This is a genomic window from Burkholderia sp. PvR073 (assembly GCF_054055695.1).
Window position 1 is genome coordinate 343,406 of record NZ_JBSRXO010000006.1, and the last position, 56,585, is coordinate 399,990.

The following is a 56,585-nucleotide window of genomic DNA, read 5'->3' on the forward strand; positions in this document are numbered from 1 at the left end:
ACCAATGGCGCGTCGGCGACGGAACGGACAATGCAACGGCGCGAGCGCGCCGCTCACTGCGATTGCGGAAGCTCGGCTGCACCCATCCGGCGGGCAATGACGGCCGCGCGCTGCGCCTGGTAGGCCGAGCCGCGGTGCGCGTCGAACCAGCGCGGCTTCGGCAGCATCACCGCGAGGCGCGCCGATTGCCACGCGCCGAGCCGGTTCGCGGGAATCCGGTAGTAATAGCGTGCGGCGGCCTCGGCGCCGTATACGCCGCGGCCCCATTCGACCGAATTCAGGTAGATCTCGAAGATCCGCTCCTTGTCGAGCACCGTCTCGAGCATCCACGTGATGATCAGCTCCTGCCCCTTGCGGATGTAGCTTTTCTCGCGCGACAGGAACAGGTTGCGCGCGAGCTGCTGCGTGATCGTCGAGCCGCCCGCGACGATCCGGCCGCGCGCCTTGTTCTTCTCCCACGCCTGCAGGATCGCGTCGACGTCGTAGCCGTTATTGGTCGCGAAGGTCGAATCCTCCGACGCGATCAGCGCGCGCTTCAGGTTGCGCGAGATCTGGTCGTACGGCACCCACTGGTGCTGGACCTGCGCGGGCGGCTTGTCGCGCGACAGCCACCATGCGTCGGTACGCATGAACGCGGTCGAACCGGGATTGATGAACGACCACAGCGCGATCTGCACGAGATAGAACAGCTGCGTCGCGAGCCACGCGCCCGCGAACACCGAACCCGCATAGACGACCCAGCGGGTCGGGCTGACCGTGCGCATGCGCCGCGCGCCGCTTACCGCCGCCACCTGCCGCGCTCCGCTCAGGCCGCCGCGAGCGCCTGGCGCAGCGCGGCCAGCACGGGTGCGCCGTCCGGCCGCACGCCGCGCCAGATGAAGAACGATTCGGCCGCCTGCTCGACCAGCATGCCGAGACCGTCGGCCGTGCGTGCGCCGAGCGACGCCGCATGCTGCATGAACACGGTCGGCTGCGCGCCATACATCATGTCGTAGGCCAGCGTGCCCGCGCCGAACGCGGCAGCGTCGCACTCAGGCAGCGCCGCGTCGAGACTGCCGGCCGTCGCGTTGACGATCACGTCGTACGGTTCGGCACGCACGGTGTCCGGGCCGCCGCCCGCCAGCACGCAGCCCGCATCGTGCGCGGCCTGCGTGAACTGGCCGACGAGCGTCTCGGCCTTGCTCGCGGTGCGGTTCACGATCGTGATCGACAGCGGTGCGCGGTCGAGCATCGGCAGCACGACACCGCGGGCAGCGCCGCCCGCGCCGAGCAGCAGGATGCGCGCGCCTGCGAGCGACACGCCAAGATTCAATTCGATGTCACGCACGAGGCCGACACCGTCGGTGTTGTCGCCGTGGATGCTGCCGTCGGCGTCGATACGCAGCGTGTTCACCGCGCCGGCCGCCGCCGCGCGCGGCGACAGCGTGTCGGCGAGCGCATGCGCGTCGAGCTTGAACGGCACGGTGACGTTCGCGCCGCGACCGCCTTCGGCGACGAACGCGCGCACGGCGGCCTCGAAGCCGTCGACCGGTGCGAGCCGGTGCTCGTAAGTGATCGCCTCGCCCGTCTGCGCCGCGAACTGCGCGTGGATGAACGGCGACTTGCTGTGCGCCACCGGATTGCCGAACACCACGTAGCGGTCGGCGCCGCTCGTCGGCGCGATCGCGGTCATGATGCGCGCCCCTCTTCGCTTGCCTGGCCGTTGCCGGTCGCGGCATCGTCGCCTTCGGCCGCCGCCCCGTCCGATTCGGCCAGCGCTTCGGCCTCGGTTTGCGCCGACGCGTCTTCCGCATCGACCAGCGTGTCGTCGCCGCCTTCGGTTTCGTCTTCGTCCTCGGCCGCCTCGCCGCTCGTCACGGTCGGCGCGTCGAGCACGTTCAGGAGCCGCACCGACGCCTCGATCGTCAGCTCGTCGAGCGACATCACGTCGAGCAGCACGCGCGTGCCGCGCGCATGCACGCCGAGCCCCGGCACGTGCAGCAGCAGCGGAATTTCCTCGAGACGCACGAGATCGCCCTTCACGACGCTCGCGACGACCTGCTTCCTCTGCTCCTGCGCAAGCCAGCGCAGGCACCAGAAGTATTCCATCCGGCGCTGGTAGTCGGCGTACGCGGTATAGGTGTCGTCGAAGCCCTGCACGACCGCGTACAGGTCGGCGTCCTTCGGCTTGAACGGCGCGGCGAGCTTCGCGGTGACGCCGTGCTGCACGCACGCGAGCAGCTGCCACTGGTTCACGAGGTCGACGTAGCGGCGCAGCGGCGACGTGCTCCATGCGTACTGCGCGACGCCGAGGCCTTCGTGCGGCGCGGCCGACGTCTGCATCCGCGTGCGCTTCGGGCCCGGCGCGCCGAAGCCGCGCTGCGAGCGGTAGATGCCCGGCACCGTGTGATCGTGCAGGAACGCACCCCACGTCGAGTTCGCGAGGATCGCGAGCTCCGACACGATCAGGTCGAGCGGCGACCCGCGGCGACGCGGCGTGATCGTCACGTGCTCGCCTTCGACGTAGAAGTTGTAGTCGGTGTTGCGCTGCACTTCGCGCTTCAGGCCATAGCCCGCGCGCGCGACCTGGCGCTTCTCGAACAGCGCCTGCGCGAGCGGCCACAGCACGGCGATGTCGTCCTTGTGCGGGTAGTCGCCGGTGCCGGCCGCGAGCGTCTCTTCGTTGACGAGCTCGTCGAGCGTGTTGTGGCGCAGGTTGCTCTTCACGAACACGAGTTCGGCGCGCGTCTCGTTCGCCACGATGTCCTGCGTCTCGCGGTTGACGATGATGTACAGCGACAGCGCCGGGCGGTAGTCGCCCTCCTTCAGCGTGAACACGTCGACGACGTCGTCCGGCAGCATCGTGATCTTGTCGCCCGGCATGTAGACGGTCGACAGGCGCGCACGCGCGATCGCATCGACCGCGTCGCCGCGCACGATGCCGAGCGCCGGCGCCGCGATGTGCACGCCGATCCGCACGCGACCGTCGGCCAGGTGCTCGACCGAGAACGCGTCATCGATTTCAGTCGTCGTGACGTCGTCGATCGAGAACGCCTCGACATTCGCGCGCGGCAGGTCGTCCGGCAGCGGGCCGACCGTGACGGGCGGAAAGCCCGTGCCGTGCGGGAAGAATTCCGCGAGGAAGCGCGCCTCGTGCAGCGCACGCGCCGACGCGACGCCGCCGCAGTCGAGCATCAGCCGCGCCGGCGACACGCCGCGCGCACCGGCCGCCGCCTCGAGCGCCTTGTATTCGATCGCATTCTTGTCCGGGCGCGTCAGCAGCCCGAGCACCTTGCCCGCGAACGCCTCCGGCAGCTTGCCGGCCTTCAGTTCCTCTTCATACTGGACCTGGACGAGCGCCTGCTGGCGCTTGCGCTCGAGCGACGCGAGCGCCATCTTGAGCTGGTCTTCCGGCGCGCGCTGGTACTGGCCGCGCCCCTTGCGGCGGAAGTAGACGGGCGAGCCGTGCAGCCGCAGCACCAGCGCCGCGCGCTCGACCGCGCCGTAGGTCGCGCCGAAGTATTCCGCGGCCAGCGCCGTGTAGGTGAATTCCTCCGCCGGCGCGCATTCCCACAGGAAATCCAGGTCGATCTGCTGCGCGGCCGTGTCGGCTTCCTGCATCAGTTCGCTCGCGGCCGGCTTCTCGAATTCGATCAGCACGTCTTTTGCGCGCACCTTCGCCCGCCGCCCGCCGGGCAACTCGACCTGAAACGCGTCGCCCTGGCGCGACAGCACGCTGCCCGCCTTGAAACTGCCCGATTCCTCGAAGAAAACGTTCACTCAGTACTCTCGTTCAGACTGCCGGGCGCCGCATCGGCGGCGCCGCATGATGATGGGAATTCGATCGGCATGACGCCGGGCTCATGACGTCGTGTCGTCGCAAAAAGCGAGAACGTCGTCGACATAGTCGGCAAATTCGCTGATTCCGTGATCGCTGCCTTCGATCACGCGCGTTTTCGCGCCCGGGTAATGGGCGAGCATCTCGCGGTAGTCCAGCACTTCGTCGCCCGTCGCCGCGAACAGATAGTAGCGCTCGGGCCGCGAAATCGCCGGCACGCGCAGCGCATCGAGCTCCTGCAGGTGACGGCGTTCGACGACGATCGAGCCGCCGCCGTGCCACAACGGCTGTTCGCCCAGATATTGCTCGAGATCGCGTTGCGGCACGATCGCCGGATTCAGCAGCACCGCCTTCCAGCCGTGCTTTTCCGCCAGCCAGGTCGCGTAGTAGCCGCCGAGCGAGCTACCGATCACCGTCACGTCGCGCGCACCGGCCACCTCGGCTTCCGCCACGGCGATCGCATCGAGCGGCGACACCGACAGCGACGGGCAGCGCCACTCGTGCGTGCGCCCGAGCTCGGCCATGCGCGCGGCGAGCAACCGCGACTTCTGCGACTCCGGCGACGACCGGAACCCGTGCAGGTACAGGATCACGCGCGGCTCCCGAGCGCGTCGAGCAGCTTCTGGTGCACGCCGCCGAAGCCGCCGTTGCTCATCACCAGCACGTGGTCGCCCGGACGCGCGGCCTCGACGACCGACTTCACCAGCAAATGGAGATCGTCGAACGCATGTGCCTTGTCGCCGAGCGGCGCGAGCGCGTCGGCGAGGTTCCAGCCGAGCACGTCGCGCCCGGTGGGCGCGCCGTAGCCGAACACCAGGTCGGCGTCCGCGAGGCTTGCCGGCAGTTGCGCCTTCATCACGCCGAGCTTCATCGTGTTCGAGCGCGGCTCGAGCACCGCGAGAATGCGGGAATTTTGACGGCCGATGCGCGCACGAAGGCCGGCGATCGTGGTTTCGATTGCGGTCGGATGGTGCGCGAAGTCGTCGTAGACGGTCACGCCGTCGATGCTGCCGCGCACTTCCATGCGCCGCTTCACGTTGCGGAACGATGCGAGGGATTCGGCGGCCTGGGCGGGCGGCACGCCGACGTGGCGCGCGGCGGCGATCGCCGCGAGCGCGTTCATCCGGTTATGGTCGCCCTGCACCTGCCACGCGACCGCACCGACGCGCTCGGACTGCGAATACACCGCGAACCGTTCGTCGACCGGCACGCCGTCCTCGGCCGGCAGCGCCTGCCAGCCGCCGTCGACGCCAAAGCGCTCGACCTCGCTCCAGCAGCCGCGCGCGAGCACGCGCTCCAGCGCGTCGGAACGGCCGTTGGTCACGATCCGGCCGACACCCGGTACGGTACGCACGAGATGATGGAATTGCGTTTCGATCGCGGCGAGATCCGGAAAGATGTCGGCGTGATCGAATTCGAGATTGTTGAGCACCGCGGTGCGCGGCCGGTAGTGGACGAACTTCGAGCGCTTGTCGAAGAACGCCGTATCGTATTCGTCGGCCTCGATCACGAAGAAACTCGAATCGGTCAGCCGCGCCGACACGCCGAAGTTCAGCGGCACGCCGCCGATCAGGAAGCCCGGGTTCAGGCCGGCATCTTCCAGCAGCCACGCGAGCATCGACGACGTGGTCGTCTTGCCGTGCGTGCCCGCGACCGCCAGCACCCACTTGCCCGCCAGCACGTGCTCGCCGAGCCATTGCGGGCCGGACACGTAAGGCAGGCCGCGATCGAGGATCGCCTCCATCAGTGGGTTGCCGCGCGTGACGACGTTGCCGATCACGAACAGATCGGGCTTCAGATCGATCTGCTCGGCGCCGTAGCCCTCGATCAGCGTGATGCCCTGCGCCTCGAGCTGCGTGCTCATCGGCGGATAGACGCCCGCGTCGCAACCCGTCACCGTGTGGCCCGCCTCGCGCGCGAGCACGGCAAGACCGCCCATGAAGGTGCCGCAGATGCCAAGAATGTGGATGTGCATAGATGAATGCTTTCGCGCCGCCGGGCGCCGTCGATTCGGAAAGGAAGGTCTGCGGCACGCCGGACAGGCCGCCCGGCCAACGACTTTCGCCGCGACACAAAGACCGCCATTGTAACTGACGGCCCGCCATGCCCGGCGGCCCGAACGACGGATCGCGGATGCTGCCCGCGGCACGCACCGGCACCGCGTTCGGGCGTGGCGGCGATCGAGTATGATTGCCGGATCATGTCTCGCAAACCCCTTGTCGACCCGCGGCGCGCCCGCGAGGAAATCGCCCAGTCCGCCGCCCGCCTGATCGCGGAGGACGGCCTCGATTACGCCAGCGCGAAGCGCAAGGCCGCGCGCCAGCTGTTCGGCGATACGCGCGTTGCCGGCGAATGGCTGCCCGATAACGACCTGATCGAGGAAGAACTGCGCGAGTATCTCGCGCTGTTCCAGAGCGACACGCAGCCGGACGAACTGCGCCGCCTGCGCGAGATCGCGCTCGACTGGATGCGCCGGCTCGCCGAGTTCAATCCGTATGTGACGGGCGCGGTGCTGCACGGTACCGCGAACGAACATTCGGACATCCATTTGCAGATATTCACCGACAACCCGAAGGACGTCGCGATCTACCTGCTGAACCAGAACGTTCAGTACGACGTGTCCGAGACGCGACATTTCGCCGGCCGCGCCGACGTCGAGACGCTCAGCTTCCTGTGGCGCCCGCGGCGCGACGTGGACGCGATCGGCATTCACGTCGCGCTCTACGCGAGCGACGACCTGCGCGGCGCGGTCAAGGCCGACGCGCGCGGCCGGGTCCCGCGCGCGGACGCCGCCGCATTGCGCGCGCTGCTCGAGGCCAGCAACGCTCCTTCCGAACCGGAATGATTCGACGATGATGAAGAAACGCATGTTGGCGCTCGCGGTGGTCGCGGCCGCCGCCATCGCCGGCGGGCTCGCCGCCGGCCACTGGTTCCGCGGCGGCAGCGCCGATGACGGCGTCGCCGTCGCGGCGCCCGCCGCGCAGGGCAACCCGGTCGACCAGTTGTGGGCCGCGTCGCTGACCGGCGTCGACGGCAAGCCGGCGTCGCTCGCCTCCTTCAAGGGCCGGAAGGTCGTGGTCAATTTCTGGGCGTCGTGGTGCGGCCCGTGCGTCGAGGAGATGCCGGAGCTCGTCGCGCTGTCGCATCAATACAAGCAGAAAGGCATCCGCTTCATCGGGATCGGCGTCGATTCCGACCAGAACGTGAAGAACTTTCTCCAGAAGGTGAAGGTCGACTATCCGGTTTTCGTCAGCGGTTATGCGGGCGCCGATCTGGCCCGTAATTTCGGAAATACGGCCGGCGCGCTGCCATTCACGGTCGTCATCGACGAAACCGGCAAGATTCGCGAGACAAAATTAGGACAAATCCAGCCGGCCGAGCTGAGAAAGACCCTCGACGCGTTGTGATCGTCCTGAACGGCCGCCCGCACGTTGGCGGCGATTTGTGCGTCGATCGCCGCAATTTCGCGTGAATTCACCGATACTTTGCCGCTCCACCGGTAATTCTTGCAGGTCCGGCGCGCCTGGCCGTTCGGCAAAACTAGACAAATTTCTCTAAATAGCGCTAAAGTTCGCGCAATTCCGCAGAAATAGAAGCGACCATGACACGATTGCTGGTGCTGCACGGCCCCAACCTGAACCTTCTCGGCACCCGGGAACCGGAGGTGTACGGCCGCGTCACGCTCGCGCAGATCGATCAGGCGCTTGCCGCGCGGGCGCAGGAAGCCGGCGCCGAACTGTCGTCGTTCCAGAGCAACCATGAAGGCGCGCTCGTCGACCGCATCCAGGCCGCGCGGCAGGAACAGACCGATTTCATCCTGATCAATCCCGCCGCGTATACGCACACCAGCGTCGCGATCCGGGACGCGATCGCCGGCGTAGGCATCCCGTTCGTCGAGATTCATCTGTCGAACGTGCACCGCCGCGAAGCGTTCAGGCATCACTCCTACTTTTCCGACCAGGCCGAAGGCGTCATCTGCGGGCTCGGCTGGAAAGGTTATCTGTACGCGCTCGAGTACGCGCTGGACAAGCTGCAAGGCGCGTCGCGCGGCTGATTTCGCGATCTAGATTCAGCGCCGGCCCCTAACCGGCGCTTTCACGTATTGAAAGGGGAATTCCCGATGGATCTTCGTAAGCTGAAAACTCTGATCGACCTCGTTTCCGAATCCGGCATCTCCGAGCTGGAAGTCACGGAAGGTGAAGGCAAGGTGCGCATCGTCAAGAACGCGCCGCCGGTCTACGTGCAGCAGACGGCTGGGTTTGCCCCGCAGGTCAGCGCGCCCGCCCCGTCGGCCGCGCTGCCGACCGACGGCGCCGCCGCGCCGGCCGCAGGCGCGGCAGCCGCACCGGCCGTCCCGCAGGGCCACGTCGTGACGTCGCCGATGGTCGGCACGTTCTATCGCGCACCGTCGCCGGGCGCCGACCCGTTCGTCCAGGTTGGCGACACGGTCAAGGAAGGCCAGACGATCTGCATCATCGAAGCGATGAAGCTGCTCAACGAGATCGAGTCGGACAAGGCCGGCGTGATCAAGGAAATCCTCGTCGAGAACGGCCAGGCCGTCGAATACGGCCAGCCGCTTTTCGTGATCGGCTAAGCCCGCCGCGCGGCCCTGCCGGCCGCGCGCCGCCGATGCTCGCCAGGCGCCGTTCGCGCGCCCCTCGAAGAGACGAATACTCGCTATGTTTGAAAAAATCCTCATTGCCAACCGCGGTGAAATCGCGCTGCGCATTCAGCGCGCGTGCCGCGAACTCGGCGTCAAGACGGTGGTTGTCTACTCGGAAGCCGACAAGGAAGCCAAGTACGTGCGCCTCGCGGACGAAGCCGTCTGTATCGGTCCCGCCCCGTCGAACCTGAGCTACCTGAACATGCCCGCGCTGATCAGCGCCGCGGAAGTCACCGATGCCGAGGCGATTCACCCCGGCTACGGCTTCCTGTCGGAGAACGCCGATTTCGCGGAGCGCGTCGAGCAGTCGGGCTTCACGTTCATCGGGCCGCGCCCGGAAACGATCCGCATGATGGGTGACAAGGTCACCGCGAAGCAGACGATGATCAAGACCGGCGTGCCGTGCGTGCCGGGCTCGGAAGGCGCGTTGCCGGACGATCCGAAGGAGATCGTCAAGATTGCGCGCGCGATCGGCTATCCGGTCATCATCAAGGCGGCGGGCGGCGGCGGCGGGCGCGGAATGCGCGTCGTGCACACCGAGGCCGCGCTCGTCAACGCGGTCAACATGACCCGCGAGGAAGCCGGCCGTGCGTTCGGCAACCCGCAGGTGTACATGGAGAAGTTCCTCGAGAACCCGCGCCACATCGAAATCCAGGTGCTGTCGGACGCGCACAAGAACGCGATCTGGCTCGGCGAGCGCGATTGCTCGATGCAGCGCCGTCACCAGAAAGTGATCGAGGAAGCGCCGGCGCCCGGCATTCCGCGCCGCCTGATCGAGCGCATCGGCGACCGCTGCGCGGACGCGTGCAAGAAGATGGGCTACCTCGGCGCGGGCACGTTCGAATTCCTGTACGAGAACAACGAGTTCTACTTCATCGAGATGAACACGCGCGTGCAGGTCGAGCACCCGGTGTCCGAGATGATCACGGGCGTCGACATCGTGCAGGAACAGATCCGCATCGCGGCCGGCGAGAAGATCGCGCTGCGCCAGCGCGACATCCAGTTCCGCGGGCATGCGATCGAATGCCGGATCAACGCGGAAGATCCGTTCAAGTTCACGCCGTCGCCGGGCCGGATCACGTCGTGGCATACGCCGGGCGGCCCCGGCGTGCGCGTCGACTCGCATGCGTACAATGGCTATTTCGTGCCGCCGAACTATGATTCGATGATCGGCAAGCTGATCACCTACGGCGCGACACGCGACCAGGCGATCCGCCGGATGCGCATCGCGCTGTCGGAAATGGTCGTCGAAGGCATCCACACGAACATTCCGCTGCACCGCGAGCTGATGATCGACTCGAAGTTCGTCGAAGGCGGCACCAGCATCCACTACCTCGAACACCGGCTCGCCCAGAAGCAGCAGGTCGCACCGGAAGAAGCGTAAGCATGAGCTATCGCGAACTCGTCGTCGAACTGGCCCGTGAGCATGCGGAGGCGCTGTCCGACGCGCTGCTCGAACTCGGCGCGCTGTCGGTGTCCGTCGAAGACGCCGACGCCGACACGCCCGACGAACAGCCGCTCTTCGGCGAGCCAGGCCTGGTTCCCGATCGCACCGCGTGGCAGCACTCGCGTGTGATCGCGCTGCTGTCGCCCGATCACGAGCCGGCCGTGCTGCTCGCGGCCGCCGTGAACGAAATCGGCGTCGCCGAGACGCCGAAGTTCGACGTGCGCGAAGTCGAGGAACAGGACTGGGTGCGGCTCACGCAGTCGCAATTCGAGCCGATTCCGATCGGCGAGCGGATCTGGGTCGTGCCGTCGTGGCACGACGCGCCCGACCCCGACGCGCTGATCCTCGAACTCGACCCCGGTCTCGCCTTCGGCACCGGTAGCCACCCGACCACGCGCCTGTGCATGGAATGGCTCGAACAGTCGGTGAAGCCCGGCCAGTCGGTACTCGACTATGGCTGCGGCTCGGGCATTCTCGCGATCCTCGCGCGGAAATGCGGGGCGAACCCCGTGGTGGGCATCGACATCGATCCGCAGGCGGTCGAGTCGGCGCGGCAGAACAGCGAACGCAACCATGCGGAAGTCACGTACGGGCTGCCCGACGCGTGCCCGACCGGCGAATTCGACATCGTCGTCGCGAACATCCTGTCGAACCCGCTGAAGCTGATGGCGTCGATGCTCGCATCGAAGGTGAAACCGGGCGGGCGCATCGCGCTGTCGGGCGTGCTCGCGCGCCAGGCGGACGAAGTCGCAGCCGTCTATGCGCGCTACGTCGACATCTCGGTCTGGCGCGAACACGAAGGTTGGGTATGCCTCGCGGGAACCCGGCGCGAAAGCCATTAGAATAGCGCTGTCCTTCACTCTGGCCAGCAGGCCGCCCGGCTCGACATGCTTCTTGCGACGCGCTGCCCTCATTGCGAAACCGTCTTCCGGCTGCAGCAGGAACAGCTCTCGCTGCATGACGGGCTCGTGCGCTGCGGACACTGCCACCAGGTCTTCAACGCATCGCAGTCGCTCGTACCTGATCCGGCGCGGCAGCCCGACCCGGCGCTGACCGAAGCGGCACCGGCCGGCCCGGACGCCGCCGCCCCGCAACACGACGCCGCCCCCGCGCGGCTCTTCGCCACCGACGCCCCGGTCGAGCCGGCGTCCGATATCGACTACAAGCCGGAAGGCTGGGACATGTGGGCGCCGTGGCTCGACGCCGGCGTCGATCCATCCTTGCAGCACACCGTGCAGACCGTACGCGCCGAGCCGCTGGTACCGCTCGCGCTGCCGGCCATGGAGGCCGGTGTCGTTCGCCTTTCCGGCACGCCCGCACCGATTGCGTCCGTCCCTGCCGAACTGCACGCTGCAGTCGCGCAACCCGCCGAACCGGAGGCGACGCTGCCCGAAACCGACGCATCGGGCACGTCGCTCGCCGCCCCGACAGTCGAGCCCGACCTGCGCGAACCGCGCTTCGTCGCGCACACGCCATCGATTGAACAAGCCGCAGCGGAGCCCGCCGAACCGGTTGGCAACGCGCACTTCGCAGTGCCCGACGACGAGCACGCACCGCGCGAACCGCGCTTCGCGTTCAGGCCGGCGCAAGCCATATCCGAATCCGAACCCGAATCAGCACCCGACATCCACGCCGACGAACGCGCGCCCGCACCGACCGCGGCCGCCAGCGAACCGGCAGCCCAACCGGCCGCGCAACCGGTCGCCCAACCGGTCGTCCAACCGGCCGTCCAACCGGCCGTACCGTTCCCCGCCGCCCTAACCGATGACGACCGCCCGCATTTCGCCGTGACGCGCGAGACGCGGGAGACGGGCGCGCCGCAGCGACGCGGGATGCTCGGCGGCTTTTTCGGCGGGCTCGTCGCCGTGGCGCTCGCGGTGCTGCTCGTCGCGCAACTCGCGTGGTGGCAGCGCGAAACCGTGATGATCTACTGGCCCGTCACGCAGAGCTGGTTCCGGCAGGCATGCGCGCCGCTCGGCTGCAAGCTCACGCCGCCGCGCGCGATCGACGGCCTGCGGCTCGACGCGACCGACCTGCGCCAGATCGACGGCCCGCGCATGCTCGAGCTGAAGGTGCCGCTGACGAACCGCTACCACGTCGCGCTCGCCTACCCGTCGCTCGAGCTGACGCTGCTCGACGACACGAATCACGTAACCGTGCGCCGCGTGCTCGCGCCGCGCGACTACGTGCGCCCGGGCACGCCGATCGACGCCGGGCTGCCGCCGGGCACGACGCAGACGATGGTCGTCCGTCTCGACACGAACGGCATGCCCGCCTCGAATTTCCGCGTCCAGATCTTCTATCCGTGACGCACCGCGGCGCGCGCATGCGCGCCGTCTCAACCCGCGCGCCGCAGCGGCGCGCTATTTCGGAGCACGAACATGAGCAAAGTTACGCTGGGTGGCAACCCGATCGATCTCGCCGGCACGTTCCCGGCCGTCGGCTCGCAAGCCCCCGACTTCAAGCTGGTCGGCAAGGACCTCGCCGATCTGTCGCTCGCCAGCTTCGCCGGCAAGCGGAAGGTGCTGAACATCGTCCCGAGCCTCGACACGCCGACCTGCGCGACGTCGACCCGCAAGTTCAACGAAGCCGCGTCGTCGCTCGACAACACGGTCGTGGTCGTCGTGTCCGGCGACCTGCCGTTCGCCGCCACGCGCTTTTGCACGACCGAAGGCCTCGCGAACGTCGTGACGGCTTCGACGTTCCGCGGCGGCCGCGCATTCGCGAACGCCTACGGCGTCGACGTGACGAGCGGCCCGCTGAACGGCCTGACGGCCCGCGCGGTCGTCGTGCTCGACGCCCAGGACAAGGTGATCCACGCGCAACTCGTCGACGAGATCAAGGACGAGCCGAACTACGACGCAGCGCTCGCCGCACTGAAGTAATCCGCTGCCACCCGACCCTGCCGCGCGAGGCCGGACGGCCTCCGCGCGCCGGTCGGGTGGCCGCCCCCCTTTGCTCTCTACAGGAACGCACGCCTTGACTACGCTGATTTGCGGCTCGCTCGCCTACGACAACATCATGACCTTCGAAGGCCGGTTTCGCGAGCACATCCTGCCCGACCAGGTTCACCTTCTGAACGTGAGCTTCCTCGTGCCGACGATGCGTCGCGAATTTGGCGGTTGCGCGGGGAACATCGCTTACGCGCTGCACATGCTCGGCGGCGACGCGCGCATCATGGCGACGGTCGGCGCGAACGACGCCGATCGCTATCTCGAGCGTCTCGACAGCCTCGGCCTGTCGAAGGCCAGCGTGCGCGTGGTGCCCGAAACGCACACCGCGCAGGCAATGATCACGACCGATCTCGACAACAACCAGATCACCGCATTCCACCCGGGCGCGATGATGGTGTCGCACCTGAACCGCGCGGACGAAGTGGCGGGCGTGAAGCTCGGCATCGTCGCGCCGGACGGCTTCGACGGGATGGTCCAGCACGCCGAGCAATTCGCGAAGGCCGGCGTCCCGTTCATCTTCGATCCGGGCCAGGGCCTGCCGCTGTTCGACGGTGCGACGCTGCGCCGCATCATTGAACTCGCGACCTTCGTCGCGGTCAACGACTACGAGGGCAAGCTCGTCAGCGACAAGACGGGCTGGTCCGAACAGGAAATCGCCAGCCGGGTTCAGGCGCTGATCATCACGCGCGGCGAGCACGGCTCGACTATTCTTCACAAAAACGGCGAAGAACAGATTCCGGTCGTGCAAGCAGAACGTGTCGTGGATCCGACCGGCTGCGGCGACGCCTTCCGGGGCGGCCTGCTGTACGGCATCGAGAACGGCCTCGACTGGGCAACCACGGGCCGCCTCGCGAGCCTGATGGGCTCGATCAAGATCGCCCACCAGGGGCCCCAAACTTACGCACTGACGCGCGCCGAAATCGACGCGCGCTTCGAGGCTGCCTTCGGGTACAGTCTCAAATGAATATTGTGGGAGAGCAAAGATGTTGACCAAAAAAACCCTCACGCTCGCGGCCATGCTGACGGCCACGCTGACGCTCGCCGGCTGCTTCACGGCGCCGGGCTCGGCGGATGTCTATAGCGTCGGCCAGGCGCAGCGCGAGCAGACCGTCCGCATGGGCACGGTCGAAAGCGTCCGTGCAGTGCGCATCCAGTCCGACGGCGGCGGCAGCGCGATCGGCACGCTCGGCGGCGGTGCGCTCGGCGCGGTCGCGGGCAGCGCGATCGGCGGCGGCAAGGGGTCGATCCTGACGGCCATCGCGGGCGGCCTCGTCGGCGCGGTCGCGGGCAACGCGGTCGGCGAAAACCTCGGCACGGCGAACGGTGTCGAAATCACCGTGCGCCTCGATAACGGCGACCTGCGCTCGATCACGCAGGCGGCAAGCGGCGAAATGTTCCGCGCCGGCGAGCGTGTGCGACTGCTGTCGAGCGGCGGCGTCACGCGCGTCACGCACTAACGAGCATCCTCAGCACGCGGCGCAAGCTGCGGTCGAACGCATGTGCGAAGCTGCACATGCGTTTTTTTTTCGTCCGCCATTCGCTGCCGGCCGCGGGTCAGCACTTCGATGAATACGGACGAAAAAAATCCCGCCACCTGAGCCAGATGGCGGGATCGATTGAGTAGCGCTACTCAACCCACGGACACCACATGAGTGTCCGGGTGGTACTAGCCAGCCGCGATTACGGACGGCTGCCGGTCGGGAACGGCCATGCCGCCGCCGGGTTGAGCGCGGTCTTCACGCCCGATGCCGGCGCAACCGATGCGGTCGACGCGGTGGTTGCCGGTGCAGCCTTCTTCACGACGGCCTTCTTCGGAGCAGCGGCCTTCTTCGGAGCAGCAGCCTTCTTCGCCGGGGCAGCAGCCTTCGGTGCGGCAGCCTTCTTCGCAGGGGCAGCCTTCTTGGCAGGCGCAGCCTTCTTCGCAGCGGCCTTCTTCGCAGGCGCAGCCTTCTTGGCGGCAGCCTTCTTCGCCGGCGCGGCCTTCTTCGCAGCAGCCTTCTTCGCCGGTGCGGCCTTCTTCGCAGCAACCTTCTTCACTGCGACCTTCTTGGCTGCAACCTTCTTCGCAGCGGCCTTCTTCGCCGGCGCGGCCTTCTTCGCGGCAACCTTCTTCACCGCGACTTTCTTGGCAGCGACCTTCTTGGCTGCAACCTTCTTCGTTGCGACCTTCTTAGCCGCGACCTTCTTCGCAGCGGCCTTCTTCGCCGGTGCTGCCTTCTTCGCGGCAACCTTCTTCACCGCGACCTTCTTCGCAGCAACCTTCTTCACTGCGGCAGCCTTCTTGGCCGGAGCAGCCTTCTTCGCAACGGTCTTCTTGGCAGCAACCTTCTTCGCAGCCGGTTTTTTCTTGGCAGTAGCCATGTTGTTCTCCTTCAGGTTCAGATGAGAGTCAGTTCAAACTACACCCTTCGTCAAAACCCGCTTCCCGCGGACGCTGTTCAGGACGTGCGCTTCGAAGCGGGCTATTCATCGGCGTACGCAGATACCGCGCGCTTACGCTAATGAATACGGTATGGCGCGCGTGACCCCATGGCCTCGCGCGCCAAATCAAGTCGGTAGCCGGCGCACCTCGCGCCGCTACCCCTAATCGCTTGATCAAGCGGACCGCCACACGGCCGTCCGCTTTTTCCGGAGGGAAGTTTGCCCATCCCACTGAAGGGTTCGCAAAGTGCCGATTATGTCGTTGGGCCGTTAAGGCACCGGGCATGCTTTGCATCAGGCGTTCTTGCTCCTAAACCTTGGGCCGGGGCCGAGAGGCCGCCGGCTGCTCCATCATGTGACGAGTTCGCTGCTGCGGGTTATTCCCAGGACAGCGCGCCACCCGTCTGATACTCGATCACACGCGTCTCGAAGAAGTTGCGTTCCTTCTTCAGGTCGATCATCTCGCTCATCCACGGGAACGGGTTTTCCTCGTTCGGGTACAGCGGGTCGAGGCCGATCTGCTGGCAACGGCGGTTGCTGATGAAGCGCAGATAGCTCTTGAACATCGACGCGTTCAGGCCCAGCACGCCGCGCGGCATCGTGTCCTCGGCGTAGCGGTATTCGAGTTCGACAGCCTGCTTGAACAGCTCGCGGATCTCGGCGCGGAATTCCGCGGTCCAGAGATGCGGATTCTCGAGCTTGATCTGATTGATCAGGTCGATGCCGAAATTGCAGTGCATCGACTCGTCGCGCAGGATGTACTGATATTGCTCTGCAGCACCCGTCATCTTGTTCTGGCGGCCGAGCGCGAGGATCTGCGTGAAGCCGACATAGAAGAACAGGCCTTCCATGATGCAGGCGAACACGATCAGCGACTTCAGCAGCTTCTGATCCGCTTCGAGCGTGCCGGTCTTGAAGGCCGGATCCGTCAGCGTGTGGATGAACGGGATCAGGAATTCGTCCTTCGCGCGGATCGACGTGACCTCGTGGTACGCGTTGAAGATCTCGCCTTCGTCGAGACCGAGCGATTCGACAATGTATTGATACGCGTGCGTGTGGATCGCCTCTTCGAACGCCTGGCGCAGCAGGAACTGCCGGCACTCGGGCGCCGTGATGTGGCGGTACGTGCCGAGCACGATGTTGTTCGCGGCAAGCGAATCGGCCGTCACGAAGAAGCCGAGGTTGCGCTTGACGATGCGGCGCTCGTCCTCGGTCAGACCGTTCGGGTCCTTCCACAGTGCGATGTCGCGGGACATGTTGATTTCCTGCGGCATCCAGTGGTTCGCGCAACCCGCCAGATACTTTTCCCACGCCCACTTGTATTTGAACGGCACCAGCTGATTGACGTCAGTCTGGCCGTTGATGATGCGCTTGTCCGCAACGTTGACCCGCGCTTCCGACCCGCCAGCGGGAACAGCCGATGCTTGCGGCGGCACCGCAAGATCGCCTTCGAAAATGTCGCGGACCTGATGGGCGGCAGGCGCTGCCGCCTGCATTCCGACAGCCATCCCTGCGGAGGTGCGCAACGCGTTCTGCTGCGCTCCGCTCGCGGGGGTTACGGCAGTCTTCTCGTCATCCCAGTTGAGCATAAATTCTCACCATCAATTTAGAACGGTTTGTACCATCTTTTCCTGAGCGATAAAAGGGTTCGCTCACGAAAAATCCTTTTTTCGATTCGCGTTGCGACCTCGATACAACACTTTGAGCAACGCATCGTCGTTCATGCAGCGCGCGACGCGTGTCGCACGTGTATCGCGAGGTGCGCTCGACGCATCGAACGCTGATCGAAACGCGACGTCGTCGGGGATGTTTCGATCGCTCGTCACTGCCTGCAACGCGAGTGGCGCGTTACAGATTCCTTATCATTTTTTTAGTTGAGAGCGGCGCACACTTCAACCTCGATCGGTTGTCATGCGCGCCGCACGAACCTTAGGTCATACGCGCTGCGTTACTGGCAGGCTTCGCACTCGTCGAAACCCGCATCGCCCGGACGCATCGTGCACACCGGACCGTCTGCTTCGACCGGCGCCAGCGCCGATGCCGCATTGACCGCGCCCGACGATGCATCGCCGCCTGCCGCACCGAAGCCGCCTGCCGCGCCTTGCGCGCCGCCGCTGCTCGAGCCGCCGCCTGCACCGCCCGTCGGCACCGCGTTCAGCGCGCCGTGCGCGACCGTCGACTTCTCGACGTGCGTCGCCGCCATCGTGCGGAGGTAGTAGGTCGTCTTCAGACCGCGCAGCCACGCGAGCTTGTAGACCTCGTCGAGCTTCTTGCCCGACGCGCCGCCCATGTAGATGTTCAGCGACTGCGCCTGGTCGATCCACTTCTGGCGACGCGATGCCGCTTCGACCAGCCACGTCGGGTCGACTTCGAACGCGGTCGCGTAGATCGCGCGGAGGTCGGCCGGGATGCGGTCGATGCGCGACAGCATGCCGTCGAAGTACTTCAGGTCGGAGACCATCACTTCGTCCCACAGGCCGCGTTCCTTCAGGTCGCGCACCAGGTACTCGTTCACCACCGTGAATTCGCCCGACAGGTTCGACTTCACGTACAGGTTCTGGAAGGTCGGCTCGATACAGGCCGACACGCCGATGATGTTCGAGATCGTCGCCGTCGGCGCGATCGCGACGCAGTTCGAGTTGCGCATGCCGTGCGTGGCGATCCGCGAACGCAGCGTCGTCCAGTCGAGCGATTCGGACGTGTCGACCTCGACGTAGCCACCGCGCGCTTCCGTCAGCAGCTTCAGCGTGTCCTGCGGGAGGATGCCGCGATCCCACAGCGAGCCGCGGTAGCTCGAGTAACGGCCACGCTCCTCGGCCAGCTCGGTCGACGCGTGGTACGCGTAGTAGCAGACCGCTTCCATCGAACGATCGGCGAACTCGACCGCCGCTTCCGACGCGTACGGCGTGCGCAGCAGGTGCAGGCAGTCCTGGAAGCCCATGATGCCCATGCCGACCGGACGGTGCTTCAGGTTCGAGTTACGCGCCTTCGGCACCGCGTAGTAGTTGATGTCGATCACGTTGTCGAGCATGCGCATCGCGACGCTGATCGTGCGCTTCAGCTTGTCGTGGTCGAGCGCGTAGGTGCCGTCGGCCTGCTTCACCAGGTGGGCGACGAGGTTCACCGAGCCGAGGTTGCACACCGCGATTTCCGTGTCGCTCGTGTTCAGCGTGATTTCCGTGCACAGGTTCGACGAGTGCACGACGCCGACGTGCTGCTGCGGCGAGCGGATGTTGCACGGATCCTTGAACGTGATCCACGGGTGGCCCGTCTCGAACAGCATGCCGAGCATCTTGCGCCACAGCTGCGCCGCCGGGATCTTCTTGAACAGCTTGATCTCGCCGCGCGCGACCTTGTCTTCGTAAGCCGTGTAAGCCGCCTCGAATTCCGCGCCGAACTTGTCGTGCAGGTCCGGGCAGGTCGACGGTGAGAACAGTGTCCAGTCGGCGCCTTCCATCACGCGCTTCATGAACAGGTCGGGAATCCAGTTCGCCGTGTTCATGTCGTGCGTGCGGCGGCGATCGTCGCCGGTGTTCTTGCGCAGCTCGAGGAACTCCTCGATGTCGAGGTGCCACGATTCGAGGTACGCGCACACCGCGCCCTTGCGCTTGCCGCCCTGGTTGACCGCGACGGCCGTGTCGTTGACGACCTTCAGGAACGGCACCACGCCTTGCGACTTGCCGTTCGTGCCCTTGATATGCGAGCCGAGCGCACGCACGCGGGTCCAGTCGTTGCCGAGACCGCCGGCGAACTTCGACAGCAGCGCGTTTTCCTTCAGCGCTTCATAGATGCCGTCGAGGTCGTCCGCGACCGTCGTCAGGTAGCACGACGACAGCTGCGAGCGGTGCGTGCCCGAGTTGAACAGCGTCGGCGTCGAGCTCATGAAGTCAAAGCTCGACAGCACGTTGTAGAACTCGATCGCGCGCGTTTCGCGGTCGATCTCGTTCAGCGACAGGCCCATCGCGACGCGCATGAAGAATGCCTGCGGCATTTCGATGCGGGTGCCTTCGACGTGCAGGAAGTAGCGGTCGTACAGCGTCTGCAGGCCGAGGTAGCCGAACTGCAGGTCGCGGTTCGCGTCGAGCGCTTCGCCGAGACGCTTCAGGTCGAACTGCAGCAGCTTGTCGTCGAGCAGGCCGGCATCGACGCCGCGCTTCAGGAACTGCGGGAAGTATTCCGTATAGCGGGTCGACATCTCGGCCTGGAGCACTTCCTCGCCGAGGATCTCGCGGCGGATCGTGTGCAGCAGGATGCGGGCCGTGACCTGGCTGTACGCCGGGTCCTTTTCGATCATCGTGCGCGCCGCGAGGATCGCCGAGTCGTAGACCTGGCTCATCGGCACGCCGTCGTACAGGTTCTTCACCGTCTCCGCGACGATCGGCTCAGGGTTAACCGCAGCGCCGAGACCGGCGCACGCCGACACGATCAGCTCGCGCAGCGCGTTCATGTCGAGCGGGCGCGTGACGCCGTTGTCGACGACGTTGATGCCCGCGCTCGCGTCGCCGCCCGCTGCCGCCGCTTCTTCGCCCGCATGCTGGCGCTCGAGGTGGCGCTTCTCGCGATACAGCACGTACGCACGCGCGACGTTGTGCTCGCCGCCGCGCATCAGCGCGAGTTCGACCTGGTCCTGGATGTCTTCGATATGGAACGTACCGCCGTTCGGACGGCTGCGCACGAGCGCGCGCACGACGCTGTGCGTGAGCTGTTCGACCTGCTCGCGCACGCGCGCCGATGCCGCGCCCTGCCCGCCGTTGACGGCCAGGAAAGCCTTGGTCACCGCGATCGCGATCTTCGAAGGCTCGAACGAGACTACGCTGCCGTTGCGGCGGATCACCTTGTAGTCGGCGAAGGTGGCCTGCGGCGCGAGCGCCTTCGCGCCCTGTTCGGTCCCGCCGAGCGGACGGCTCGAGGCGCTCTCGTACTGGGACGTCGCGTTGTCGGTGGTTTGCATGTGCAAAGCTCCTGGTGTTGGATGGTGCGGAGAGAACCGCGGATTAAAACGAACGCTGCGCAATGAGGTGCGCGAGCGGTAAGAGGCGAGCGATGCGTCGGGGAAGCCGGTTCGGTCGATGCGCGACAACCGGTCCGGTCGTGTGCTTCGTCATGTGTACCCTGCCCCGTCGAAGTTCGCTGCGCTTGATCGCGACGCCCGGACCGTCCGGCCCTGGCGCGCCGCCCTGAGAACCCTGTCCGCCGGCGTTGGCCGCCGGCCGGTGCCGCTCGGGTTTCCCCTGCGACACACACTATATCTAGTACAGAACTGCTCAACTGGCACCAAGTATAGTGGACATTCGGACGAGGTCAAAACGGATAATTTGCGCTGAAGGTATTGACATCACCCCCGCCCCGCGCAGGCGCAGACGTGACAAGGCATTGGTCGGAAAAATTTTTTTCGCGGGCTCGAAAACCCCGCGCTCAGTGCTGACGGAAAGGAAAGTATTCGGCCGAAAAGCCTGCATCGCCTGCGAAGCGTTGCCAATCGAAATGCGGCCCCGGGTCGGTCTTGCGGCCCGGCGCGACGTCGGAATGCCCGGCCACCGCATCGATCGGGTAGCGTGCGGCGAGCGTACGGGCGAGCACGCCGAGCGTCGCGTACTGCGCCGGGTCGAACGGCACGTCGTCCGCGCCCTCGAGCTCGATGCCGATCGAGAAGTCGTTGCAGCGCGGCCGGCCGAAGAACTCCGACGAGCCCGCATGCCATGCGCGTTCGTCGCACGACACGAACTGCACGAGTTCGCCGTCGCGGCGGATCAGGAAGTGCGCGGACACGCGCACGCCGCGCAGGTGGCTCTGGTAATAGGGATGCGCATCGCAATCGAGGCGATTCAGGAACAGCGACTCGATCGCGTCCCCGCCGAACTCGCCGGGCGGCAGGCTGATGTTGTGGACGACGACGAGCGTCGGCACCGCGCCCGCGGGCCGCGCCTCGAAATTCGGCGACGGCGCGTGGCGCGCTTCGCGCACCCAGCCGTGTGCGTCAACCGACAGCAGCGCCGCGTCGCTCATCGCGCGTCGTGGCCGCTCGCGCGTGCGCCGTGGCGCTGCGCATGCTCGGTGCTGCAGAAGTATTCGCCGCCCGCGGCGACGGCGTCGCCCTTCGGCGCATGCACGCCGCATTCGGCGCAGCGCACCATCGGCTCGGGCAGCGAGCGCGTGCCGCCGTTCGGGCGTGCCGCACCCGCGCCGCCATGACTGGCCGCGCCGTCGGCGCCGTCACCACGGCCGGTGCGCGCCTGCGCTTGCTCCTGGGCCTGGCGCAGCTTGCGCGCGAGCCACGAGCCCGCGAAGAAAAGAAGAATCAGGAGAAGAATCTGTCGCATCGGAAACCTGCGTTCAAACCACGGAGCGGTGCAGCAGCACCTCGAAAACGAACCGGCTGCCGACATACGCGAGCAGCAGCGCCGCAAACGACACGAGCACCCAGCGCGCGGCGCCGCGCCCGCGCCAGCCCGACGTCTTGCGGGCGACCAGCAGGCCGCCGAACATCAGCCACGACAGCACCGCGAACACGGTCTTGTGATCGAGCCGCAGCGCGCGTGCATCGACCTGCTCGCTGAACAGGATCCCCGATGCGAGCGTCAGCGTCAGCAGCACGAAGCCGGCGCCGATCAGGCGGAACAGCAGCTTCTCCAGCGTGAGCAACGGCGGCAGCGTTTCGAGCCAGCTCGCCATCCAGCCGGTCGAACCGTCGCGCCCGCCGCTCCTCAGCGACTGCAGGCGCCGCTCGACCATCAGCATCAGGACCGCGTGCAGCGCGGCGATCGCAAAGAGGCCGTATGCGATGTTCGCGATCAGGAAGTGCATCTTGAACAGCGGCGCTGCGGCATAAGGCAGCACCCGCACGCCGCCGAACACGAGCGGCAGCAGCGACGCGCCGCACGCGAGCGGCAGCACCAGCAGGCGCAGGCTGTCGAGCGGGAAGAAGAAGCTCTCGATCCAGTAGATGCCGGCGCCGAGCCAGAACATCGCGGACAGCGCGAACGCGAACCCGAAGATCATCGCGTCGTGCGGGAAGATCGTCATGTGCAGCAGCACGCCGTGCGCGACGAGCGCCGCGAACAGCAGCCCGCGGCCGGCCGCGCTCATCCCCGACGCGGCGGACGCCGGAACCGGCACGGCCGGCACGCTCGCGACGAGCGGCGCCGCACCCTGGCGGTGCGTGCGCCAGCCTGCGACGGCGAGGCCGCCGTACAGGAATGCGGTGAGGGCATACAGTACAATATCCATGTTCGAAGTTTACACTAGGCCCCCTCCCCGCGACGGCTCCCTTTGTTCGGTTCCGTTGCGCCTTCGGGCCCCACTGTCCATCGCTCCCCATGCTCGACAATCTCACTCAACGGATGGCACGCGTCGTCAAGACGCTGCGCGGCGAGGCCCGGCTTACCGAGGCGAACACCCAGGAAATGCTCCGCGAGGTGCGTCTCGCGCTGCTCGAGGCCGACGTCGCGTTGCCCGTCGTCCGCGAATTCATCGCCAAGGTCAAGGAAAAGGCGCTCGGCGAGGAAGTGATCAGCAGCCTGTCGCCGGGTCAGGCGCTCGTCGGCGTGGTCCAGAAGGAACTGACCGCCGTGATCGGCGGCGACTACGAAGGCAAGGCCGCCGAGCTGAACCTCGCGGTCACGCCGCCCGCCGTGATCCTGATGGCGGGCCTGCAGGGTGCCGGCAAGACCACGACCGTCGGCAAGCTCGCGAAGCTGCTGCGCGAGAAGCACAAGAAAAAGGTGCTGACGGTCTCGTGCGACGTGTATCGCCCGGCCGCCATCATGCAGTTGAAAACGGTGAGCGAACAGGTCGGCGCCGACTTCTTCCCGTCCACACCGGATCAGAAGCCCGTCGACATCGCGGTCGCGGCCGTCGACTGGGCAAAGCGCCACTACCATGACGTGCTGATCGTCGATACGGCCGGTCGCCTCGGTATCGACGAGGCGATGATGCAGGAAATCGCCGCGCTGCACGGCACGCTGAAGCCGGCTGAAACGCTGTTCGTCGTCGACGCGATGCTCGGCCAGGACGCGGTCAACACCGCGAAGGCGTTCAACGACACGCTGCCGCTCACCGGCGTCGTGCTGACCAAGCTCGACGGCGATTCGCGCGGCGGTGCCGCGCTGTCGGTGCGCCACATCACGGGCAAGCCGATCAAGTTCGTCGGTGTCGCCGAAAAGCTCGACGGCCTCGAGGTGTTCCACCCGGATCGCATGGCGAACCGGATCCTCGGCATGGGCGACATCCTCGCGCTCGTCGAGGAAGCGCAGCGCGGCGTCGACGTGCAGGCCGCGCAGAAGCTCGCCGACAAGGTGAAGAAAGGCGGCGACTTCGACCTGAACGATTTCCGCGCGCAGATCTCGCAGATGAAGAACATGGGTGGCCTGTCGTCGCTGATGGACAAGCTGCCGGCGCAATTCCAGCAGGCGGCGGCCGGTGCCGACATGGGCCAGGCCGAGAAGTCGATCCGCCGGATGGAAGGCATCATCAGCTCGATGACGCCCGCCGAGCGCGCCAAACCCGAAATCATCAAGGCGACGCGCAAGCGCCGCATTGCAGCCGGCGCGGGCGTGCCGGTGCAGGAAGTCAACCGGATGCTGAACCAGTACGACCAGATGCGTACGATGATGAAGAAGCTGAAGGGCGGCAACATGCAGAAGATGATGCGCGGCCTGAAGGGCATGATGCCCGGCATGCGCTGATTCCGCCCGTCGGCCGGCGCGCGGGTTTTTGCTGTAGCGCGCGCCGTCCGTTCTGCTTCATTCTTATTTGTATACCGACTGCTCGCCAGAACACATGAACCGCGAAGAAGCCCTCCACATTTTCGACCACTCCGAAGAGATCGTCTCGGCTGACGCCGTCAACGCCTCGATCTCCAGAATGGCCGACGCGATCCGCGCCGAGATCGGCGACGCGTTCCCGCTCGTTCTTTCGGTGATGGGCGGCGCCGCGGTGTTTACCGGGATGCTGCTGCCGCATCTCGATTTCCCGCTGGAATTCGACTACATCCACTTGACCCGCTACCGCAACACGACGCAGGGCAGCCCGGAGATGCACTGGCGCGTCGCGCCGCGCGAATCGGTGAAGGACCGGATCGTGCTCGTGCTCGACGACATCCTCGACGAAGGCGAGACGATGGCCGCGATCCGCGACCGCATCCTCGACATGGGCGCGAAGCGCTTCATGTCCGCCGTGCTGTGCGAGAAGACGCTCGCGAAGACGAAACCGCTGCATCCCGACTTCTGCGGCTTCCCGGTGCCGGACCGCTACGTGTTCGGCTGCGGGATGGACGCCAAGGGTTACTGGCGCAACCTGCCGACGATCCGCGCGCTGACCGCGAACGTCTGACCGCCCTGCCCGCCTTAAAGAAAAGCGGCGCTCCGGTTTCCCGGAGCGCCGTTTTTTTTCGTCGGCCGCGCCACCCGTGCTACAGCTGGTGCACGAACGCCCGGACGCCGGCCAGCAGCATCTCGACCGAGATCGCGACGAGCACGAGGCCCATCAGCCGCTCGAACGCCGCGACGGTCCGCTCGCCGAGCCACTGCTGGATCCGTTCGGCCAGCACCAGCGTGATCGCGCAGACGATCATCGTGACCGTCAGCGCGCCGACCCACTCGAACATCTTGCCCGGCGCCTGCGACGTCAGCAGCATCACCGTCGCGAGCGCGGACGGCCCGGCGAGCGCGGGAATCGCGAGCGGCACGATGAAGGGTTCGCCGCCCGCGCGCGGATCGCTGCCGAGCGCGCCGTCCGGATGCGGGAAGATCATCCGCAGCGCGATCAGGAACAGCACGATCCCGCCGCCGAGCCGCAGCGACAGGTCGGTGAGGTTCATCATCCGCAGGAAGCGGTCGCCGACCACCATGAAGAACAGCAGGATCACGAACGCGATCCCCACCTCGCGCAGGATCAGCTTCACGCGCCGCTCGCGCGGCACGTCCCGCATCGCCGTGATGAACAGCGGGATGTTGCCGAGCGGATCCGTAATCAGCACGAGGAGCACGGTGGCCGACAGGAAGGTGTATTCCACCGTGTCCCCCGGTCGCAGCGCTTAGTGCGCGAGCGCGGCGCGGATCTTCTCCGTCACCGTCGCCGCAGCCTCGTCCGCCGGCAGCAGCGTCGCCTCGGCGTCGCGGCGGCCCTGGTACTCGATCTTGCCTTCCTTCAGACCGCGCTCGCCGATCACCAGGCGATGCGGCACGCCGATCAGTTCCCAGTCGGCGAACATCACGCCCGGGCGCTCGCCGCGATCGTCGAGGATCACGTCGATGCCGGCGGCGACCAGTTCCGCGTACAGCTTGTCGGCGGCCTCGCGGACCATGTCGCTGCGATCGTAGCCCATCGGGCACAGCACGACCTCGAACGGCGCGATCGACTCGGGCCAGATGATGCCGCGGTCGTCGAAGTTCTGTTCGATCGCCGCACCGAGAATCCGCGTGACGCCGACGCCGTAGCAGCCCATCAGCATCGGCTGCGGCTTGCCCGATTCATCGAGGAACGTCGCGCCCATCGCTTCCGAATACTTGGTACCGAGCTGGAACACGTGACCGACTTCGATGCCGCGGCAGATGTCGATCGTGCCCTTGCCGTCCGGCGACGGATCGCCCTTCTTCACGTCGCGCACATCGGCGACTTCCGGTTCCGGCAGGTCGCGGCCCCAGTTCACGCCCGCGATGTGATAGTCGACCTCGTTCGCGCCGACGACGAAGTCGCTCATGTTCGCGACCGTGCGATCGGCGATCACCTTCACCGGCTTCTTCGTGCCGACCGGGCCGAGATAGCCCGGCGGCGTGCCGAACCAGTCGACGATTTCCTGCTCGGTCGCGAAGCGGTGGTTCTTCAGCCCCGGCAGCTTCGACACCTTGATTTCGTTCAGATCGTGGTCGCCGCGCAGCATCACGAGCCAGATGGTCGGCTCGGCGCCTTCGTTCTCGGTGGCGAGCACGATCGACTTGATCGTGCGCTCGAGCGGGATCGCCAGCAGTTCGGCGACCGCTTCGCACTTCGCCTTGCCGGGCGTCGCGACCTTCTCCATCGCTTCGGCCGGCGCAGCACGCTCGGCGATCAACGGCAGCGCCTCGGCCGCTTCGATGTTCGCCGCGAAGTCGGACGTCGGGCAATAGGCGATCGCGTCCTCACCGGTATCGGCGATCACGTGGAACTCGTGCGAGAAGTTGCCGCCGATCGAGCCGCTGTCGGCCGCGACCGCGCGGAACTCGAGGCCGAGGCGCGTGAAGATGCGAACGTACGCGTCGTACATCTTGCGATACGACTCGTTCAGGCCGGCCGTGTCCTTGTCGAACGAATACGCGTCCTTCATGAGGAATTCGCGGCCGCGCATCACGCCGAAGCGCGGACGGATCTCGTCGCGGAACTTCGTCTGGATCTGGTAGAAGTTCACCGGCATCTGCCGGTAGCTCTTGATCTGGTTGCGCGCGATGTCGGTGATCACTTCCTCGTGCGTCGGCCCGATCACGAAGTCGTTGTCCTTGCGGTCCTTGAAGCGCAGCAGCTCGGGGCCGTACTGTTCCCAGCGGCCCGACTCCTGCCACAGCTCGGCCGGCTGCACGGCCGGCATCAGCAGCTCGATGGCGCCTGCCCGGTTCATTTCCTCGCGCACGATCGCCTCGACCTTGCGAATCGAACGCAGGCCGACCGGCAGGTAGTTATAGATGCCGCCGGCGACACGACGGATCATGCCGGCGCGCACCATCAGCTTGTGGCTGACGATCTCTGCGTCGGCCGGTGCTTCTTTGAGGGTGCCGATAAAGAAACGGGAAGCTTTCATGCGGACGGTTCCAAATACGGCGCCCCCAGGCGGGGCGCCCGAAAAAGTTTCAAGGTGAAAAAGCTGCGCGCGACGAACGACGATGGCGCAGATGACGTAGCAGACAAATCAGGGACAATTCAGTCGCCGTACCCCGCGCGGATTCGCTCCGTCACGGTGCGCAGCGCCCGTTATCTGTTTATAATCAAAGCAATTTTAAAGGATTCGAAGGTGGTTGTATGCTGGATCGTGAAGGCTTTCGCCCGAACGTCGGCATCATCCTCTTGAACGCGCGCAACGAGGTGTTTTGGGGCAAGCGGCTCCGCGAGCATTCCTGGCAGTTTCCTCAAGGTGGGATCAAGTACGGCGAGACCCCCATGCAGGCGATGTACCGGGAGCTGCACGAGGAAACCGGCCTGCACCCGGAACACGTCAAGATAATCGGCCGCACCCGCGACTGGTTGCGTTACGAGGTGCCTGACAAGTTCATCAAACGCGAAGTACGCGGCCATTACCGCGGCCAGAAGCAGATCTGGTTCCTGCTGCGGATGGTCGGACGCGATTGCGATATTTGCTTGCGCGCGACCGATCACCCGGAGTTCGATGCGTGGCGCTGGAACGAGTACTGGGTGCCACTCGATGCGGTGATCGAGTTCAAGCGGGATGTCTATCAGTTGGCGCTGACGGAACTGTCGCGCTTCCTGCGCCGCCCGGCGCAGCGAGCCGACAAGCCGCAGGGGCCGCGCCTGTCGCGCTATCCGCGCGTCATCGGCGCGCAGTCCCAGCAGACGCTGACGATTGTCGACACATCGGTAGTCTGTTCGGAGATCGAAGTGGAGGCGAGCACGCTCGATGAGATGCCGCCCCGCGTGATCGTCGGCAAATGACGAGTCGGACTGCATGACCGGGCGCGACCTTGGTGTCGCGCCCTTTTTTTACGAGGAATGCATATTGAAAGCGATTGCTCTCGCGCTCGCATCGGTTGTCGCGGCGGCCACGCTGGCCGGTTGCGCCAATTCGAAAGCGCCGTCCAACAAGGACGACAGCGAGTTCGTCTATCTGCTCGACCGTAAGGGTGAGTGGAAGGAAAACCCGGTCGAGACGCTGCCGCCGCTGCCGCAAGCGGGCGACCTGCTGCCGTTCACCGTGTCGCAGAACACGCCGCTCAAGTTCTTCGTCGATGCGAAGTCGCTCGCGGTCGGCACCGACGGCATCGTGCGCTACGCGGTCGTCATCACGAGCCCGGCCGGTGCGCGCAACGTGAACTATGAAGGCATCCGCTGCGACACCTACGAATGGCGTCAGTATGCGGGCCTGAATTCGGATCACGACGGCTGGGATCGCACGGTGGAGAACGACTGGCGTCGCATCGAGAACGGCGAACTGAATTCGTATCACTCGGCGCTGTACCAGGACTACTTCTGCTCGAACAAGATGCCGCAGGGCACGACTCACCAGATCATCGAGAACATCAAGTTCCATCGTACCGCGATGAGCCAGCTGCGCTGACGGCGCAACGCAGGCCGCCTGGCCGGTCCTGCTCCGCCCCGTCACAACGAAAAAGCCCGCGCAATGCGGGCTTTTTTACTGTCTCGCGACGCCGGGCCGAACGGTTACACGAGCACGAGGTTGTCGCGGTGAATCAGCTCCGGCTCCAGCATGTAGCCAAGCACCGTCTCGATCTCGCCGCTCGGCTTGCGATGAATCAGCTTCGTTTCCGCGCTGCTGTAATTAGTGAGGCCGCGCGCCACTTCACGCCCGTCGGGGCCGACGCACGCGATCACCTCGCCGCGCGCGAACGCGCCCTGCACGCCGATCACGCCGATCGGCAGCAGGCTCTTGCCGCCGGCCGTCAGCTTCTCGACCGCGCCCGCATCGATCACGACGTGCCCGCGCACCTGCAGGTGATCGGCCATCCATTGCTTGCGCGCGGCCATCCGCGCGGTGCGCGCGATCAGCTGCGTGCCGATCGCCTCACCGGCCGCGAGCCGCACCAGCACGTCGGTTTCGCGGCCGCTCGCAATCACGGTGTTCGCGCCGCTATGCGCCGCGCGCTTCGCCGCGAGGATCTTCGTCAGCATCCCGCCGCGGCCGAGGCTCGAGCCTGCGCCACCCGCCATCGCCTCGAGGTCCGGCGCGCCCGCGCTGGCTTCCGCGACGAGCGTCGCGTTCGGATCCTTGCGCGGATCGGCAGTGAACAGCCCCGACTGGTCGGTCAGGATGATCAGCGCATCGCCTTCGATCAGGTTCGCGACGAGCGCGCCGAGCGTGTCGTTGTCGCCGAACTTGATTTCGTCGGTGACGACCGTGTCGTTCTCGTTGATGATCGGCACGACGCCGAGCCGCAGCAGCGTCAGCAGCGTCGAGCGCGCATTCAGGTAGCGTTCGCGATCCGCGAGGTCGGCGTGCGTGAGCAGGATCTGTGCGGTGCGGATGTCGTGCTCGGTAAAGCGGCTTTCATAGACTTGCGCGAGCCCCATCTGGCCGACCGCGGCGGCAGCCTGCAGCTCGTCGATCTCGCGCGGACGCTTGCTCCAGCCGAGCCGCTGCATCCCTTCGGCAATCGCACCCGAACTGACGAGCACCACTTCCTTGCCCTGTGCGCGCAGCGCGGCGATCTGGGCCGCCCAGCGGCCGATTGCAGCATGATCGAGCCCCTTGCCGTCGTTGGTCACGAGGCTCGAGCCCACCTTCACCACCAATCGCTTCGAATCCGCGATGATCGAACGCATCGTGCGCCGTCTCCTGTATCTGATGCCTGCCCGGCCGGGCGCGATTGAATTCCGGCACCGGGCGCGATGCCCGGTGCGTTTCGGGTCCGCTCAGGCGTCGTCGCCGGGCGTCGCACCGCCATCGGCGGGCGGCGCATCGCGGAACCGCACGTCCGTGGCCAGATCTTCCTCTTCCGCCGCGCGATGCGCGTCCGAATGCTCGGCGAGGTAATCGTAGATCGCGTAGCACAGCGCTTCGCAGCCCTGGCCCGTCAGCGCCGAAATCTCGAACACCGGGCCGTCCCAGTCGAAACGGGCGAGGAAATCGGCGACGCGCGCCTCACGCTCGTCTTCCGGCACCATGTCGAGCTTGTTGAGGACGAGCCAGCGCGGCTTCTCGTAGAGCGCCTCGTCGTACTTGCGCAGTTCGCCGACGATCGCCTTCGCTTCCGCGACCGGGTCGACGTTTTCGTCGAACGGGGCCAAATCGACGAGATGCAGCAGCACGCCCGTGCGCTGCAGATGTCGCAGGAACTGGTGGCCGAGGCCCGCGCCTTCGGCAGCGCCTTCGATCAGCCCCGGGATATCGGCGATCACGAAGCTCTTGCTCGGGCCGACCCGCACGACGCCGAGGTTCGGCGCGAGCGTCGTAAACGGATAGTCGGCGATCTTCGGCTTCGCGTTCGACACCGACGAGATGAAGGTCGACTTGCCGGCGTTCGGCATGCCGAGCAGCCCGACGTCGGCGAGCACCTTCAGCTCGAGCCGCAGCATGCGCCGTTCGCCGGGCTTGCCGTCGGTCTTCTGGCGCGGCGCACGGTTCGTGCTCGACTTGAAATGCAGGTTGCCGAGACCGCCGGCGCCGCCGTTCGCAAGCATCACCTGCTGGCCGTGTTCGGTCAGGTCGGCGATCAGCTCGCCGGTATCCATGTCGGTCACGACCGTGCCGACCGGCATGCGCAGCGTGACGTCGTCACCGCCCTTGCCGTAGCAATCCGAGCCGCGACCGTTTTCGCCGTTGCGCGCCAGGTGCTTCTTCGCGTAACGGTAGTCGATCAGCGTGTTGATGTTGCGGTCGGCGATCGCGTAGACGTTGCCGCCCCGGCCGCCGTCGCCGCCGTCCGGCCCGCCGAACGGAACGAACTTCTCGCGGCGCATCGACGCGCTCCCATCACCTCCGTCGCCGGCGATGACTTCGATTCGTGCTTCGTCAATGAACTTCATTCGTTACTCCGACCAGTATTTCCGCTATTGTGCCGCGCGCCGGCACGCTTGAACAATCTGCCGTTCGGCCGATTGTCCGCCGTTTCGCGACAGCCGCCAGCGCGCACATGCGCCCGGCGGCCAAATAAAAAAAGGCCCCGCGAAGACTGCGGGGCCTTTCGGCTACGAAGCCCGTGGGTGCCTAACTTAGGCAGCCGCCGGGACAACGATGACCAGATGCTTCTTGTCCGCGCCCTTGGTCGCGAACTTGACGTGACCGTCGACCAGCGCGAACAGGGTGTGATCCTTGCCCATGCCGACGTTCTCGCCAGCGTGCATGCGCGTACCGCGCTGACGCACGATGATGCCGCCAGCGTTGATCGCCTGGCCGCCGTACACTTTCACGCCGAGACGTTTCGACTCGGAGTCGCGGCCGTTCCGGGAAGAGCCGCCTGCCTTTTTGTGTGCCATCTGATTGCTCCTTTACCGAGGCGCTTACGCGTTGATCGCGTCGATGCGCAGCTCAGTGTAGTTCTGGCGGTGGCCGCCGTGCTTTTGGTAGTGCTTCCGGCGACGCATCTTGAAGATGGTGACCTTGGCATGACGACCGTGCGACACAACGGTGGCCTTGACGGAAGCCCCACTGACCAGCGGCGTACCGAACTTAATCGATTCGCCTTCGCCCACTGCGAGAACCTGGTCGAGCGTGATTTCAGCGTCAATGTCAGCCGGTATCTGTTCTACTTTGAGTTTTTCGCCAACGGCAACCTTGTACTGCTTGCCGCCGGTTTTTATGACCGCGTACATTGAGAACCTCACTCTGGATCCAAATTTTCCGCACACCACGCGCGGAAAACACGTGATTATACATGGGGTTAGCGCCCAAGTCAAAGCCGATCCGCGATTGCCGCGCGCAGGCCCTTGCCGGACGGCCAAAATCACGGTGCAGGCGCGTCCGACAGACCGGCATATCGCGGATTGGACTTATAATCCGCCGCATCACCCATTTCGATCATCATGTCGTCGTCCACCGCCTCCCCCACCCTCAGCGCCGCCCACCTGCTCGCCCCGATCACAAGCGACATGGAGCAGGTGAATCGCGTTATCCGGCAAAGCCTCGCGTCCGACGTGCTGCTGATCAACCAGATCGCCGAGTACATCATCGGCGCGGGCGGCAAGCGGCTGCGTCCGGCCCTGCTGTTGCTCGTCGCCGGCGCGCTCGGCGAGACGTCGCACCAGCGGCACGTGCTGGCCGCCGTCGTCGAGTTCATCCACACGGCCACGCTGCTGCATGACGACGTCGTCGACGAATCCGAGCTGCGGCGCGGCCGCCAGACGGCCAACGCGCTGTTCGGCAACGCGGCAAGCGTGCTGGTGGGCGACTACCTGTATTCGCGCTCGTTCGAGATGATGGTCGGCGTCGGCAAGATGCGCGTGATGGAAATCCTGTCGGAAGCGACGACGATCATTTCCGAAGGCGAAGTGCTGCAGCTGCTGAACATGCACGACGCGGACGTCGACGAGACGCGCTACATGCAGGTGATCCGTTACAAGACGGCGAAGCTGTTCGAAGCATCGGCCCGCCTCGGCGCGGTGCTCGCGGGCGCCGATGCGCCGACCGAAGCCGCCGCGGCCGAATATGGCCGCCGGATCGGCACCGCGTTCCAGATCATGGACGACTGGCTCGACTACGCGGGCACGGCCGAAGCGATGGGCAAGAACGCCGGCGACGACCTGCGCGAAGGCAAGCCGACGCTGCCGCTCATCTATCTGATCGAACGCGGCACGCCCGAACAGTCGGCGCTCGCACGCGAGGCGATCGAACAAGGCGGCACCGATCGCTTCGACACGATTTTCGACGCGATCACGCGTTCGGGCGCGCTCGACCATACGCTCGAATGCGCGCGCCAGGAAGCACAGGCCGCTGCCGCCGCGATCACTGCGTTCCCGGATTCGATCTACAAGGAAAGCCTGCTCGGGTTGTGCTCGTACTCGACGTCGCGGCAGTCATAAGCGCGAGGAAAACACGAGGCGATATCCGGTCTCGAAAAATTTCTGCGCCAAGGTATTCCCTTTTCGAAAAAACATCGCTATAGTTATGTTCTTGCTCGACGACGCAGCGGTCTTGAAGAAGACGGCGAAGTCGGAAGAGTCCAAATCGGGGTGTAGCTTAGCCTGGTAGAGCGCTACGTTCGGGACGTAGAGGCCGGAGGTTCGAATCCTCTCACCCCGACCAGATTTAAAAAAACCGTGCACCGTGTGCACGGTTTTTTTTTGCCTGCTTTTTGCCTGGTCGCGCGGGCCCTCGTGCCGCGCACGACACATCACGGCCGCCGGCCTCTGCTATATTCCCTCCATCCCTGTCCTTCACTGCCCTTTCTGACGCGTGGACCAAATTCCCTTATGGGCGCAAATCGGCGCCGTCTTCCTGCTTCTCCTCTGCTCCAGCTTCTTTTCCATTTCCGAGACCGCGATGATGGCGCTCAACCGTCATCGGCTGAAGCATCTCGCCGGCCAGGGCGTGCTCGGCGCGAAAACCACGCAGGGTCTGCTCACGCGCACCGACCTGCTGCTCAGCGTGATCCTGATCGGCAACAACCTGTTCAACACGATCATCCCGGTCCTGACGACGTCGCTCGCGCTGCACACGTTCGGCCGTAACAACCTCGCGCTGTCGATCGCGACCGGCATCGTCGCGTTCCTGATCATCGTGTTCGCGGAAATCGCGCCGAAGATCGTCGGCGCGACCTTTCCCGAGCGCATCGCGCTGCCCGCCAGTCTCGTGATCGCGCCGCTGATGCGCGTGTTCAAGCCGGTCGTCTGGTTCGTCAACGCGCTGGCGAACGGCGTGCTCTGGGTGCTGCGCATCAATACGAAGAAGGGCCGCGACCAGCGGATGTCGGCCGACGAATTGCGTGCGATCGTGCTCGAGTCGAGCAGCTTCATGCCGACCAAGCACCGCAGCATCCTGCTCAACCTGTTCGACCTCGAGAACATCACGGTCGACGACGTGATGGTGCCGCGCCGCCAGATCGAGTCGCTCAACTTCTACGCGCCGCTCGACGACATCCTGCATCAACTCGAGACCTGCTATCACAACCGTCTGGTCGTCTATGAAGGCGACATCGACAAGGTGCTCGGCGTGCTGCATGTGCGCAAGACGCTCACCGCGCTGCACAACCAGGATTTCGACCGCGAAACGTTGCGCACGCTGCTCGCCGAGCCGTACTACGTGCCGTCGGGCACGCCGGTCGTCCAGCAGCTCCAGTATTTCCAGGAAAGCCGGGCGCGCACCGCGCTCGTCGTCAACGAGTACGGCGAACTCGAGGGGCTCGTCACGCCCGAGGACATCATCGAGGAACTGATCGGCGAATTCACGACGTCGATGCCGCGCGGCGAACGCGCGGGCGGCTGGGACGACAACGGCGAATGCATCGTCGCCGCCAGGATGCCGCTGCGCGAACTGAACCGCTGGCTGCACCTGCAACTGCCGACCGACGGGCCGAAGACGCTGAACGGCCTGATCCTCGAGATCCTCGAGGAAATTCCCGACGGCGACGTATGCCTGAAAATCCGCGACGTGATGCTCGAAGTCATGCGCAGCGACGACCAGGCCGTGCGCACCGTCAAGCTCTTCAAGCCGCGCAGCACGCGCGCACGCGCCGCCGCGCGCTAGCCGAACGGCCGACTGTCGGCACCGCTCGCGATACGCGACCATTGGCTGGTCACGATCAACAGGCGGCCGAGCGCCGGCTCACATGCACTTCCCACCTCCCGGGGCGCCGCTGCGCACGCAGCGGCCACCTGCCTCCATCGACGCATCGCCCGCCGACCCGCCCCATTCGCTCGATGCGGCGCAACTCGACGACTCGCCCGCCGTACGGCTGCTGACTGACACGCTTCACGCCGCCCGCGTGCGCGACGCGTCCGACATCCACGTCGAACCCTTCGAAGCAGGCTGGCGCCTTCGCCTGCGCATCGACGGCGTCCTGCATGAACACGCGCGACCGCCCGTCCATCTGCGCGACGCGCTCGTGACGCGGATCAAGGTGCTCGCACGCATGGACATCGCCGAGCGCCGGCTGCCGCAGGACGGCCGGCTGCGCATCACGGTCGACGGAGGGTTGCGAGGCGATTACCGGGTCAGTTCGCTGCCCACGCTGTTCGGCGAGAAACTCGTGTTGCGCCGCCTCGAAACGCTGCCGCCCGACCTCACGCTCGCGCGCCTCGGCTTCGACGCGCGGCAGGCCGCGGCAATGGAGGCCGCGATCCGCGCGCCGCACGGTCTCGTGCTCGTCACCGGTCCGACCGGCAGCGGCAAGACGCTGTCGCTCTATTGCGCGCTGCAGATGCTCGATCGCGACGCGCACAACGTATGCACCGTCGAGGATCCGGCCGAGATTCAGCTCGACGGCATCAACCAGGTCGGCGTGGCGGAGAAAGCCGGGCTGACCTTCGCCACGGCGCTGCGCGCGCTGCTGCGGCAGGATCCGGACGTCATCATGGTCGGCGAGATTCGCGATGCGGAGACGGCCGACGTTGCGATCAAGGCCGCGCAGACCGGGCACCTCGTGCTGTCGACGCTGCATACGAACGACGCGCCGGCCGCGGTCGCGCGACTGCTCGATATCGGCGTCGCGCCGTACAACCTGGCGGCCGCATTGCGCCTCGTCACCGCACAACGGCTCGTCCGGCGTCTGTGCGTGAGCTGCCGCGCGCGTTCGGACGCGCCGGCACACGCGCTGCGCGACGCGGGCTGCGATTCGGCGGCACTGGCATCCGGATGGCGCCCGTTCGTCGCACGCGGCTGTGCCGCCTGTCACGGTATCGGTTATCGAGGCCGGATCGGCCTGCATCAGACGATGCCGGTTTCACCGGAGATGGCCGAACGCATCGTCGCGCGCGCAAGCGTCGGAGCGCTCACGCAATGCGCGGCGGCCGAAGGCGTGCGCAGTCTGCGTGACGCGGCACTCGTGCACGTTCGCGACGGCACGACGAGCGTCGCGGAAGCCCTGGCCGCGACGCCTGACGCATGATCGCAATGCATGCACCGCCTCACGAAACCCGCTTCGCGTGGCGCGGCCGTCGTCGCGACGGCACGCCGTGCCGCGGGAACGTCATCGCATTCGATGCAGCCGCCGCACGTGCGACGCTCGCGCGCGACGGCGTCGCGGTGCTGTCGCTCGACATCCGCGGCACGGCCCGGCCACCGGCGGCCGGCGCACGCGAGGTCACGCGCTTCACCCGTCAGCTCGCGAGCCTGCTGCAAGCCGGACTGCCGCTCGCACCGTCGCTCGAGATGCTTGCCCGCACCCGTACGCGCGACGGGCTCCCGCGCATCGCCGCAGGTCTCGCACGCGAGATCGTCGGCGGCCAGCGCTTCGCCGCCGCGCTGGCACGCTATCCGTCCCAGTTCGGCACGCTGTATCGCCAGTTGATCGAGGTGGGCGAAGCATCGGGTGCGCTCGGCACCGTGCTGACCCGCGTCGCGGAGCACCGCGAACGCGCCGACGCGCAATGGCGCAAGCTGTGTGCCGCGCTCGCCTACCCGGTCGCCGTCATCGTGTTCGCGCTCGCGATCTCGGCCGCGCTGATGGTGTGGGTCGTGCCAACGTTCCGGCAGATCTTCGAGGGCTTTGGCGCAGCACTGCCGGCGCCGACCCGCGCCCTGCTCGCCCTGTCCTCCGCGACATCGGCCTGGGGCGGCACGTTCGTCGCCGGCGCCGCGGTGGCGGGGCTCGCCGCACGCCACGCGCTGCGGCGCTCGCCGTCGCTGCGCTACACGGCCGCGCGGCACGTACTGAATGCGCCGTTGGTCGGCAGCGCGCTCACGCGGTTCGCGGCCGCGCGCTGGTGCCGCTCGCTTGCCACGCTGCTCGGTGCCGGCGTACCGCTCGCCGATGCATTCGCCACGCTCGAACGCACGGCCGGCCACCCGGTGTTCGAGCAGGCCACCGCGCAAATCGCGGCGCGCGTGCTGCGCGGCGCGCGTCTTGCCGATGCGATGCACGCGGCGGGCTGCTTCCCGGACGACGTGGTACAGCCAATCGCCGTCGCCGAGGAAACCGGCGCACTCGACACGATGCTCGCCGACATCGCCGCGCTCTGCGAGCGTCAGCTCGACGCGCGTCTCGATGCGCTCACCGCACTCGGCGAGCCGCTGATCGTGATCGTGCTGGGTGCACTCGTCGGCGGCCTCGTGATCGCGATGTATCTGCCCATCCTTCAGCTGGGCAACGTGGTGTAGCATCGCAACCGATTCTGTCGCCTTTCAAGCCCGAACCCGAGCCCATGACGCCCGCGCCCCTGACCACCGTTTTCGATTCTCCCGACAGCACGTTGCTCGCGCTGGCGATGCTGCCGCCCGCGGTGCAATATGCATTCGCCGTCGTGCTCGGGCTGTGCGTCGGCAGCTTCGTCAACGTCGTCGTGCACCGGATCCCGGTGATGATGCAGCGCGCATGGCAGGCCGAAATCGCCGAAGCGACCGGCAGCGCAAGCGCCGCGCCGGACGACGGCTATCCGCCGCACTACGATCTGTGGCGCCCGCGCAGCGCATGTCCGCACTGCGGCCACGTGCTACGCGCGTGGGAAAACATCCCGCTCGTCAGCTACCTGATGTTGCGCGGTCGCTGCCGCCAGTGCGGCCATGCGATCGGCGTGCGCTATCCGCTCGTCGAGCTCGCCGGTGCGCTGCTCGCCGCCGGGTCGCTCGCCGCGTTCGGCCCTACCGCCGCCGCACTCGCCGCGTTCGGGCTCTGCGCCGCGCTGCTGGCGATGAGCGCTATCGACATCCGGACCGGCTACCTTCCCGATTCGATGACGCTGCCGCTGCTGTGGGCAGGGCTCGCACTGAATCTCGGCGGCACGTTCACGTCGCTGCGTTCGGCCGTGGTCGGTGCGATGGCCGGCTACCTGTTCCTGTGGTCGATCTACTGGCTGTTCAAATGGTTGCGCGGCATCGAGGGCATCGGCTTCGGCGACCTGAAGCTGCTCGCCGCGCTCGGCGCATGGATGGGCTGGGCCGCGCTGCCGCAGGTCGTGCTGTTCGCCGCGGTGACGGGCGCGATCGTCGGGCTCGTCGCGACCTGGCGCGGGCGCATGCGCTTCGAGGAGCCGATTCCGTTCGGCCCGTTCCTCGCCGCAGGCGGCGTCGCGACGCTGTTTTTAGGCACCCCTTTCTATTTGGCGCTCGGCGGCTGACATGACGCACCGCCACCGTCCGCCTTGTTCGCTGCGTCGCGGGGAGGAGACTCGTTTCCTCGTGGCGGCCCGGCGGAGGCTCACATGTTTGCAATAGGACTCACCGGCGGCATCGGCAGCGGCAAGACGACCGTCGCCGACATGTTCGCCGCACGCGGCGCATCGCTCGTCGATACCGACCTGATCGCGCACCGCATCACCGCACCCGCCGGTCTCGCGATGCCGGCGATCGAACACGCATTCGGACCGGACTTCGTCGCGGCCGACGGCTCGCTCGATCGCGCGAAGATGCGCGCACTGATTTTCAGCGACGACGACGCACGCCGGCGCCTCGAAGCGATCACGCATCCGCTGATCCGCGCGGAGACCGATCGCGAGGCCCGTGAAGCGCGGGGCCCGTACGTGATGTTCGTCGTACCGCTGCTCGTGGAGTCAGGTAACTGGAAGGCGCGCAGCGATCGTGTGCTGGTCGTCGACTGTCCGGTCGAAACACAGATCGCACGTGTGATGCGGCGCAATGGTTTCACGCGCGAACAGGTCGAAGCGATCATCGCAAGACAGGCGACGCGTGAAGCGCGTCTCGCGGCGGCCGACGACGTGATCGTCAACGATGCGACGGCGCCCGATATGCTTGCCGCGCAGGTCGATGCACTGCACCAACGCTATCTTGGATTCGCGGCCGCCGCGCACTGACCGCCGCACGCGATCGTGATGGTGTACGAAATTGGCGCGTTGCTAGGGTAGACAGTGAGCATTAGAATGTCCTGCATTGTTTCAATCCCTACCCCGAGAGGCGAGCGCGCTTGATTCTTTACGAGTATCCGTTCAACGAGCGAATTCGCACGCTGTTGCGCCTCGAAGACTTGTTCGAGCGCTTCGCGTTCTTTTTGGCTCAGGAGGACCCGCGTGAACATCACGTCGCGCTGACGACGCTGTTCGAAATCGCCGAGGTCACGGGCCGCGCGGACCTGAAATCGGATCTGATGAAGGAACTCGAACGTCAACGCCAGACGCTCGCTCCCTTTCGCGGCAATCCGGGCATCGAACAGAATGCGCTCGAAGCCGTGCTCGGTGAAATCGAGCAGACGCTCGCCAATCTTGCGCAGATGCAGGGCAAGACCGGGCAGCATCTGGTCGACAACGAGTGGCTCGCCAGCATCCGCAGCCGCGCGGTAATTCCCGGCGGCACGTGCAAGTTCGATCTACCGTCGTACTACGCGTGGCAGCAATGGCCCGCGGAACAGCGGCGCCACGACATCGCGAAATGGATCATGCCGCTGCTGCCGCTGCGCGACGCGGCGGCAATCGTGCTGCGGCTCGCTCGCGAATCGGGTCAGGCGTCGAAGGTGATGGCGATGCAGGGCAGCTACCAGCAGATGCTGTCGGGGCGCAGCTACCAGCTGATGCAGGTGCGCGTGCCGCCGGAACTGCGCGTGATTCCCGAAGCGAGCGCCAACAAATACATGCTGTGGGTACGGTTCACCATGCAGGACGGCGACGTGCGGCCGCGCGCGGTGGACATCGACGTGCCGTTCCATCTGACACTCTGCAATCTGTAACGGCCCCGCGCCGGTTCGACGCTTTCGTATGACTACCGTTGTGAAATGTCCTTCGTGCGGCGCAGAAGTGCGCTGGACACCTGAAAACAAGTTCCGCCCGTTCTGTTCGGCCCGTTGCAAGCAGCTCGACCTCGGCGCATGGGCCGCGGAAAAGTACCGGATCGGCGGATCCTCGGACGAAGGTCCGTCGTCCGAGGAAGAAGACGGCACCGACGGCCGTCGCGACAGCTGAGCGGCGCGCGGTACTCCGCAGGCGGATACGGCCCGCTTTTCAGGCGAGCCGCCGCGGCGTCATTGCGACGCCGCTTCCTTCTCGAGCAATTCCAGCACCGGCAGCGCCGCCGGCAGCAGCGGCGCGACGTCGACCGGCAGTTCCTGCCACACAAACGCCTGGCCTTCCTTGCTGTGCGGCTCTCCCGTCCAGCCCGTCACCTTGCAGAAATAGAGCCGCACGTACGCGTGCGGATAGTCGTGCTCGAGCGTATGCCAGCGATGGCTGGCGGTGACGACGATGCCGAGTTCCTCGTGCAGCTCGCGCGCCAGCGCGTCCTCGACGCTCTCGCCGGCTTCCAGCTTGCCGCCCGGGAACTCCCAGTAGCCTTCGTACGGCTTGCCCTGCAGCCGCTGCGCAAGCAGGTAACGGCAGCGGCCGACCGGGTCGCCGGGTTGTACCATCACGCCGACCGCGACTTCCGTCACCTTGCGGCCGTCGGGCGCGCGCACGGCGCCCACTGCGGAATCCGTGCTCATACCTGCTCCTTGCGACCCGACCAATCGCGCGCGAACTGCCACGCGACGCGCCCCGAGCGCGAACCGCGCTCGAGCGCCCAGACGAGCGCGTCGCCGCGCGCCGTCTCGATCTCGCCGTCCGGGCAACCGAAATGGCGCAGCCAGTGCGCGACGATGTCGAGATAGTCGTCCTGCTTGAACGGGTAGAAGCTGACCCACAGGCCGAAGCGCTCCGACAGCGAAATCTTTTCCTCGACGACTTCACCGGGGTGGATCTCGCCGTCCGGCAGATGCTTGTACGACTCGTTGTCGCTCATGTACTCGGGCAGCAGATGGCGGCGGTTCGACGTCGCGTAGATCAGCACGTTGTCGGACTGCGCGGCGATCGAGCCGTCGAGCGCGACCTTCAGCGCCTTGTAGCCCGATTCGCCTTCCTCGAACGACAGATCGTCGCAGAACACGATGAACCGCTCCGGACGCTGCGCGATCAGCTCGACGATGTCGCCGAGATCGTGCAGGTCGTCCTTGTCGACTTCGATCAGGCGCAGCCCGTCCTTCGCATAGGCGTTCAGGCACGCCTTGATCAGCGACGACTTGCCGGTGCCGCGCGCACCGGTCAGCAGCACGTTGTTCGCCGGCTTGCACCGCACGAACTGTCGCGTGTTCTGTTCGATCAGCCCTTTCTGCCGATCGATGTTGTGCAGATCGTCGAGCGTGATCGACGACGCGGCCGGCACCGGCTGCAGATAGCCGCGCCCCTGGCGCTTGCGCCAGCGGAACGCGGTGGCGGCATTCCAGTCGACAGCCGCCGCTGCGGGCGGCAGCATCCCCTCGAGGCGGCCGAGCAGCGCTTCGGCACGCGTCAGAAACTGTTCGAGCTTGTCCATGTCGTCCGAGCGCTCCCGATCAGGAGCGGTAATCCGCGTTGATGCTCACGTAATCGTGCGACAGGTCGCACGTCCAGACGGTAGCCTGCGCGTCGCCGCGGCCGAGCAGCACGCGGATCGTGATTTCGCTCTGCTTCATCACGCGCTGGCCGTCCTCTTCCTGGTAAGCCAGGTTGCGGCCGCCGGCCTTCGCGACGAGCACGTCGTCGAGATAGAGATCGATCTTGCCGACGTCGAGATCCGTGACGCCCGCATAGCCGATCGCCGCGAGAATCCGGCCGAGGTTGGGGTCGGATGCGTAGAAGGCCGTCTTCACCAGCGGCGAATGACCGATCGCGTAGGCAATCTGGCGGCACTCGGCGACACTCTTGCCGCCTTCGACCTGCACCGTCATGAATTTCGTCGCGCCTTCGCCGTCGCGCACGATCAGCTGCGACAGCACCTGGGCGACCTGCGTGACCGCTTCGCGCAGCGCCGCATAGGCCGGCGAGTCGGTCGACGTGATCGCGGGCAGCGTGCTCTTGCCCGATGCGATCAGGATGAACGAGTCGTTCGTCGACGTGTCGCCGTCGATCGTGATGCAGTTGAACGAGCGATCGGCCACGTCCTTCACGAGCGTGTCGAGCACCGGCTGCGCGACGTTCGCATCGAACGCCAGGAAGCCGAGCATCGTCGCCATGTTCGGCTTGATCATGCCCGCGCCCTTGCTGATGCCCGTCAGCGTGACCGTGTGACCGTCGATCGTCACCTGGCGCGACGTGGCCTTCGGCAGCGTGTCGGTCGTCATGATCGTCTGCGCGGCGTCGTACCAGTTCGCGGCCTTGCGGTTCGCGAGCGCGGCCGGCAGCCCTGCCTTCAGGCGGTCGATCGGCAGCGGCTCGAGAATCACGCCGGTCGAGAACGGCAGCACCTGTGCGGCGTCGATGCCCGCGAGGCGCGCGAGTTCCGTGCAGGTCTCACGCGTGTTCGCGAGGCCCGGCTCGCCGGTGCCCGCATTCGCATTGCCCGTATTCACGACGAGCGCACGGATGCCCGCGCCGCCCGCACGCACATTGGCCAGGTGCTCGCGGCACACGATCACGGGTGCGGCGCAGAAGCGGTTCTCGGTGAATACGCCGGCGACCGTCGCCCCTTCCTCGACGGAGATGACCAGCACGTCCTTGCGATTCGGCTTGCGGATGTTCGCTTCCGCCCAGCCAAGCGTGACGCCGGCGACGGGATGCAGTTGGGCGGGATCGATCGACGGAAAATTGACAGCCATGGGGCACACCTGCCGGATGGAAAATGCCGGCACGCGCCGGCATTGATTGGAAGAACCGACGGCCGCACGAGCGGGCCGCCGCAACTCACTTCACTGACTCGAAGCTGCGGATGAAGCGGCACGCCGATGCGCGCCGCCGCCGATCATGACAGCTTCCCGTGACATTGCTTGTACTTCTTGCCGCTGCCGCACGGGCACGGGTCGTTGCGGCCGACCTTCGGCATCTCGCCGCCGGGGCCGCTGTGGGTCATCGCGCTGCCGACCATGTCGGCCGTCGCGGTGGCCGCCGTGGCGGCCGCGACGTTCGCCACCGGCGCGCCGGATTCCGCGTAGTCGGCATGCTGGTACTCGACGTTCTCGAGATGACCGCTGCGCTCCTCGATCTGCTCGGCGGCTTCCTCGAGCTGCTCGGGCGACTGGATCTGCACGTTCATCACGATGCGCGTGACTTCCTGCTTGATCGCATCGAGCATCGCGGCGAACAGCTCGAACGCTTCGCGCTTGTATTCCTGCTTCGGGTTCTTCTGCGCATAGCCGCGCAGGTGGATGCCCTGGCGCAGGTGGTCGAGCGCAGCGAGGTGCTCGCGCCAGAGGCGGTCGACCGTCTGCAGCATCACCGAACGCTCGAACGCGCTGAACGATTCGCGGCCGACCATCGCGACCTTCGCCTCGTACTGCTCGTCGGCGGCGGTCGTCACGGCGTCGAGAATCTCGTCGGCCGTGATCGACGATGACTCGTTCACCATTTCCTGGATCGCGAGGTCGAGCTGCCAGTCGTTGCGCAGCGCTTCCTCGAGTTCGGGCACGTCCCACTGTTCCTCGATGCTGCCTTCCGGCACGAACTGGCGGACGACTTCAGTGACCACGCCGTGACGCATCGCCGAGATCGTCTCGGTGATGTCGTGGGCTTCGAGCAGTTCATTGCGCTGCTGATAGATCACCTTGCGCTGGTCGTTCGACACGTCGTCGTATTCGAGCAGCTGCTTGCGGATGTCGAAGTTGCGTGCTTCGACCTTGCGCTGCGCGGATTCGATCGAACGCGTGACGATGCCGGCCTCGATCGCCTCGCCTTCGGGCATCTTCAGACGATCCATGATCGAACGCACGCGGTCGCCCGCGAAGATGCGCAGCAGCGGATCGTCCAGCGACAGATAGAAGCGCGACGAACCCGGGTCGCCCTGGCGGCCCGCACGGCCGCGCAGCTGGTTGTCGATCCGGCGCGATTCGTGGCGCTCGGTGCCGATGATGTGCAGGCCGCCTGCGGCCTTCACCTGCTCGTGCAGCGTCTCCCACTCGTCGTGCAGTTGCTTGATGCGGCGCGCCTTTTCGTCGGCCGGAATCGCTTCGTCGGCTTCGATGAACGCCGCCTGCTTCTCGGCGTTGCCGCCGAGCACGATGTCGGTACCACGGCCGGCCATGTTGGTCGCGATCGTGATGCGTTTCGGACGGCCGGCTTCCGCGACGATCGCGGCTTCACGTTCGTGCTGCTTCGCGTTCAGCACTTCGTGCGGCAGCCCGGCCTGCTTCAGCAGGTGCGACAGCAGTTCCGAGTTCTCGATCGATGTCGTGCCGACCAGCACCGGCTGACCGCGCTCGTAGCACTCGCGAATGTCGCGGATCACCGCGTCGTAGCGCTCCTTGGCGGTCTTGTAGATCTGGTCCTGCTTGTCGATCCGCTTCGGCGGCCGGTTGGTCGGGATCACGACCGTCTCGAGGCCGTAGATCTCGTTGAATTCGTACGCTTCGGTGTCCGCCGTACCCGTCATGCCCGCGAGCTTCGCGTACATCCGGAAGTAGTTCTGGAACGTGATCGATGCGAGCGTCTGGTTCTCGCTCTGGATCTTCACGTGTTCCTTCGCCTCGACCGCCTGGTGCAGGCCGTCGGACCAGCGGCGGCCCGCCATCAGGCGGCCCGTGAATTCGTCGACGATCACCACTTCGCCGTTCTGCACGACGTAGTGCTGGTCCTTGTAGAACAGCGTGTGCGCGCGCAGCGCGGCGTACACGTGGTGCATCAGCGTGATGTTCTGCGGCGCGTACAGGCTCTCGCCCTCACCGATCAGGCCCCACTCGGCGAGCAGTCGCTCGGCCTTCTCGTGGCCCGACTCCGTCAGGAACACCTGGCGCGATTTTTCGTCCAGCGTGTAGTCGCCCGGCTTCTCGACGCCCGTGCCGTCGGCCTTCTCCTCGCCGATCTGGCGCTCGAGCAGCGGCGGCAGCGCGTTCATCCGCACGTACAGTTCGGTGTGATCTTCCGCCTGGCCCGAGATGATCAGCGGCGTACGTGCCTCGTCGATCAGGATCGAGTCCACTTCGTCGACGACCGCGAAGTTCAGTGCCCGCTGCACGCGCGCTTCGGTCTCGTAGACCATGTTGTCGCGCAGGTAGTCGAAGCCGAACTCGTTGTTCGTACCGTAGGTGATGTCCGACGCGTAGGCCTGCTGCTTCTGCTCGTGCTCCATGCCGGACAGGTTGATGCCGACCGACAGACCGAGGAAGTTGTAGAGACGCGCCATCCATTCGGCGTCGCGCTGTGCGAGGTAGTCGTTGACCGTCACGACGTGCACGCCGCGGCCAGCCAGCGCATTCAGGTACACGGGCAGCGTTGCGACGAGCGTCTTGCCCTCGCCGGTGCGCATTTCCGCGATCTTGCCGTAGTGAAGCACCATGCCGCCGATCAACTGCACGTCGAAGTGGCGCATCTTCAGCACGCGGCGGCTCGCCTCCCGGCAGACCGCGAACGCCTCGGGCAGCAGCTTGTCGAGCGACTCACCGGCCGCGACCCGCTGGCGGAACTCATCCGTCTTGCCGCGCAACTGGTCGTCCGTCAGCTGCTCGATCTGCGTTTCGAGCGCATTGATCGTCGCGACGGTCTTTTGATATTGCTTGACGAGCCGCTGGTTGCGGCTGCCAAAAATTTTCTGGAGAAAACCGGTTGTCATCGGATCGGATCCTGCGTCGCAGCACCGGCGCCCGGCGCGTATTGCGCGCCCCGACGCCCGAGCCTCGGCGGCTTAGCGAATTAGTGGAATCAAACGAGGAATTTTAGCACGCGGGGACGCATGCGCCCGTGTCCCGGCTGGACGCGCGCCGCGCGGCGAACCCGCGCGGGCCACCAGGCGCACGGCCCGAAAGCCGCCCGTGCGCGGGCCGGCGCGGGTACAATCGGCGTCAACGTCCGCGCACGTGCGCGCCCGAAGAATGCCTCGATGAACCGATTTTCCAAGCGTTTCGGCCCGCTCTCCGCGTATCGCCCCCAACCCGTGTCCGAAGTGCTCAACCGCACCGACGCGTTCGCCGCGCTGCGCGCCGGCGTCGAACAGGTGGCGTCGCTGCAGCGCGACCTCACCGCGCTCCTGCCCGACTATCTTGCGAATCATGTCGAACCGGGCTCGATCAAGGACGGCACCCTGACCCTCTTTGCCGCGCACAATGCGCTCGCTGCCCGGCTGCGGCAGGTCGAGCCGCGGCTGCTCGCCGAGTTGCAGAAGCGCGGCTGGCCGGTTTCGGCGCTGCGCGTACGCGTGCGTCCGAAGGACGCGCCGGAGCCGCCGCACGTAAAGCAGGCGCGCATGACGACCGTCGGCGCCGCCGCGTTGCGCGAACTCGCCGATCACCTCGAGCCGTCGCCGCTGCAGGCCGCGCTCGCGCGGATGGCCGCGCGGCACGGCGCGAAGTCGTCGCGCTGAGCGCGCCGTCGACCGCGCGCCGCCCAATAAAAAAGCGACCCGAAGGTCGCTTTTTTATTGGCTCGTGACGGACGCCGATCAGGCGAAGGCCGTCTGCGTGTCGAACGCGAAACCGCTCGGTGCGGCTTGCGGATCGTCGAACGTGACGATCTCGTATGCGTCTTCGTGGGCGAGCAGCTCGCGCAGCAGCGCGTTGTTCAGCCCGTGACCCGACTTGTATGCCGTGTACGACGCCAGCAGCGGATGTCCGACCACGTACAGGTCGCCGATCGCGTCGAGCATCTTGTGCTTCACGAACTCGTCGTCGTAGCGCAGCCCGTCGTTGTTCAGGATCCGGTATTCGTCGAGCACGATCGCGTTGTCCATGCTGCCGCCGCGTGCGAGACCCAGCTCGCGCATCATTTCGACTTCGTGGGCAAAACCGAACGTGCGCGCGCGCGCGATCTCGCGCACGTATGACGTGTTCGCGAAGTCGACCTCGAGCTCCTGGCCGGTCTTGTCGACCGCCGGATGACGGAAGTCGATCGTGAACTTCAACTTGAAGCCGAAATACGGCTCGAGACGCGCGAACTTGTCGCCGTCACGGATTTCGACCGGCTTCGTCACCTTGATGAAGCGCTTCGGCGCGTTCTGCTCCTCGATGCCCGCGGACTGGATCAGGAACACGAAGGACGCGGCGCTGCCGTCCATGATCGGGATTTCCTCGGCCGTCACGTCGACATAGAGATTGTCGATGCCGAGGCCGGCGCATGCCGACATCAGGTGCTCGACGGTCGATACGCGCGCGCCATCCTTCTGCAACACCGACGCGAGCCGCGTGTCGCCGATCGACATCGCGGATGCCGGAATGTCGACGGGCGTGGGCAGGTCGACGCGCGAGAAAACAATCCCCGTGCCCGGCGCGGCCGGACGGAGCGTCAGTTCGACCTTGCGGCCCGAGTGCAGACCGATACCCACGGTCTTCACGATCGATTTGATGGTGCGCTGCTTCAGCATGGTCTTCTTCAACTTGATTGAGAATATCAATCAGGAGTTATATTCGATAGGTGGGATTATAGCGTAATTCCCTATTCAACGCTGTTTGAAACTGCGTATCAATCTGTTTCGACTGTTTACCCGCGTCGATACGGGACGGGCCGATGCCCGGAACGGAGGCGTTTCCGGTCATCGGCCCGTGTTACAACTGCCCCGACGGCGGTGAGCAGCGTTGCCGGCAGGCAACGGCGCACCGCACGATCAGGACGTCAACGTCGCGAGAACACTCGCCGCATCGCTTACTTCGAACTTGCCCGGCGCTTCGACAGCCAGCGTCTTGACCACACCGTCGTCGACCACCATCGCGTAGCGCAGGGAACGGATTCCCATGCCACGCGCGGACAAATCCTGCGTCAGCCCCAGCGCATGAGTGAAAGCAGCGCTGCCGTCCGCCATCATGCGCACCTTGCCCGCGGTGTGCAGATCACGTCCCCATGCGCCCATCACGAATGCGTCGTTGACGGACACGCACCAGAGCTCGTCGATGCCCGCCGAGCGCAGTTGCTCGGCGTGCTCGACATAGCCCGGCACATGCTGCGCCGAACAGGTCGGCGTGAAAGCCCCCGGCAATCCGAAGATCACCACCCGCTTTCCCGCCACCTGGTCGCGCACGCTGAAGGCGTTCGGCCCCAGCGTGCAGCCTGCGCGCGCGTCGTCGATGAACTCGAACAATTGCGCGTCGGGCAGCGCGTCGCCCACTTGAATCATGGCTGGTCCCTCATAGCGATACGGTTTTTCAGCGTATTGCGGACAGCACGTCCCATCCCGCTCCGCTCATGCGAAGAGGGCACGTTTCCCGGCCCGGCGTCGCATCCGACGCGGCCTGTCGTGGTCCGTGGCATCCGTCACGCCGGCGTTACCGCGGCAATCTCAGCGATTGCGCCGCGGCTTCGCCTGTGTGCGTCGTCAGTCAGCCTGCTTGCGCAGGAAAGCCGGGATGTCGTACGTATCGACACCCTTCTCCTGCAGCGCCTGCACGTGCGATGCCGCGGTTTCGCGCGAGTTGCGCCACACCGCCGGCGTATCGAGCGCGCCGTAGTCGGCCGTGCTGACGTGTTGCGGCTGCGCGTAACCGTGCGAGACCGCGCTGACCGGCTGGTTGTCGGTACCCGTGCGCAGCAGCGTCATCGGAGCCGATTGCTGCTTCTTCGCCGCACGGCCCAGACCCGTCGCCACGACCGTCACGCGCAGTGCATCGCCCATCGCGTCGTCGTACACCGCACCGAAGATCACCGTCGCATCTTCCGCCGCGTAGCTCTTGATCGTGTTCATCACTTCGCGCGTTTCCGACAGGCGCAGCGAACGGCTCGACGTGATGTTGACCAGCACGCCGCGCGCGCCCGACAGATCGACGCCTTCGAGCAGCGGGCTCGCCACGGCCTGTTCCGCCGCGAGGCGTGCGCGATCGACGCCGGCGACCGTCGCCGTGCCCATCATCGCCTTGCCCTGCTCGCCCATCACCGTCTTCACGTCTTCGAAGTCGACGTTCACGAGACCATCGACATTGATGATTTCGGCAATGCCTGCGACCGCGTTGTTCAACACGTCGTCCGCGCACTGGAAGCACTTGTCCATCTCGGCGTCATCGCCCATCACGTCGAACAGCTTGTCGTTCAGAACGACGATCAGCGAGTCGACGTGATCCTCCAGTTGCTGCGAGCCTGCTTCCGCGACGCGCATGCGCTTGCCGCCTTCGAATTCGAACGGCTTGCTGACGACGCCAACCGTCAGGATGCCCATCTCCTTCGCGATCTGCGCGACCACCGGCGCCGCGCCCGTGCCCGTGCCACCGCCCATGCCGGCCGTGATGAACACCATGTGCGCGCCACGCAGTGCATCGGCGATGCGCTCACGCGCTTCTTCCGCCGCGGCACGGCCCATTTCCGGCTTCGCACCGGCGCCCAGGCCCGTGTTGCCCAACTGGATCACCGACGATGCGCGCGAACGCGACAGCGCCTGAGCGTCCGTGTTCATCACGATGAAGTCGACGCCCTGCACGCCGCGGTTGATCATGTGCTGAACGGCATTGCCGCCAGCGCCGCCAACGCCGACCACCTTGATGATGGTGCCGTTGGTTTCGGTTTCCAGCATTTCGAATTCCATTGTTGCCTCCGTCAAGAAAATAAGACTACTCGGCCGTTATTCGGCAGGAGATCGGGCAACCCCCTGTCGCGCGCCAGCCGCCGGCACCAGCGCGAATTTCGATTCGGTTCATCCCCAGGACAACGTCGGGCCGCCCCGCGTTTTCCTGGCCCCCTCGGGGGCAGGCTCGGCGTACCGAGCCGTGGGGTACTCAAAAATTGCTCAGGAACCATTCCTTCATCCGCGAGAAGATCTGCCCCGCGTTGCCGGACTGCACGGCGACCTTGCGGCCGCGCATGCGCTGCGCACTGCCTTCGACGAGCAAGCCCATCGCCGTCGAATAGCGCGGATTGCGCACTACGTCCGCGAGGCCGCCCGCGTATTCCGGCGCGCCGATACGCACCGGTTTCAGGAAAATGTCTTCGCCGAGCTCGACCATGCCCGGCATCATCGAAGCCCCGCCGGTAATGACCACGCCGGAGCTCAGCAGTTCTTCGTAACCCGACTCGCGCACGACCTGCTGCACGAGCGAGAACAGTTCCTCGACGCGCGGCTCGATCACCGCCGCGAGCGCCTGGCGCGACAGCGTGCGCGGACCGCGTTCGCCGAGGCCCGGCACTTCGACCATCTCGTCCGGATCGGCGAGCGCCTGCTTGGCAATGCCGTAGCCGACCTTGATGTCTTCCGCGTCCGGCGTCGGCGTGCGCAGCGCCATCGCGATGTCGCTGGTGATCTGGTCGCCGGCGATCGGAATCACCGCGGTATGACGGATCGCGCCTTCGGCGAAGATCGCGATGTCGGTCGTGCCGCCGCCGATGTCGACCAGCACCACGCCGAGATCCTTCTCGTCTTCCGTCAGCACGGCCAGCGACGACGCGAGCGGCTGCAGGATCAGGTCGTTCACTTCCAGCCCGCAGCGGCGCACGCACTTGACGATGTTCTGCGCGGCGCTGACCGCGCCCGTCACGATGTGCACCTTCACCTCGAGGCGGATGCCGCTCATCCCGATCGGCTCGCGCACGTCTTCCTGGCCGTCGATGATGAATTCCTGCGTGAGGATATGCAGCACCTGCTGGTCGGTCGGGATGTTGATCGCCTTCGCGGTCTCGATCACGCGCGCGACGTCGGTCTGCGTGACTTCCTTGTCCTTGATCGCGACCATCCCGCTCGAGTTGAAGCTGCGGATGTGGCTGCCGGCAATCCCCGTGAACACGTTGGTGATCTTGCAGTCGGCCATCAGTTCGGCTTCCTCGAGCGCGCGCTGGATCGACTGCACGGTGGCCTCGATGTTGACCACCACGCCCTTCTTCAGACCTTTCGATTCGCTCTGGCCGAGGCCGATGACCTCGTAATGGCCTTCGCCCTTCAGCTCGGCGACGATGGCCACCACCTTCGACGTGCCGATGTCGAGGGAAACCAGCAGATCCTTGTAGTCTTTGCTCATAAAGTGCTCTTGCGTGTGATCTCTCGTTACTTCTTGCGCTTGTCGGTATCGGTCAGGAACCGCATGCCTGCCGCACGAATCGCGAATCCGTTCGGATAACGCAGGTCCGCGTACTCGATGTCGTTGCCCCAACGCTCCGTGACAGCCGGCCACGCGGCGACGAGGCGCTGGCTCCGGTCATGCAGGGTCTCGCTGGTGCGCTCCTTGCCCAGTTCGACCTGCATGCCGTTCGACAGCTTCACCGTCCACGCGTAGCGCGCCGACAGCGTCACTTCTTCCGGCGCCGCCTTCAGCGGCGCAAACCAATTCGCGAAGTCGCGATACCGCGTGACGACTTCCTTCGCACTGCCCTCCGGGCCGTCGAAGGCCGGCAGTTCCTGATCGAGCTCGCCCTGGTTCGCGGTGAACAGCTCGCCGTCGACGCTCACGAGCTGCGCGCTGCCCCAGGTCCCGAGCGGGTTGTACTCCTCGAGCGTGACAGCCAGCGCATTCGGCCACACCCGGCGCACGCTCGCGTGACGCACCCACGGCATCTGCTCGAACGCGGCACGCGCCGAGTCGAGATCGACCGTGAAGAAGTTGCCTTTCAGCCGGCCGACCACGCCCGCGCGCACCGTCGGCGAGTTGATGTGCTCGGTGTCGCCGTCGATCCGGATCTCGCGCAACGCGAACGTCGGACGCTGGATCAGCCAGTAGCAGCCGGCCGCCGCCAACACGAGCAGCAGCAGCGCGTACAGCGCGCTGGCGGCAAGGTTGAGTTGGCGAACGTTGTTCCACATACGTCGTTCCGTTCCTGCGTCAGTCGTTGAGCGTAAGCGACAGCACCTTCACGACCAGCTCCGAATAGCCGATGCCGATCGAGCGCGCGGCCTTCGGCGGCAGCGAATGGTCGGTCATCCCGGGGGCCGTGTTCACTTCCAGGAAATACGCGTTGCCGGCGGCGTCGAGCATGAAATCCGCCCGCCCCCAGTCGGTGCAACCGAGCACGTCGAACGCGCGACGCGCGATGCGCTTCAGCTCGGCTTCCTGTTGCGCCGGCAGCCCGCACGGAATCAGGTACTGCGTATCGTCGGCGACATATTTCGCGTGGTAGTCGTAGAACTCACCCGCCGGCACGATCTTGATCAGCGGGAGATCGAGATCGCCGGCGATGCACGCGGTGTATTCGCCGCCGCCTTCGATGCTCTTCTCGACGATCACGATCTTGTCGTGCGTCGCGGCTTCCGACAGTGCGGCGGGCAACGCGTCGGCCGTCTTGACCTTCAGCACCGCGACGCTCGAGCCTTCGCTCGCCGGCTTCACGAACAGCGGCAGACCGAGCTTCGCGACGATGTCCGTCGCGCGCGCCGCGTAGTCGTCGCCGCGCATCACCGTCTCGAACGGCGGCGTCGGCACGCCCGTCTGCTGCCACACGAGCTTCGTGCGGAACTTGTCGAGGCCGAGCGCCGAGCCGAGCACGCCGCTGCCCGTGTAGCGGATCCCGTAGAAATCGAGCGCGCCCTGGATCTGGCCGTTCTCGCCATAGCCGCCGTGCAGCGCGTTGAACGCGCGCACGAAACCTTCATCCTTCAGCGCCGACAGCGGCCGCTCTGCCGGGTCGAACGGATGCGCGTCGATGCCCGCGTCGCGCAGGCCCTGCAGCACGAGGCGGCCCGAGGTAAGCGACACCTCGCGCTCGGCGGATTCGCCGCCGAACAACACTGCCACCTTGCCGAAACGTTTCGGATCGATCCCGCTCATGTCATCCCTTCTGTTGCGTGTTCTGCACGATCTTCGCCGGCACGCCGCCGATCGAACCCGCGCCCATCGTGATCACCACGTCGCCGTTCCGCGCGACCCCCGCCAGTGCGTCCGGCACGTCGTCGACCGTCGCGACGAATACCGGGTCGACCTTCCCCACCGCACGCAGCGCACGCGACAGCGCGTCGCCGTTGGCCGTCGCGATCGCCGCTTCGCCGGCGGCATAGACTTCCGTCAGCACCAGCGCGTCGACCGTCGACAGCACGTTGACGAAGTCGTCGAAACAGTCGCGCGTGCGCGTGTAGCGGTGCGGCTGGAACGCCAGCACGAGGCGGCGGCCCGGAAACGCGCCGCGCGCGGCCGCGACCGTCGCGGCCATCTCGACCGGGTGGTGGCCGTAGTCGTCGATCAGCGTGTACTGGCCGCCGTCCGCACTCGGCACCTCGCCGTAGCGCTGGAAGCGCCGGCCGACGCCGTTGAATTCCGCCAGCGCCTGCTGGATCGCGTCGTCCGACACGCCGAGATCGGTCGCGATCGCGATCGCCGCGAGCGCGTTCTGCACGTTGTGCAGGCCCGGCAGGTTCAGCACCACCGCGAGCGGCGCACGGCCTTCGCGGATCACCGTGAAGTGCATGCGGCCGTCGCGCGCGTCGATGTCTTCGGCGCGCACCTGCGCATCCGGCGACAGGCCGTAGCGCACGACCGGCTTCGAGATGAACGGGATGATCTGCCGCACGTTCGGATCGTCGACGCACACGACCGCGCTGCCGTAGAACGGCAGGCGCTGCGTGAATTCGATGAACGCCTGCTTGAGCCGCGCGAAATCGTGGCCGTAGGTGTCCATGTGGTCGGCGTCGATGTTCGTGATGACTTCGATCACCGGATACAGGTTCAGGAACGACGCGTCCGACTCGTCGGCCTCGGCGACGATGAAGTCGCCCGTGCCGAGCCGCGCGTTCGCGCCGGCGCTGATCAGCCGGCCACCGATCACGAAGGTCGGATCGAGGCCGCCCGCCGCGAGCACGCTCGCGACGAGGCTCGTCGTCGTGGTCTTGCCGTGCGTGCCGGCAATCGCGATCCCCTGCTTCAGGCGCATCAGCTCCGCGAGCATCACCGCGCGCTGCACGATCGGCACGCCCTGGTGCCGTGCGGCCAGTACTTCGGGATTGTCCGAGCGCACGGCCGTCGACACGACGACCGCGTTCGCGCCCGCGATGTTCGCCGCGTCGTGGCCGATCGCGATCCGCGCGCCGAGCGCCGCGAGACGATCGGTCACCGCGTTGCGCGACAGGTCCGAGCCGCTGACCTCATAGCCGAGGTTGACGAGCACTTCGGCGATGCCGCTCATGCCCGCGCCGCCGATCCCGACGAAATGAATCTGTTTGACGATGTGTTTCATGTCAGCCTCCGCCGGGCCGCCCCAAGGAGGCTGACCGCCCCCTTGGGTGACAGCGAACGAAGTGAGCGTAGGGGTTGTTTCATTTAATTTCTTCCAGGTTCGCGCCGGCCACCTTCGCGCAGATGCGCGCGACTTCGTCGGTGGCCTCGGGCTTAGCCAGCGAGCGCGAACGCTCCGCCATGTCCGCGAGCGATGCCCGCGACTGGCCGCGCAGCCAGTCGGCGAGCAATTCCGCCGACAGGTCTCGTTGTTGCACCAGCACCGCCGCGCCCGCATCGGCGAGGAACGCGGCGTTGGTCGTCTGGTGATCGTCGACCGCGTACGGGAACGGCACGAACAGCGCGGCCACGCCCACCGCCGCGATCTCCGACACCGTCATCGCGCCGGAACGGCAGATCACGAGATCCGCCGCCGCGTACGCGCTCGCCATGTCGTCGATGAACGGCACGAGCCGCACGGCGTCGCCGCCCGCGAAACCGGCCGCTTCGTAATTCGCCTTCAGCGCGTCGATGTGCTTCGCGCCGGCCTGGTGCACGACGCGCGGGCGCTCGCCCGGCGCCAGCAGCGCCAGCGCGCGCGGCACGACTTCGTTCAGTGCGGCCGCGCCCAGGCTGCCGCCGACCACCAGCAGGTTCAGCGGGCCGCTGCGCGATGCATAGCGTGCTTGGGGCGTTTCCGTGCGCGCAAGTTCCGCGCGAATCGGGTTGCCGGTCCATTCCGCGTGCGGCAGCGCGCCGGGGAACGCGACGAGCACGCGCTTCGCGAATTTCGCGAGCACTTTGTTCGCGAGGCCGGCAATCGAATTCTGCTCGTGCAGCACGAGCGGACGGCCCGACAGCGCGGCCATCACGCCCGCCGGGAACGTGATGTAGCCGCCCATCCCGAGCACGACGTCGGGCCGCACGCGGCGCAATGCGCCGAGGCTCTGCCAGCACGCGCGCAGCAGGTTGAACGGCAGCGTCAGCTTGGTCTTCAGACCCTTGCCGCGCAGTCCGCCGAAGCGCACGTATTCCATCGGAATGCCGTGTTTCGGCACGAGCGTCGCTTCCATCCCGGCCGGATTGCCGAGCCATACGACGCGCCACCCCGCCGCTTCCATCCGGTGCGCGACAGCGAGCCCCGGGAACACGTGGCCCCCGGTGCCGCCTGCCATCACCATCAGCGTGCGTCGCGACGCGGTCATACCTTCCCTCCGCGCATCAGCAAGAATGAATCAATGTTTTGGCTACGGCCGCTACGCTTGACTTCGCACGCTGCGCGCACGAAGTTAGCCTTCGCCGAAATCGCGTACTGACGCGGGGAGGTCATACCTTCCCTCCCCGCATCAGTACGCGATTTTCGTAATCGACCCGCAGCAGCACCGCGAGCGCGACGCAATTCAGCAGAATGCCCGAGCCGCCGTAGCTCACGAGCGGCAGTGTCAGGCCCTTGGTCGGCAGCAGGCCGAGGTTCACGCCCATGTTGATGAACGTCTGCGCACCGAACCAGATGCCGATGCCCTTCGCGGTCAGGCCCGCGAACGTGCGATCGAGCGCGAGCGCCTGACGGCCGATCTCGAATGCGCGGCGCACGATCCAGTAGAACAGCAGGATCACGACCAGTACGCCGACGAAGCCGAGTTCCTCGCCGATCACCGCGAGGATGAAGTCGGTATGCGCTTCAGGCAGGTAGTTCAGCTTCTCGACGCTGCCGCCGAGGCCGACGCCGAACCACTCGCCGCGGCCGAACGCGATCAGCGAGTGCGTGAGCTGGTATGCCTTGCCCTGCGCGTAGCGCTCGTCCCACGGATCGAGATACGCGAAGATCCGCTCGCGACGCCACGGCGACAGCCACACGAGCATCGTGAACGTGCCGACCGCCGTCGCGACGAGGCCGCCGAACAGCTTGCCGTTCACGCCGCCGAGGAACAGCACGCCCATCGCGATCGCGGCGACCACCATGAACGCGCCCATGTCCGGCTCGAGCAGCAGCAGCGCGCCGACGAGACCGACCGCGAACGCCATCGGCAGGAAGCCCTTCGCGAAGCTCTGCATGTATTCCTGCTTGCGCACCGTGTAGTTCGCCGCGTAGATCGTCACCGCGAGCTTCATGATTTCCGACGGCTGCATGTTCGTGATGCCGAGCGGAATCCAGCGGCGCGCGCCGTTCACGCCCTTGCCGACGTGCGGAATCAGCACGATCACGAGCCCGACGAGCGCGATCAGGAAGAGATGCGGCGCGTACTTGTCCCACGTCGACACCGGTACGCGAAACGCGATCACCGCCGCGATGAACGCGACGCCGAGCGACACGCAGTGACGCATCAGGAACGCGTAATCGTGATACGCCGCGTATTTCGGCGAATCGGGCATCGCGATCGACGCCGAATACACCATCACGACGCCGAGTCCGAGCAACGCGATCGCGACCCACAACAGCGAGTAGTCGAAGTCCAGCATCCGCGAGCGGCTCGGCCGCACGCCGTTGACGACGCTGGCGAGGCCGCCCGTCGCGGCGCGCGTGGCCGACGCGACGCGGCCGCCCGCGGCATTGCCGCCGGTGCCGCGCCGGTCGTTGAAACGGGAGACGAGGCGATCGGACCAGCTCATGTCG

Annotated in this window: 55 protein-coding genes and 1 tRNA gene (1 of these 56 cut by a window edge); 24 read left to right on the forward strand and 32 right to left on the reverse strand. The window is 66.2% G+C overall.

Annotated features, from left to right (window positions below; all coding sequences use genetic code 11):
- Positions 1-53: 53 nt before the first annotated feature.
- The 5 genes from mtgA to mpl form a co-directional block, all read right to left on the reverse strand.
- Positions 54-791, reverse strand: a complete 738-nt coding sequence (gene mtgA / locus ACVK00_RS20465; RefSeq protein ID WP_284894914.1) for a monofunctional biosynthetic peptidoglycan transglycosylase — start codon at positions 789-791, stop codon at positions 54-56.
- A gap of 14 nt (positions 792-805) precedes the next feature.
- Positions 806-1,672, reverse strand: a complete 867-nt coding sequence (gene aroE, locus ACVK00_RS20470; protein WP_284894916.1) for a shikimate dehydrogenase — start codon at positions 1,670-1,672, stop codon at positions 806-808.
- Positions 1,669-3,759: an RNB domain-containing ribonuclease gene (locus ACVK00_RS20475; RefSeq protein ID WP_284894917.1), complete on the reverse strand. Its 2,091-nt coding sequence runs from the start codon at positions 3,757-3,759 to the stop codon at positions 1,669-1,671. Before ACVK00_RS20475 ends, aroE begins: the two co-directional genes overlap by 4 nt.
- Positions 3,760-3,840: 81 nt before the next feature.
- Positions 3,841-4,410 (reverse strand): YqiA/YcfP family alpha/beta fold hydrolase, encoded by a 570-nt coding sequence (locus ACVK00_RS20480; RefSeq protein ID WP_011655925.1) that lies wholly within the window; start codon positions 4,408-4,410, stop codon positions 3,841-3,843.
- Positions 4,407-5,792 carry a UDP-N-acetylmuramate:L-alanyl-gamma-D-glutamyl-meso-diaminopimelate ligase gene (mpl, locus tag ACVK00_RS20485; RefSeq protein ID WP_435521215.1) on the reverse strand — a complete coding sequence of 462 codons (1,386 nt, stop codon included), beginning with the start codon at positions 5,790-5,792 and terminating at the stop codon, positions 4,407-4,409. The genes ACVK00_RS20480 and mpl overlap by 4 nt, the downstream gene beginning before the upstream one ends.
- Before the next feature lie 225 nt (positions 5,793-6,017).
- Between mpl and ACVK00_RS20490 the strand changes: the two genes are divergently transcribed.
- The 10 genes from ACVK00_RS20490 to ACVK00_RS20535 all read left to right on the forward strand — a co-directional run bounded on the left by ACVK00_RS20490 (position 6,018) and on the right by ACVK00_RS20535 (position 14,338).
- Complete coding sequence (locus tag ACVK00_RS20490) at positions 6,018-6,662, forward strand: UDP-N-acetylmuramate--alanine ligase (protein WP_228906800.1); 645 nt, start codon at positions 6,018-6,020, stop codon at positions 6,660-6,662.
- 7 nt (positions 6,663-6,669) lie between these two features.
- Positions 6,670-7,224 (forward strand): TlpA family protein disulfide reductase, encoded by a 555-nt coding sequence (locus ACVK00_RS20495; RefSeq protein WP_284894919.1) that lies wholly within the window; start codon positions 6,670-6,672, stop codon positions 7,222-7,224.
- Between the two features lie 194 nt (positions 7,225-7,418).
- Complete coding sequence (gene aroQ, locus ACVK00_RS20500; RefSeq protein ID WP_284894920.1) at positions 7,419-7,871, forward strand: type II 3-dehydroquinate dehydratase; 453 nt, start codon at positions 7,419-7,421, stop codon at positions 7,869-7,871.
- A 66-nt stretch (positions 7,872-7,937) separates the two neighbouring features.
- Positions 7,938-8,411, forward strand: a complete 474-nt coding sequence (gene accB, locus ACVK00_RS20505) for an acetyl-CoA carboxylase biotin carboxyl carrier protein (protein ID WP_166722728.1) — start codon at positions 7,938-7,940, stop codon at positions 8,409-8,411.
- Positions 8,412-8,496: 85 nt separating this feature from the next.
- Entirely contained in the window at positions 8,497-9,864 is a 1,368-nt protein-coding gene (gene accC, locus ACVK00_RS20510; protein WP_175744817.1) for an acetyl-CoA carboxylase biotin carboxylase subunit, read from the forward strand.
- A gap of 2 nt (positions 9,865-9,866) precedes the next feature.
- Complete coding sequence (gene prmA, locus ACVK00_RS20515; RefSeq protein ID WP_284894921.1) at positions 9,867-10,769, forward strand: 50S ribosomal protein L11 methyltransferase; 903 nt, start codon at positions 9,867-9,869, stop codon at positions 10,767-10,769.
- Positions 10,770-10,814: 45 nt separating this feature from the next.
- Positions 10,815-12,236: a DUF3426 domain-containing protein gene (locus tag ACVK00_RS20520; protein WP_354122914.1), complete on the forward strand. Its 1,422-nt coding sequence runs from the start codon at positions 10,815-10,817 to the stop codon at positions 12,234-12,236.
- Between the two features lie 72 nt (positions 12,237-12,308).
- On the forward strand, positions 12,309-12,812 hold the full coding sequence (tpx, locus tag ACVK00_RS20525) for a thiol peroxidase (protein WP_006758913.1): 504 nt from the start codon (positions 12,309-12,311) through the stop codon (positions 12,810-12,812).
- Between the two features lie 94 nt (positions 12,813-12,906).
- A complete protein-coding gene (locus tag ACVK00_RS20530) occupies positions 12,907-13,845 on the forward strand; it encodes a carbohydrate kinase family protein (RefSeq protein WP_006752248.1) in 939 nt (312 codons plus the stop codon).
- A 19-nt stretch (positions 13,846-13,864) separates the two neighbouring features.
- On the forward strand, positions 13,865-14,338 hold the full coding sequence (locus tag ACVK00_RS20535) for an outer membrane lipoprotein (protein ID WP_006752247.1): 474 nt from the start codon (positions 13,865-13,867) through the stop codon (positions 14,336-14,338).
- Positions 14,339-14,561: 223 nt separating this feature from the next.
- Here the strand turns inward: ACVK00_RS20535 and ACVK00_RS20540 are convergent, their stop codons facing one another.
- The 7 genes from ACVK00_RS20540 to ACVK00_RS20570 form a co-directional block, all read right to left on the reverse strand.
- Positions 14,562-15,242, reverse strand: a complete 681-nt coding sequence (locus ACVK00_RS20540; RefSeq protein ID WP_166722724.1) for a histone H1-like DNA-binding protein — start codon at positions 15,240-15,242, stop codon at positions 14,562-14,564.
- 28 nt (positions 15,243-15,270) lie between these two features.
- The gene (locus tag ACVK00_RS20545; RefSeq protein ID WP_284894923.1) at positions 15,271-15,597 is read right to left on the reverse strand and encodes a hypothetical protein; all 327 of its coding nucleotides are present in this window, start codon (positions 15,595-15,597) and stop codon (positions 15,271-15,273) included.
- 82 nt (positions 15,598-15,679) lie between these two features.
- Complete coding sequence (locus ACVK00_RS20550; RefSeq protein WP_166722722.1) at positions 15,680-16,891, reverse strand: ribonucleotide-diphosphate reductase subunit beta; 1,212 nt, start codon at positions 16,889-16,891, stop codon at positions 15,680-15,682.
- 359 nt (positions 16,892-17,250) lie between these two features.
- Complete coding sequence (locus ACVK00_RS20555; protein ID WP_284894924.1) at positions 17,251-20,253, reverse strand: ribonucleoside-diphosphate reductase subunit alpha; 3,003 nt, start codon at positions 20,251-20,253, stop codon at positions 17,251-17,253.
- 464 nt (positions 20,254-20,717) lie between these two features.
- Entirely contained in the window at positions 20,718-21,308 is a 591-nt protein-coding gene (ampD, locus tag ACVK00_RS20560; protein WP_175661544.1) for a 1,6-anhydro-N-acetylmuramyl-L-alanine amidase AmpD, read from the reverse strand.
- On the reverse strand, positions 21,305-21,622 hold the full coding sequence (locus ACVK00_RS20565) for a PP0621 family protein (RefSeq protein ID WP_284894926.1): 318 nt from the start codon (positions 21,620-21,622) through the stop codon (positions 21,305-21,307). The genes ampD and ACVK00_RS20565 overlap by 4 nt, the downstream gene beginning before the upstream one ends.
- Before the next feature lie 13 nt (positions 21,623-21,635).
- Positions 21,636-22,529, reverse strand: coding sequence for a cytochrome C assembly family protein (locus ACVK00_RS20570; protein WP_228906782.1), 894 nt, complete (start codon positions 22,527-22,529; stop codon positions 21,636-21,638).
- A gap of 89 nt (positions 22,530-22,618) precedes the next feature.
- Here ACVK00_RS20570 and ffh point away from each other — a divergent pair, with 89 nt between their 5' ends.
- Positions 22,619-23,986 (forward strand): signal recognition particle protein, encoded by a 1,368-nt coding sequence (ffh, locus tag ACVK00_RS20575; RefSeq protein ID WP_006752240.1) that lies wholly within the window; start codon positions 22,619-22,621, stop codon positions 23,984-23,986.
- Between the two features lie 94 nt (positions 23,987-24,080).
- Positions 24,081-24,632 (forward strand): hypoxanthine-guanine phosphoribosyltransferase, encoded by a 552-nt coding sequence (locus ACVK00_RS20580; protein ID WP_228906774.1) that lies wholly within the window; start codon positions 24,081-24,083, stop codon positions 24,630-24,632.
- Between the two features lie 79 nt (positions 24,633-24,711).
- Here ACVK00_RS20580 and ACVK00_RS20585 read toward each other — a convergent pair whose 3' ends face one another.
- Together ACVK00_RS20585 and ACVK00_RS20590 are read right to left on the reverse strand one after the other, a co-directional pair.
- A complete protein-coding gene (locus tag ACVK00_RS20585; RefSeq protein ID WP_006752238.1) occupies positions 24,712-25,314 on the reverse strand; it encodes a MarC family protein in 603 nt (200 codons plus the stop codon).
- A gap of 21 nt (positions 25,315-25,335) precedes the next feature.
- Positions 25,336-27,072, reverse strand: a complete 1,737-nt coding sequence (locus ACVK00_RS20590) for a proline--tRNA ligase (RefSeq protein ID WP_284894927.1) — start codon at positions 27,070-27,072, stop codon at positions 25,336-25,338.
- Between the two features lie 218 nt (positions 27,073-27,290).
- Here ACVK00_RS20590 and ACVK00_RS20595 point away from each other — a divergent pair, with 218 nt between their 5' ends.
- Entirely contained in the window at positions 27,291-27,938 is a 648-nt protein-coding gene (locus ACVK00_RS20595; protein ID WP_228906770.1) for an RNA pyrophosphohydrolase, read from the forward strand.
- Between the two features lie 13 nt (positions 27,939-27,951).
- Positions 27,952-28,560 carry a CNP1-like family protein gene (locus ACVK00_RS20600; RefSeq protein ID WP_228906768.1) on the forward strand — a complete coding sequence of 203 codons (609 nt, stop codon included), beginning with the start codon at positions 27,952-27,954 and terminating at the stop codon, positions 28,558-28,560.
- A gap of 104 nt (positions 28,561-28,664) precedes the next feature.
- Here ACVK00_RS20600 and proB read toward each other — a convergent pair whose 3' ends face one another.
- The 4 genes from proB to rplU form a co-directional block, all read right to left on the reverse strand.
- On the reverse strand, positions 28,665-29,783 hold the full coding sequence (gene proB, locus ACVK00_RS20605; protein ID WP_006752234.1) for a glutamate 5-kinase: 1,119 nt from the start codon (positions 29,781-29,783) through the stop codon (positions 28,665-28,667).
- A gap of 90 nt (positions 29,784-29,873) precedes the next feature.
- Positions 29,874-30,986, reverse strand: a complete 1,113-nt coding sequence (gene obgE, locus ACVK00_RS20610) for a GTPase ObgE (protein WP_105786145.1) — start codon at positions 30,984-30,986, stop codon at positions 29,874-29,876.
- A 186-nt stretch (positions 30,987-31,172) separates the two neighbouring features.
- Positions 31,173-31,436, reverse strand: coding sequence for a 50S ribosomal protein L27 (gene rpmA / locus ACVK00_RS20615; RefSeq protein ID WP_006476999.1), 264 nt, complete (start codon positions 31,434-31,436; stop codon positions 31,173-31,175).
- A 24-nt stretch (positions 31,437-31,460) separates the two neighbouring features.
- Complete coding sequence (rplU, locus tag ACVK00_RS20620; RefSeq protein WP_006025184.1) at positions 31,461-31,772, reverse strand: 50S ribosomal protein L21; 312 nt, start codon at positions 31,770-31,772, stop codon at positions 31,461-31,463.
- 210 nt (positions 31,773-31,982) lie between these two features.
- Between rplU and ACVK00_RS20625 the strand changes: the two genes are divergently transcribed.
- The 9 genes from ACVK00_RS20625 (at position 31,983) to ACVK00_RS20665 (ending at position 39,959) form a co-directional block, all read left to right on the forward strand.
- A complete protein-coding gene (locus ACVK00_RS20625) occupies positions 31,983-32,978 on the forward strand; it encodes a polyprenyl synthetase family protein (protein WP_006756837.1) in 996 nt (331 codons plus the stop codon).
- A gap of 146 nt (positions 32,979-33,124) precedes the next feature.
- Positions 33,125-33,201: transfer RNA gene (locus ACVK00_RS20630), tRNA-Pro, on the forward strand.
- 150 nt (positions 33,202-33,351) lie between these two features.
- Positions 33,352-34,641, forward strand: a complete 1,290-nt coding sequence (locus ACVK00_RS20635; protein ID WP_228906767.1) for an HlyC/CorC family transporter — start codon at positions 33,352-33,354, stop codon at positions 34,639-34,641.
- A gap of 82 nt (positions 34,642-34,723) precedes the next feature.
- Positions 34,724-36,001 carry a GspE/PulE family protein gene (locus ACVK00_RS20640; RefSeq protein WP_228906766.1) on the forward strand — a complete coding sequence of 426 codons (1,278 nt, stop codon included), beginning with the start codon at positions 34,724-34,726 and terminating at the stop codon, positions 35,999-36,001.
- Positions 35,998-37,212, forward strand: coding sequence for a type II secretion system F family protein (locus tag ACVK00_RS20645; protein WP_228906760.1), 1,215 nt, complete (start codon positions 35,998-36,000; stop codon positions 37,210-37,212). The genes ACVK00_RS20640 and ACVK00_RS20645 overlap by 4 nt, the downstream gene beginning before the upstream one ends.
- Before the next feature lie 44 nt (positions 37,213-37,256).
- The gene (locus ACVK00_RS20650) at positions 37,257-38,168 is read left to right on the forward strand and encodes a prepilin peptidase (RefSeq protein WP_284895088.1); all 912 of its coding nucleotides are present in this window, start codon (positions 37,257-37,259) and stop codon (positions 38,166-38,168) included.
- An 84-nt stretch (positions 38,169-38,252) separates the two neighbouring features.
- The gene (gene coaE / locus ACVK00_RS20655) at positions 38,253-38,861 is read left to right on the forward strand and encodes a dephospho-CoA kinase (RefSeq protein ID WP_284895090.1); all 609 of its coding nucleotides are present in this window, start codon (positions 38,253-38,255) and stop codon (positions 38,859-38,861) included.
- 110 nt (positions 38,862-38,971) lie between these two features.
- Positions 38,972-39,727 (forward strand): cell division protein ZapD, encoded by a 756-nt coding sequence (zapD, locus tag ACVK00_RS20660; protein ID WP_165750835.1) that lies wholly within the window; start codon positions 38,972-38,974, stop codon positions 39,725-39,727.
- A gap of 28 nt (positions 39,728-39,755) precedes the next feature.
- The gene (locus tag ACVK00_RS20665; RefSeq protein WP_006754989.1) at positions 39,756-39,959 is read left to right on the forward strand and encodes a DNA gyrase inhibitor YacG; all 204 of its coding nucleotides are present in this window, start codon (positions 39,756-39,758) and stop codon (positions 39,957-39,959) included.
- 59 nt (positions 39,960-40,018) lie between these two features.
- On the opposite strand, the gene ACVK00_RS20670 is transcribed toward ACVK00_RS20665, so the two are convergent.
- The 4 genes from ACVK00_RS20670 to secA form a co-directional block, all read right to left on the reverse strand.
- Positions 40,019-40,477 carry an NUDIX domain-containing protein gene (locus ACVK00_RS20670; RefSeq protein WP_284895094.1) on the reverse strand — a complete coding sequence of 153 codons (459 nt, stop codon included), beginning with the start codon at positions 40,475-40,477 and terminating at the stop codon, positions 40,019-40,021.
- Complete coding sequence (locus ACVK00_RS20675; protein ID WP_284895096.1) at positions 40,474-41,343, reverse strand: ATP-binding protein; 870 nt, start codon at positions 41,341-41,343, stop codon at positions 40,474-40,476. Before ACVK00_RS20675 ends, ACVK00_RS20670 begins: the two co-directional genes overlap by 4 nt.
- Positions 41,344-41,362: 19 nt before the next feature.
- Positions 41,363-42,604: a bifunctional glutamate N-acetyltransferase/amino-acid acetyltransferase ArgJ gene (gene argJ / locus ACVK00_RS20680; RefSeq protein WP_284895098.1), complete on the reverse strand. Its 1,242-nt coding sequence runs from the start codon at positions 42,602-42,604 to the stop codon at positions 41,363-41,365.
- Positions 42,605-42,747: 143 nt separating this feature from the next.
- Positions 42,748-45,546, reverse strand: coding sequence for a preprotein translocase subunit SecA (gene secA / locus ACVK00_RS20685; RefSeq protein WP_284895100.1), 2,799 nt, complete (start codon positions 45,544-45,546; stop codon positions 42,748-42,750).
- A 267-nt stretch (positions 45,547-45,813) separates the two neighbouring features.
- Here secA and ACVK00_RS20690 point away from each other — a divergent pair, with 267 nt between their 5' ends.
- The gene (locus ACVK00_RS20690; RefSeq protein WP_006756825.1) at positions 45,814-46,293 is read left to right on the forward strand and encodes a DUF721 domain-containing protein; all 480 of its coding nucleotides are present in this window, start codon (positions 45,814-45,816) and stop codon (positions 46,291-46,293) included.
- Positions 46,294-46,371: 78 nt separating this feature from the next.
- On the opposite strand, the gene lpxC is transcribed toward ACVK00_RS20690, so the two are convergent.
- The 10 genes from lpxC to murD all read right to left on the reverse strand — a co-directional run.
- Positions 46,372-47,289 (reverse strand): UDP-3-O-acyl-N-acetylglucosamine deacetylase, encoded by a 918-nt coding sequence (gene lpxC / locus ACVK00_RS20695; RefSeq protein ID WP_166722702.1) that lies wholly within the window; start codon positions 47,287-47,289, stop codon positions 46,372-46,374.
- A 240-nt stretch (positions 47,290-47,529) separates the two neighbouring features.
- Complete coding sequence (locus ACVK00_RS20700) at positions 47,530-48,036, reverse strand: peroxiredoxin (RefSeq protein WP_011655895.1); 507 nt, start codon at positions 48,034-48,036, stop codon at positions 47,530-47,532.
- A 198-nt stretch (positions 48,037-48,234) separates the two neighbouring features.
- On the reverse strand, positions 48,235-49,431 hold the full coding sequence (gene ftsZ, locus ACVK00_RS20705; protein ID WP_006752448.1) for a cell division protein FtsZ: 1,197 nt from the start codon (positions 49,429-49,431) through the stop codon (positions 48,235-48,237).
- 190 nt (positions 49,432-49,621) lie between these two features.
- Positions 49,622-50,854, reverse strand: coding sequence for a cell division protein FtsA (gene ftsA, locus ACVK00_RS20710; protein ID WP_006752447.1), 1,233 nt, complete (start codon positions 50,852-50,854; stop codon positions 49,622-49,624).
- A gap of 26 nt (positions 50,855-50,880) precedes the next feature.
- The gene (locus tag ACVK00_RS20715; protein ID WP_354122913.1) at positions 50,881-51,633 is read right to left on the reverse strand and encodes a cell division protein FtsQ/DivIB; all 753 of its coding nucleotides are present in this window, start codon (positions 51,631-51,633) and stop codon (positions 50,881-50,883) included.
- 19 nt (positions 51,634-51,652) lie between these two features.
- Entirely contained in the window at positions 51,653-52,594 is a 942-nt protein-coding gene (locus ACVK00_RS20720) for a D-alanine--D-alanine ligase (protein WP_166722700.1), read from the reverse strand.
- Between the two features lies 1 nt (position 52,595).
- The gene (gene murC / locus ACVK00_RS20725) at positions 52,596-53,993 is read right to left on the reverse strand and encodes a UDP-N-acetylmuramate--L-alanine ligase (protein ID WP_284895106.1); all 1,398 of its coding nucleotides are present in this window, start codon (positions 53,991-53,993) and stop codon (positions 52,596-52,598) included.
- 79 nt (positions 53,994-54,072) lie between these two features.
- Positions 54,073-55,176, reverse strand: a complete 1,104-nt coding sequence (gene murG / locus ACVK00_RS20730; RefSeq protein ID WP_166722698.1) for an undecaprenyldiphospho-muramoylpentapeptide beta-N-acetylglucosaminyltransferase — start codon at positions 55,174-55,176, stop codon at positions 54,073-54,075.
- Between the two features lie 121 nt (positions 55,177-55,297).
- Positions 55,298-56,581 (reverse strand): putative lipid II flippase FtsW, encoded by a 1,284-nt coding sequence (gene ftsW / locus ACVK00_RS20735; RefSeq protein ID WP_006752441.1) that lies wholly within the window; start codon positions 56,579-56,581, stop codon positions 55,298-55,300.
- Positions 56,578-56,585 carry the 3' portion of a UDP-N-acetylmuramoyl-L-alanine--D-glutamate ligase gene (gene murD / locus ACVK00_RS20740; protein ID WP_284895107.1) on the reverse strand. The gene runs 1,501 nt beyond the window's last position, so only the last 8 of its 1,509 coding nucleotides appear in the window; the start codon falls outside the window, past its right edge; its stop codon occupies positions 56,578-56,580. Before murD ends, ftsW begins: the two co-directional genes overlap by 4 nt.

Coding starts and splice junctions, on each gene's coding strand:
- aroE (WP_284894916.1), bottom strand. CDS start 1,672: ATGACCGCGATCGCGCCGACGAGCGGCGCCGACCGCTACGTGGTGTTC.
- mpl (WP_435521215.1), bottom strand. CDS start 5,792: ATGCACATCCACATTCTTGGCATCTGCGGCACCTTCATGGGCGGTCTT.
- ACVK00_RS20490 (WP_228906800.1), top strand. CDS start 6,018: ATGTCTCGCAAACCCCTTGTCGACCCGCGGCGCGCCCGCGAGGAAATC.
- ACVK00_RS20495 (WP_284894919.1), top strand. CDS start 6,670: ATGATGAAGAAACGCATGTTGGCGCTCGCGGTGGTCGCGGCCGCCGCC.
- aroQ (WP_284894920.1), top strand. CDS start 7,419: ATGACACGATTGCTGGTGCTGCACGGCCCCAACCTGAACCTTCTCGGC.
- accB (WP_166722728.1), top strand. CDS start 7,938: ATGGATCTTCGTAAGCTGAAAACTCTGATCGACCTCGTTTCCGAATCC.
- accC (WP_175744817.1), top strand. CDS start 8,497: ATGTTTGAAAAAATCCTCATTGCCAACCGCGGTGAAATCGCGCTGCGC.
- prmA (WP_284894921.1), top strand. CDS start 9,867: ATGAGCTATCGCGAACTCGTCGTCGAACTGGCCCGTGAGCATGCGGAG.
- ACVK00_RS20520 (WP_354122914.1), top strand. CDS start 10,815: ATGCTTCTTGCGACGCGCTGCCCTCATTGCGAAACCGTCTTCCGGCTG.
- tpx (WP_006758913.1), top strand. CDS start 12,309: ATGAGCAAAGTTACGCTGGGTGGCAACCCGATCGATCTCGCCGGCACG.
- ACVK00_RS20535 (WP_006752247.1), top strand. CDS start 13,865: ATGTTGACCAAAAAAACCCTCACGCTCGCGGCCATGCTGACGGCCACG.
- ACVK00_RS20540 (WP_166722724.1), bottom strand. CDS start 15,242: ATGGCTACTGCCAAGAAAAAACCGGCTGCGAAGAAGGTTGCTGCCAAG.
- ACVK00_RS20545 (WP_284894923.1), bottom strand. CDS start 15,597: ATGCAAAGCATGCCCGGTGCCTTAACGGCCCAACGACATAATCGGCAC.
- ACVK00_RS20550 (WP_166722722.1), bottom strand. CDS start 16,891: ATGCTCAACTGGGATGACGAGAAGACTGCCGTAACCCCCGCGAGCGGA.
- ACVK00_RS20555 (WP_284894924.1), bottom strand. CDS start 20,253: ATGCAAACCACCGACAACGCGACGTCCCAGTACGAGAGCGCCTCGAGC.
- ampD (WP_175661544.1), bottom strand. CDS start 21,308: ATGAGCGACGCGGCGCTGCTGTCGGTTGACGCACACGGCTGGGTGCGC.
- ACVK00_RS20565 (WP_284894926.1), bottom strand. CDS start 21,622: ATGCGACAGATTCTTCTCCTGATTCTTCTTTTCTTCGCGGGCTCGTGG.
- ACVK00_RS20570 (WP_228906782.1), bottom strand. CDS start 22,529: ATGGATATTGTACTGTATGCCCTCACCGCATTCCTGTACGGCGGCCTC.
- ffh (WP_006752240.1), top strand. CDS start 22,619: ATGCTCGACAATCTCACTCAACGGATGGCACGCGTCGTCAAGACGCTG.
- ACVK00_RS20580 (WP_228906774.1), top strand. CDS start 24,081: ATGAACCGCGAAGAAGCCCTCCACATTTTCGACCACTCCGAAGAGATC.
- ACVK00_RS20590 (WP_284894927.1), bottom strand. CDS start 27,072: ATGAAAGCTTCCCGTTTCTTTATCGGCACCCTCAAAGAAGCACCGGCC.
- ACVK00_RS20595 (WP_228906770.1), top strand. CDS start 27,291: ATGCTGGATCGTGAAGGCTTTCGCCCGAACGTCGGCATCATCCTCTTG.
- ACVK00_RS20600 (WP_228906768.1), top strand. CDS start 27,952: ATGACCGGGCGCGACCTTGGTGTCGCGCCCTTTTTTTACGAGGAATGC.
- proB (WP_006752234.1), bottom strand. CDS start 29,783: ATGCGTTCGATCATCGCGGATTCGAAGCGATTGGTGGTGAAGGTGGGC.
- obgE (WP_105786145.1), bottom strand. CDS start 30,986: ATGAAGTTCATTGACGAAGCACGAATCGAAGTCATCGCCGGCGACGGA.
- rpmA (WP_006476999.1), bottom strand. CDS start 31,436: ATGGCACACAAAAAGGCAGGCGGCTCTTCCCGGAACGGCCGCGACTCC.
- rplU (WP_006025184.1), bottom strand. CDS start 31,772: ATGTACGCGGTCATAAAAACCGGCGGCAAGCAGTACAAGGTTGCCGTT.
- ACVK00_RS20625 (WP_006756837.1), top strand. CDS start 31,983: ATGTCGTCGTCCACCGCCTCCCCCACCCTCAGCGCCGCCCACCTGCTC.
- ACVK00_RS20640 (WP_228906766.1), top strand. CDS start 34,724: ATGCACTTCCCACCTCCCGGGGCGCCGCTGCGCACGCAGCGGCCACCT.
- ACVK00_RS20645 (WP_228906760.1), top strand. CDS start 35,998: ATGATCGCAATGCATGCACCGCCTCACGAAACCCGCTTCGCGTGGCGC.
- ACVK00_RS20650 (WP_284895088.1), top strand. CDS start 37,257: ATGACGCCCGCGCCCCTGACCACCGTTTTCGATTCTCCCGACAGCACG.
- coaE (WP_284895090.1), top strand. CDS start 38,253: ATGTTTGCAATAGGACTCACCGGCGGCATCGGCAGCGGCAAGACGACC.
- ACVK00_RS20665 (WP_006754989.1), top strand. CDS start 39,756: ATGACTACCGTTGTGAAATGTCCTTCGTGCGGCGCAGAAGTGCGCTGG.
- ACVK00_RS20670 (WP_284895094.1), bottom strand. CDS start 40,477: ATGAGCACGGATTCCGCAGTGGGCGCCGTGCGCGCGCCCGACGGCCGC.
- ACVK00_RS20675 (WP_284895096.1), bottom strand. CDS start 41,343: ATGGACAAGCTCGAACAGTTTCTGACGCGTGCCGAAGCGCTGCTCGGC.
- argJ (WP_284895098.1), bottom strand. CDS start 42,604: ATGGCTGTCAATTTTCCGTCGATCGATCCCGCCCAACTGCATCCCGTC.
- secA (WP_284895100.1), bottom strand. CDS start 45,546: ATGACAACCGGTTTTCTCCAGAAAATTTTTGGCAGCCGCAACCAGCGG.
- ACVK00_RS20690 (WP_006756825.1), top strand. CDS start 45,814: ATGAACCGATTTTCCAAGCGTTTCGGCCCGCTCTCCGCGTATCGCCCC.
- lpxC (WP_166722702.1), bottom strand. CDS start 47,289: ATGCTGAAGCAGCGCACCATCAAATCGATCGTGAAGACCGTGGGTATC.
- ACVK00_RS20700 (WP_011655895.1), bottom strand. CDS start 48,036: ATGATTCAAGTGGGCGACGCGCTGCCCGACGCGCAATTGTTCGAGTTC.
- ftsZ (WP_006752448.1), bottom strand. CDS start 49,431: ATGGAATTCGAAATGCTGGAAACCGAAACCAACGGCACCATCATCAAG.
- ftsA (WP_006752447.1), bottom strand. CDS start 50,854: ATGAGCAAAGACTACAAGGATCTGCTGGTTTCCCTCGACATCGGCACG.
- ACVK00_RS20715 (WP_354122913.1), bottom strand. CDS start 51,633: ATGTGGAACAACGTTCGCCAACTCAACCTTGCCGCCAGCGCGCTGTAC.
- ACVK00_RS20720 (WP_166722700.1), bottom strand. CDS start 52,594: ATGAGCGGGATCGATCCGAAACGTTTCGGCAAGGTGGCAGTGTTGTTC.
- murC (WP_284895106.1), bottom strand. CDS start 53,993: ATGAAACACATCGTCAAACAGATTCATTTCGTCGGGATCGGCGGCGCG.
- murG (WP_166722698.1), bottom strand. CDS start 55,176: ATGACCGCGTCGCGACGCACGCTGATGGTGATGGCAGGCGGCACCGGG.
- ftsW (WP_006752441.1), bottom strand. CDS start 56,581: ATGAGCTGGTCCGATCGCCTCGTCTCCCGTTTCAACGACCGGCGCGGC.